The following is a 43,266-nucleotide window of genomic DNA, read 5'->3' as shown; positions in this document are numbered from 1 at the left end:
AGCATTTTTCGTTTGATCATTCGCATAAGGTAGGGCGGGACCGCCGGGCACGCCGCGTTTCCCTCATCACACAGTACGACTAACTAAACGAAAAACGATCTAGTTTACCGGCGCCACGCTGACGAACTGCAAACTCGACTTGGCAGGATCTCCCTCTACCAGAGAAACGCGAATCTTGCGCTTGCCCGGCTTCTTGAACTCGAGCTGCCCCATCGGAAAAGTATGGTACACGTGCGATGCGTTTTGCTGGTTCTGTATCCAGCTTCCCTCTTCGGTCTCTACCTTCCAAACCAAACGGCTATCGCCTTTGTAATTCAGCTCCACATGGTAGAAGCCAGCCTCCTGCACGTCTACGGTCCACTCCGCGAAGCCGCCTTCCTTCCAGTCGCTCACCTGGTAGGCATGCTTCCACTCCCCGAACTTTTCCATCCAACGAATCTCCTCCGCCTTGGCCTTGCTCACCTCAGCGAAGTCGGCCAAGAGGCGCGTCGCCACGTTGGGGTGGATACCATGGGTGGAGTCCACATCCAACTCCCCCCTCACCCGCAAGCGAATAACGCTCACCAGAGCATCGGGCTTTTCCAAGGGAACGCGAAGCTCCGTCCAAGCCCCTCTCCGCTTAACCTTAACCGGTACTTCCTTTCCGGATACAAGAACCTTCGCAGACTTAACCTCGTTCTTGAGTCCCGGCAACAGGAGGCGACCGTCCTGCGGCCAATCGAAAACGGCCAGATTCAAGGTATCGCCTTGCACCGTAACATCACCCCACGGCAAAGCGCGGCCCCAAGGCGAGGCATCCGCTGCGTATACGACTTCCGGATACCGTTGGATCCACTCCCCAGCTTCGCGCAAGTACTTGGCGGCCTGATCCGGCACGCGCCCCTTCCCATCCGGTCCGACGTTCAGCAAATAGGTGCCACCGCGAGCCACCGTGGAAATGAGCCGTCCGAGGATCTGCCGCCCATCCTTCCAATTTTGATCGTACCACGCATAGGACCAAGAGTCGTTCGTGGTATCGCAGGATTCCCATAGCCCCGCTACGTTCTTGGGCGGCACCGACATGTCGCCATTGCTCGCGTAGTCGCCCATGCCATGCCCCACTCGACTGCAAAGCAAGGCCTGCGGCTGCACCCGACGCACGTACTCGGCCAGCTGGGCCACGTGCTTCTTCGGCATCTTGCCGGGCGTATCGAACCAGATATAACTCAGCGGACCATAGTTCTCGCAGATCTCCTTCACCTGCGGAAAACACTTTTCCACGAAGTACTGGTCAAAGCTCGCGTCCGAACCATCCGCATTCTCGTTCGGCCCCCCATTTCCACCCGGATGCGTCCAATCCTGATTGTGCGAATAATAGAAGCCAAAGCCAAGACCGAGCTCCCGACACGCGTCCGCAAGCTCCTTCATCGGATCCCGGCCAAAGGGCGAGGCATCCACGATGTTAAAAGGATGCTCCGAATCGAACATCGCAAAGCCTTCGTGATGCTTGGAGGTAATGATAATCCACTTCATCCCGGCATCCTTTGCCAAGCGAGCGATCTCCATGGCGTCGAATTCGCTAGGGTTAAACTCCTTGGCGACCTCCATGTACTCCTGCGGCGGAATTCCCGCCACGCGCGGGTGCATGATCCACTCGCCGATCCCGTAATAAGTCTTGCCCTTCCACTCCCCCGCGAGGCTGGAATAAAGCCCCCAGTGAATGAACATCCCGTAGTTCCCATCGCGAAAAAGAGCGATCCGATCGCCATTCACGCCGAGGTCGACCGTGGAGGTATCGCCCCACATCTCGTCCATCGACGATTCCTTGGCAACCGAAGATGCAGCAAGCCCGAGACCGCAAGCGAGAGCGACCACAGCCGTTTTAGTGAACCGGGAAAACAAATATTTTTTCATTAAGAAGCAGTTAATTGGGTATAGATCGGGAGATTCTCCGCGCCATCCAGAATACGCGAACTGGCAGGGTCTTCCCATCCCCCAATCTCCCGATGGTATTTATACGTACCCCCCAAAAAAACAAGGGCCCCGCGCCATCCCACAAACACGGCAAACGAAGCCCCTACGAAGCTCGGTTTAAACGAACCTACTCATGCGTCCACTTGAGCAGCCAAGAGTCCGCCGTCTTCTCCTGTATAGCCCATAGCCTCCTAACGACCTTCGTAACGGACGAGAACAAAACCATGAGCTTTCGGAATCTGTATCTCCACCTTTCCCAAGTCGTCGCTTCTCCTGCTCAAAACGCGCCCCTCTCCTAACACGGTTTTAAACGTATAGCGGCGGTCCTTATCCAAGAAAGTCTCCAAGCTCCGCCAAGACTGCCCGTTCAGTTCACGGTAGACCAACAAGTATCCAGAATCCTCCGACAGGATAGACTGAAACCCGGTCCAGCAGGTTCCGCAAGGCTCCTCCCCTATCGGAAAGATCATTCCGCCGTGGAATGACTCCTGAAGCTCCTTGTACGATCGAATCAGCGGCTCCACCTCGAAACCTTGCTCCGGAAGTCCCGTTCCTTCGAACCAGGCCAACGGCTGAGCAGCCATCGTAAGGGCAAACGAGTAATCGAACGGAACATGCTGGGGAGCGAACAGATCCCGGTCGGAATAGTTCTCTCCATTCTTCCACTTGTTGAGAAATTCGATCTGCAAACGTTCCGCTGGCAGGTAGCGGCTCAAGGTCCAAAGGTTCCGCAAGGTTTGGTACGGGTAGTGAAGCTTCATCTCCTTCGTATAACGATTCTCCAAGAAGATATTACCTCCGTACTCATAGAGGTAGTGATACCCCCCGCGGGCGTCCGCAGTCGCATCTAGATTAAAGAAAACGCCATTGTCCGTCAGCTCCAAGGCCTTCGCTAGGAGATTTCTCAAATTCCGTTCGGACCGCTTGTTCGGAAGCTTTACCCCGTCGATTTTGAAGTAGCGAATGCCGTAGCGCTTGTGCAAGCCGGCGATGATCTCCGCATCCTGCTCCCAAGCCGCGAAGCTGTCCGCGCTGCTCGGAGCGAACCAGAGCCCGAGCTCCACCCCCTTCCCCTTGGCGTAGTCCACCACAGGCGCGAAACCATTGGGAAAGCGCTCCTCGTGCGGCTCCCAATCCTCCCGCCCCCACGCTCGCCACTTCTCTCCCCCAGCGCTGGCCGAGTTCTTCGACAAGCCCTGTTGCCATCCATCGTCGATCTGCAAAAGCGTGATGCCAAGCCTTGAACAGGCGTCCACCTCCTCCTTGACGAAGGCTTCTCCCACTCGAGCGTCCCGATTGCGGTCCCCCCAAGTGTTCATCATCACCATCTCCCCCATCTCCCTGTCGTGCGGACGGATGGCCCGCTGATACCGGCGCAAGGCTGCAAGCTGCTCGAGCTCCCCCGCTCCCGTCTCAATAAACACGATACTGTAGGCCTTGACCCAGCTGTCCGCCGCGAGGTCGTCGCTCACGAATCCGATTCCCACCGTATCCACTCCATACTTACTGGCGGCGAAGTCGTAGCCACGATGAGCGATCTGAGAGAACGAACACGGAGCCTCCTTCAGCAACAAATACGCAGTATCGTCCACGAGGTTCCGAGCGAACAGAAGATTGCCTCTCAGCAACGAGGGACGCCCGAAGCCAACCACGCTTCGCTCCTGGACAAGCGTGTTGTTGTCGTCCGTCCGATCGAAGAATTCAACCGCTCGATACTTCCAGTGCCGTTCCTCCGTCTCCAAACGGAAAAGCCGGGTCGACTCGTTGAGGTCGCCCAGAGAGGAACCGAGGTAATAGGCATCGCACGCCAGAGCCTCGCTCCCTTCATAAAACCTGAAAACCAACTTTTTAACGAATGCCTCCGATTGGAGTTCAAGCTCGACCCTCAAGTGTTCGCCAGCCAAGCGGCTTCCCGGCACCCGAGCGCTCCGCAACTCCCAAGCGCTCACCTCCCCCTCGGTCCCGTCATTGAAAAACTCAACAGCTTCGAAGCGCAGCTTTCCCTTCGATCCCGTTCTTTGCAAATCTGCCAGAAAGACTCTCCCCTGCCTCACCTCCAATCGATAGCGGACCAACCCATTCTCCACGGAGAAACCGGAACCTTCGATCCGCTCAAACTTCAGGTCAGAGCCAGCAGCCAACAATCGAGGGCTCTGGTGCGAAACCACCAGCAAGAGAACAACGAAACAAACGATTTTATTCATAGGGAATGAAGGGGCAGCAAACCAACCGCAGTCGGCATTCCCCAGCAGGATCGCCCACCACCCGCCCGACTTTCGAGCCAACGCTCAATGGCTAAACAAACAATCGCGTTCGCCCCCGATACGAGGCTCGCGAACTGCCATCAAATCGAACGCAGGTCGACACCTCGCCCCAGAACGAGCGCCGCGACGAGACATCGAAGATGACGGGACCACCCAGACACAAAAAAAAGGTTCATCGCCATTTTGCGGGAAGACGCTCTCGAGTGTAGGGCTGGCGCCATGGGAGGCGTAGCTCGGAGAGCGTAGACTGCTCGCGCCACGCCGCCATGCAGGATATAAGAGCAGGGATCTACGGCACGTCGAAAGCGCCCCTAGCAGTGGTGGCGGGTCCCGGTACCGAGGAGCGCAGCGATGACACTCGACGAGCGAAGCAAGGAGACATCGAAGATAACGGGACCATCCGGACACAAAAAATGCCTCCACAAAAGGAGGCGTTTTCAGCGGCGTTAACCGTTCTAGCAGTGGTGGCGGGTCCCGGAATCGAACCGGGGACACAAGGATTTTCAGTCCTCTGCTCTACCAACTGAGCTAACCCGCCGCTGCTAGAAAGATTCCGGACAATAGAAGCGGGGCTTAGTCCGTCAATGGGAAACTTCAACAAATGTAATATTTCTACTTAAGCCCTTTCTCACGAGAAACTTGCAGAAGTTTTTAGCCCTTAAAGAAAGCGATTTTCGCCTGATAACGCAGGAAAGGTCTATTCGAAGTTCGAGCCCCTTTCAGAGATCCGCTCCTGCACGGCGGAACAGGTGGAAGCGGTCCCCAGAAAACGCAAAATGGGAGGGACGACTGGCCCGTGCCTCTCCGTTCGGCATCCCGTCGTCCGCATCGCTGGAGCAGCTTCCTCCCGCCCTTGCAAGCGAACCTAGAACGAAGGCAAGCGACGCAGCCTGCGTCAAGCGTAGCGCCGAGCTTTAGCCGGCGACCGCGCTGCAGGATCCATTCTCTGCGGCCGCTGGCTAAAGCTCAGCGCTACCTCGCATGCGACATTCGAGCAGCGACAGGACACGAGCGAGAAAATCGCGAGGAAACAAGGTGCAATTCAATGCATTTAAACTTGTCATTTCCCACGACTGTAAGCCTACTGGACAGCATGTACCCCCTAGCCCTGAAAACCCGTTTTCTGCTATCCCTGCTCGCGGCTTCCTGCCTGCTCCCCTGGGCCGGCGCCAAGCCCTCGAGCGAGGCCAGCAGCGTCTCCATCAAGCGCCAGATCGAACCGCGCTACCCCGCCTGGGCCTACACGCACGGCATCAGCAGCGGCTACGCGAAGATCGCCTTCTACGTCGACGAGCACGGACAGGCTTCCGAGTTCCTCCCGATCGAGTACAGCTACGAGGCCTTCGCCAACGAGCTGATGGCGACCATCAAGAAATGGGATTTCGTGCCGGCTACGCAAAACGGCCAGCCGGTCAAAAGCGTTTGCCACGCCTACTGGGAATTCCTGCCCGACCGCGCCATCGAGACCAACGCCCTTTTCGATACCGCCAAGCGCATCGACGGCCACGGCAGCAAAGGCTTCCGCAGCCTCAAGTACCGCGAGGACGAGGAACTGGACAGCCGGATCGGCATGACCTCCTTCCCCGGGCTCGCCATCGCCCGCGACTCCGGCTTGCTCGACACCGATCGCCAAACCGTCAGAGCCCGCATCAACTTCTTCGTCGACCCGCAGGGACACGTGCTCCTCCCGCATATCGTGGACTCCAGCGACCCGCAGACCAACGAAAAGCTGGAGGCAGCCTTCAAGAACGCCTCCTTCTCCCTGCCAAGCTTCGAAGGCACTCCCGCCATCGCCCTCGTCGAACGCACCTACGACTTCCCAATCCTCTGGCTCGACAGCGAACCGCCGCAGAGCCTCTAAACCGAAAAGGGAAAGCGCTGCCGCCCTCGAGCATTTTTCGTTTGATCATTCGCATAAGGTAGGGCGGGACCGCCGGGCACGCCGCGTCTCCCAGGACGACTAACTAAACGAAAAACGCCCTAGTTAAGCGGAGTCGGCGCCCCTTCCACGTTCCAGACGCGACCGTTGGCCACCGTGAACAGCGAGCGACCGCGTAGGCCCTTCTCCCCCTTCATGGCGCTGTGGTAATGCGGATCCTCCAACTGCTTCGCCAAGGCCGCTTCGTCGACCGAGTATTCCGCCTCCGGATCGAAGATCGCCAGGTTCGCCATCGCCCCCTCCGCCATCGTTCCCACCTCGTAGGGAAAATCGAAAAACTGGGCCATGTGCTTGGCTGAGTTGATGGAGGCGAGCCGATCGATATCGTGCTGCGTGTATCCATACTTGTACACCAGCTCGCTGTAGAACTGCAGGCTATGCTCGATATTTCGCGTTCCTGGCGCCCCCGGCAATCCATCCTTGAACGCCTTCGAGGCCGGCGCATGCGGCGCGTGGTCCGTGCCGAAGAAGATCGCTGCGTCGCCGCCCCGTACCGCGTCCCGCGTGATTTCGATCAAGCTCAGCTGATCCTCGCGACTCGGATGAGCCGGGCGACGATAGTTGATCAACGCCACTTCGCGCTGCTGCGTGAGCAAACGCTCGCGACACCAGTAGACATAGTCCAAGCCCACTTCCGCCGGCAAGGCGTACGGCATCTCGCTGCGAGCGTCCAATATCTGCTGCAAGGCCGGCCCCGTAGGGATGTGGCGGGCCAGCAAGCTGCTCAACCCGGCCTCCTTGGCCAATGCCATGGTCTCCGCCTGGCAGGCCAGCACCGTATCGCCATTGAAGTACTCGTGGTGCAATAAAACCTCGTCCGGCTGTATCCGTTTTTTGAATTCCACGATCGTCTCGTCCTTGCGAGCCTGGTCGTTGTGGTAGGAGACCGCCTGGCCTCTCCAAAGCTCGAACATGTCGCGACGCGTCTGCCCCGTCAGACCGGAGCCTCCGAAAGTCGAACCAAAGTCCTTCCCTTCGTGCCCCGGGATCGCTGCCGCGCCCGGCTCCATGCGCGGCCACATTACGATAGGAAAGAGAGCCTGCTCCGTATAATGCTTCTGGATACGCTCATGGCGATAGGGCCCCACTGGCCCCCATGGAGTGTTGCCCATCGCCCCCACCGCGCAAACTCCCCCCTTCAGGGCCGCCAAGCAACCCGAGCGGATCGAGTACAGAGCGTTCGCCACCTCGATGCTAGCCACCAAGGCTTCGTAGTCCGCCCCCTGCGGCCCGTGCTCTTCCACCTCTTCCCGGGTCGGAATCGCCGTCTCCCGAAAGTGCACGTGCGGATCGAAACGGCCAAGGGCCACATGGGCCGAATCCGGCAAGACGATATCCGCGGCGCCCACGGCGCCCAATTCCAGCTTCAGCGGCTGCCCCGGAGCGCAAGTCACCACACCAGCGGCCAGCGTTCCATCGTCGAGATGGATGTTTTTCGAGGAGATACGGAGAGAAACGTTCGAGTCTGACACGGAAAACAGGCAATCCGAAGTGCCCGACGGAGCAAGCGCGGAGTGCGAAAGACCCAGCCCAGTTCCCGAAAAACGGTGAATTCCGACTTGCCAAGCGGCCGCGCAAAAGCACAAATAAGCAGCCTTGGACGCCGCTCTAGCTCAGTTGGTAGAGCAACTCATTCGTAATGAGTAGGTCGTCGGTTCGACTCCGATGAGCGGCTCCACTTCGTTTCGCCTTCTACGTCGTCGAACACGTTCGATGTCTCCTCGCTTCGCTCCTCGAGTGTCGTCACTTCGTTCCTCGGTACCGATGAGCGGCTCCAACCTTCGCCGAGGCTTCGGTTGGCATGCCACTTCATTTCGCCTTCCACGTCGTCGAACAAGTTCGATGTTTCGTCGCTTCGTTCCTCGAGTGTCGTCACTTCGTTTCGCCCCGTAGCGCGAAGCCTTCCCGTCCACCGGCGGGTCCGCAAACGCTTTAGCGAAGGCGGAAGCCCGTGACCGCTGCGCAAGATACCTTGACCCAAAACGCAGGCTAACGCTCCCTACTACGACACAGCCCTCCGCCATGCCCGACACCCGCTTCATCGCAGACCGAGAAATCCACCAGGAAGTCATCGTCGAAGCCATCGCCACCTGCAGCGAATTCCTCTGGATCGCCACCGCCGACATCAAGGACATGCATATCGCCCGCGGGCGGCGCTCCATCCCCTTCCTGCAACGCCTCTCCGAGCTGGTCGAGGAAGGCGTATCGATCCGGCTGATACACGCCAAGGAACCCGGCCCCGCCTTTCGCGCCGACTACGACCGCTTCCCCAACCTCATCGACGGCATGGAGATGATCCTCTGCCCTCGCGCCCATTTCAAGTCAGTCATCGTCGACGGCAGGATCGCCTACACCGGCAGCGCCAACCTCACCGGAGCCGGCCTCGGAGCCAAGAGCAAGGACCGACGAAACTTCGAGGGCGGCATCCTCTCCGACGACCCCGCGCTGGTGCGCCCCATCATGGCCCAGTTCGACCAGCTCTGGATCGGCGACCACTGCCCGAGCTGCCAGCGAAAAGCCCACTGCGTCACCTACCACGAGTTGATCGCCGACTGATCAATCGGTCTTCCCCAAGCGGACCCTCCCCCCCTTTCACCCGGGCCCCCTTAACCCTTTTCGCAGCAAGCAGGATCTAAGGGTAAAAAAAACGTATTCTTATCTCAGCAATCGCTAAGCGGCACCGATGGGATACGCATATGAAATCCTGCCCCGTTCGGCCTTCCGCTTCTACGAGCTCGCATCCCCTCCGCCGCTTCCTCCCCCTCTTCATCGTCCTTCTGGCATTCGACTGCTTGGCCCTCGGCAGGGAATTCGAATTCGGCGGATTCATCAGCACCGGCTACCTCAAGTCTTCCCACTACAACTACCTCGCTGACTCCGAAGAGGGCACCACCGCCTTCACCGAGATGGGATTGCACGGATCCTGGACGCCTAGGAAACGGACCACCGTAAACGGCGAAATCTTCGCCTTCGAGCTCGGCCCCTACGGCAACTACGAGCCCAAAATCGACTACCTCTTCCTCGACTACAACTTCAGCCACCAGTTCGGAATCCAGATCGGGCGCGTCAATCGAGAGTTCGGCTTGTACACGCACCTCAAGGACATCGACATCACCCGGGCCAGCATCCTTCTGCCGATGGGCACCTACGACCATCGCTACCGCTACAACAGCTCCGCGGTGGAAGGCGGCGCCGCCTACGGGACCTTCGGAATCCTCGAAGACACCTACCTCGACTACTTCGCCTACCTCGGCCGCTCGGAAGTTAACGAGGACGGAGGATTGGTCGGCTACGCCCTTACCAACCTTTCCCGCCATTCCGACGACCTCGCCATCTGCGCCGCGAATTCAAAAACAACCTTCGGCGGCCAATTGTGGCTAAACCCGAGCCTGGAGCGATTCAGGGTCGGACTCGGCTTCTCCCGCTTCCAGGACATCCACCTGGCAGCGGACGGGAACTTCAACCCCGACTTTCCTTCCCCCTTCCTTGCCGGACAGGGCTTTCTGCTGGAAGCCAACGACCTCAACGTATCCAACCTTCAACTCTCCGCCGAGTACGCCATCGGGAACTGGACCTTCGTCGGCGAGAAGCTCTGGACCGATACCGACTTCCAGTTCACCGCCCTCATCGGCTCCACCCTCAACCCACCTCAAGATCTCGTAAGCGACAGCCAGTCCTGGTACTTGAGCGTCGAAAGGCAGTTCGGCCCCTTCCAGACCACCCTCACCTATTCCGAGGAATCCAACAACTCAGCCCGGATCGTCCTTCCGGCTCCTCCCCGTACCAGCAAGGACTTGCAGCTGGCGCTACGCTACGACATCTACGACTTTTGGAGCATGAAAGCCGAAATCCACGACATCGAAGGGACGGGACGCCTCTTCAACCAATTCCAGCAAAACCCGGTACTGGACGAATCCGATTGGACCCTGCTCGCCCTGAAAAGCACCTTCTCTTACTAGCGGGAACCTCCCATGCGCCCCCAAGCGACAACTCCAACAAACCTGCGACGAGCCCTCGCCTTCCTCGTCGTCCTCGGCCTTAGCCTGTCCCTTTCCGCCAAAGCGTTCGTCAACGCCTCCAACCAGGAAGCCATCGACGAAGAGCGCCTGAAGCTAATACTCATCGGCAAGGAACGCTTCTGGCATTCGGGAACGGAAGTTGCCATCGCCCTGCTGAAGGACGACGCCCATTCTGCCGACACGCTCGCCCGCTACTCGGACATGACTCCCAGCAAGTTCCGCAACTACTGGCGCCGCATCGCCTTCAGCGGACGAGGAAAACTACCCCGCACCTTCAACACGCTCGAAGAGTTGCGCCGCTACGTTCGAGAAACGGAAGGGGCCCTCGGAATCGTGGCCGAAGACGACGCGATCGCCGGATTCAGGCTAATCCGCTTCGAGGCGCCTACCCTTTCCAAGAACGCCGCCCCTAGCTCCCGCTAGCTCCAGGCCAGCACGCCTGCTCCGCTCCTCGAACCACCCCGCCACGAGCACGCTTCTAGAAGCTCGCAACCGCCGCCAAAAGCCGCAGCCTCCTGCACCATGGTCGTCCTGGAGAGCATCGTCCCTGTCCTCATTCTCATCCTTTTCGGAGGAGCGCTCGCCCGCACGCGATTCTTCGGCGACAGCTTCTTCAAGGACCTCAATCGGCTAACCTACTTCTGGGGGCTGCCCAGCCTGCTCGTCTACAAGGTCGCCGAAATCGACCTGCGAAGCGAGGCAGGCCTAGGGCTGCTCTACACCATGCTGATCGTCATCGGCGCCTCCATCGCCCTCGCCTACGCCCTCGTCTTCATCCTCAAGGTACCCCGCGAATCCGTCGGCGCCTTCGTGCAAGGAAGCTACCGGGGAAACCTCGCCTTCGTCGGCTTTCCCGTCGTCTACTTCGCCCTCGGCCAAGAGGGACTCGACCTCGGCATGTTCACCAGCGGGATATGTATCCTAATCTACAATACATCGAGCGTGGCCATCCTCATCCTGCACTCCAAGGACCAAGGCACCGGCAGCCCCCTGCAAGCCATCTGGAAACACGGCCTGAGCAACCCCCTCATCCTCGCTTGCTGCCTAGGCTTCGCCCTCAACCTCGCCGACCTGGAAATCCCCGTCATGGCCCGCCGGGCCCTCGTAGCCGTCGGCCAGATCGCTCTCCCGCTCGCCCTCATCGGGCTGGGAGCCGGCCTCAAGCTCGACGAGCTCAAAGGCCGCCTCAGCTTCTCCATCGTCGCCTCCCTTATCAACGTCGCCTTCAGCCCCCTGCTCGGCTACTACGTCGGCCGCAGCCTCGGGCTCGACGCCGACAGCCTCAAGGTCGCTGTCATCTTCCTCGCCTGCCCCACCGCCGTCTTCTCCTACGTGCTCGCCGAGATGCTCGGCAACGACGCCGTCACCGCCCGCAACATCGTCATCCTCAGCACCCTGCTCTCGATCGCTTCCCTCGTCATCGCCATCGCGTTGGTTTAGGAGAAATATCAAATTCGCCACGAAAAAAAGCGAGTCCCTGAAGTAGGTAACTCGCTCGAAGGTTTGCTCTGCAGCCTTTTATCCGATTCGTCGCTTTAGAACAGCGAGGCCAGCGAGAGAAAGCATAAGAATCGCGGCAGTGCTTCCCGCATCTGGAACTGTATTGCCACCTGGATTCGTATTAATCACCGTACTGATCGCGCCCACCGCGTCGATGTCAGCCCCTACCGTGGAGCCAGTCGTTCCACCTTCATTTATGTCGTCAGTAAGACGCACAAAACGAAACTGGTCGCTCACCTTGAAGCCGAAAGCGTCGATATCGATGCTGCTGGTAGAGCCAAACACAGAACCGATTTCTGTCCATGCGACACCGTCCTTACTGATTGCTACAGCCGTATCTTCGACATCAGGTCCGATCTCAAAGATATGCAAATCGAAGATTCCGTCAGCGACTCCATCGAGGCTACTTCCCGTAAGGAAATTGTCGACGAATTCCAGAACGATGCGGCCGCCTGCTCCCAAGGAAACCGATCCGATCGGCGATACGTAATCCGGAATTCCCAAGGCTTCGTCAGGGTCCATGAAGTTCGGATCCGTCGGAACGTTTCCACCGCCGAAACTCGGATCGTAAGACACAACCGAATCCGCAAAAGAAATAGAGCCGCCTGGGAATTCTATTCCACCATACATAACCGCATGGGCACTCGTGCCGCAAAGCGTGGACAGGGCTAAAACTGAGACGATAGAGAGGTATTTAGATTTCATACTGACTTCGGGGTTAGAGGTTGTACTCAAAGATTTTTTTCAGCCCTAAAACGAGCATAGCGAATGCCAAAAAAACTTGAGCGAAGAGACCTAGAGGAACGATTCTTCGCTGCCCCTATATCCTGAGTCAAAATTCGTTCAATAACCTAACACTCTCAGAACACTTTACGAAAACGCCCATTCGAAACGTCCATCCAGTCGCTTCGCGATCAGGCCATTGAGCTCCATCGTCATCAGCAAAACGGAGACTTCGGAAACGTCCTTCCCAATTCGTTCGCCTACGTCTTCGAGCGCCAAAGCCTCGCCTCCCGCAAGCAACTTGGCAACGCGCCCCTCGTCGCCCTGCAACGGCGGCAAGCGCAACTCCGCTTCCAAACTCGACTCTCCCGTCTCCAGATCCGGGACCAGCTGCAAGTGAGCCAGCTCCTCCAACAGGTCGTCCACGCTGCGAAGCAAAACCGCTCCATCGCGAATCAACTGATGGCTGCCCTTGCTGGACTTCTGGTCGATGCGTCCCGGGATCGCGCAAACCACTCGCCCTTGCTCGCCCGCAAACCGAGCCGTAATCATCGAACCGCCCGCATCGTCGGACTCCACCACGATCACCGCGTGCGACATGCCGCTCACCACCCGATTCCGCATCGGAAAGGTTTGCCGATCCGCCCTTCGACCAAAGGGAAACTCCGAAACCACGGCGCCGTTCCGCTGGGCCTCTCGAAACAAGTCCACGTTCTCGGGCGGGTAAACGATATCGATGCCGCAACCGAACACGCAAACCGTGGAACCTCCCTCCACCTCCAAAGCGCCCTTATGGGCAAAGGTATCAATTCCCCGAGCCATCCCGCTCGTCACGCAAAACCCGAGCTGGGCGAGCTCCCTCGCAAAACTCCGAGCCACGCTTTGCCCGTAGAGCGTGCAGTGACGCGTGCCGACGATCGCGATCGACGGTTTCGAAAAGTCGTATTCGCCCAAGCGATACAAACCGATCGGCGGGTCTGATATCTCTTTCAGCAGCGGCGGATAGTCCTCGTCCTCGCAAGAAACGAAATCGACCCCACGCTGCTCCGCCTGAGCCATCTCGCGCCCCAAGTTAAAATGCCTCGACCAATCGAGAAGCACGTCGACGGCCTTGCGCTGCAGCCCCTTGATCGATTCTAGCTCCGGTCGGGAGGCATTGAGGGCGCGGCACGGGTCGCCGGCAAAGGCGGCTAGCAAACGATTGAGGGAAACAGGCCCAATCGCAGGCAGCCCGTTCAAGGCCCAAAAGGCCTGCTTACGGGAAAGTTGGAGTTCCATACCCCTCCACCTTGCAGAGCTGCAGGGAGAAAGTCCAACAAGTCTGTCGTTCTAGGCTTTCAATGCCCCGCTAAGGCGCGATCGATGCTGCAAGCATTGCCGCAATGCTAAAGCGGTCGTATCCAATCCAACTACAGCCTTCTCGCCACCTCCTGGCTCTCCTTTGCTTCCTCTGCGCAACGACGTCCAGCTGGGCCGCGCCCAAGTGGTGGACGGCCGAAGCGGCTCCCTTCCAAGTTATCAGCAACGCGCGAAAAGTCGAGATCCAGCGCAGCTTTGAATACATCTGGCACGCGCGAGCCGGGCTTCAGGTTATCTTTCCAGAACTTAGGCAGGATGGAGACGATCCACTGCTGCTCGCAATAGCCGGAAACGCCAACACTCGCGACAGCCTATCCTTTCGCACCGGTCGCCGACGAAGATCTCTCGGGGGTTATTTCACCCACGACTGCGCAGGTCACTACACCATCATAAACGATATCGGTTCCGAGGAGCTAACCCGCCAAACCATCGTCCACGAATACGTTCACCACCTCATGAGGAAATACAGCAACGCTCCCCTCTGGATCAAAGAGGGATTCGCGGAGCTCTTTTCCACAATCCATCAAAACAAAAACGGCCAGCTCGTACTGGGGCTCCCTATCGCAACCAACGTCCAGTACCTTCGCTACGAGGGCTTCATGCCGATCAAGCAGCTCGTAAACGTACACCAGCGCTCGCCCGAATATACCGGCGGCCAACATACCGGAACCTTCTACTCTCAATCATGGCTGCTGCTTCACTATCTGCTACTTGGAGAGCACGAGATCCCCTTCAGCAAGGTCACGAGCTTCGTACACGGAGCCCTCAACTCACGAGCGACAACCGAGTCACTTTTCAACGAGCACCTCGGTCTCGGTTTTTTCGAGTTAGAGGAACGACTCGAGCAACACCTCATCAAAGGGCGCAGCCACACCCTGACTTTCGAACTTCCAGAGCAACAAAAAGCGCCAGCCGTCGAGCTGGTCGCCGCTAGCGAACAGGAAACGGAAACCCTATTCGCTCGAGTCGCACTCGGCCATTCCAAGGGGGACGACACCCGTGCCATCATTTCCGCAGCGCGAAAGAAGTGGCCCAATTCAGCGGAACTGCTCGCCTTGGAAGGCGAATGGCTTCACCGGAACGAACGCTCGGAAGAGGCCCTCCGCTACTTCGAATCAGCACTCGCCAGCGACGATAAAAACGCGCGAGCCAACTTCTGGTACGCGGTTATCCATGGAGGCGAACTCCTCGAGGGCTCTTTCTACCAACCGGGGGCCCTGAACCAAGAGGAAACCCTAAAACTCCTCACCCATCTCTTCAGGGCAAAGCAGTCCGGAGCCGGACACTATCCACAGCTCTACTCCTGGATCGGAACCATTTGGTTAAGTTCCGATGTGTATCCAGAAAGCCGTCACATGACCATACTCGAAAACGCGCTAGCTGAGCATCCCGGGCGTTACGGCATCATCCACTGCCTTACCCTCTACTACGCGCGAAGCGGCAAATACGAAAAAGCCGAAGCCTTGATAAAGGACTCACTCCCTCTAATGCTAGAAAGCTCAAGAGAGGACTTTTTGGCAGACTTCTCGGATTTGCGGTCTATTGACCCGATCTATAAATAGGAGAGAAAAACGTACCCAAAGGTAAAATACATTCTAGCGCCGCAAAGCGAGGCTTACGAAGTCCAACAAGTCTGTCGTACGAACCGCAGTCTGGCCTTTCGCGATAGCCAGCAAGTCCGCAGCCTTTCCATGCCAGTACACCGCCCGACTCGCCGACTCGAAAACGTCCGCCGCGCTCTGGGCTAACAGGCCCGCCGTCAGGCCGGCTAACAGGTCGCCGCTGCCGCCGCGTGCGAGCACCGCATTTCCAGAGGTATTAAGAGCGAGCTTTTCCCCATCGGATACGCGCGTGTTGCAGCCTTTCTTCACGACCGTTACCGCGCGCGCTTTCGCATACGCCAACAAGGCGCGATCCGAGCAATCGTCCGCGCCGCTCAAGCGCTTGAATTCGCCGTCATGCGGGGTAAGCACGATCTGCCTGTTCCCCGCCGTCCGAAAAGCGTCCACCACCTCGGGACGCAGGGCATCCGCATCCAGCACCACCGGCTTCTCCCAAACACGCCCCACTTCGCTCAACAGAGCTTGCGTCTCGGCTTCGCTTCCCATGCCCGGTCCGGCAAGCAGACAGCTTGCCTTGGAAGCCAGCGACTTGATTTGCCAAAGCCCCTCCAGCGCGAGCCCGCCCTCCGGGGTTTCGGGCCAGGTTCGCCACATCGCTTCCGGCAGCTGGCAAGCAAGCTGCGAAACGTTGGACTCCGGAGCAAAGACCGTCACCAAGCCCACTCCGCTCTGCAAGGCCGCTCGCACCGACATCGCCAAGGCGCCCGGCATGCCTCGAGAGCCCGCCAAGATAGCCAGGTGGCCAAACTGCCGCTTCTCGCTGTCCGCCGGACGCAGCGTCCGTAGCGGATCCAGTATCGAATCTGTAACTACAAGCTCTCGGCAAGGTGCAGCCGTCTCGAAAAATCCAATATCTAAATACCGAATGTTTCCCGCCTGCGGGCAGGACAGGAGCGGCTTCTTCAAAATCCCTGTCGCAAAAGTGAAATCCGCTCGAAACACAGTTTCGTCCGACTCGTCTCCCGCTCCCGTCGGCAAATCCACCGCAGCTCGCAGGCCGATCGCTTCCGACGCGTTCGCCGCTTCCACGAGCGCCTTGACGCCCTCCCTCAAAGGCGGCCGGAACGGCATGCCAAGCAAGCCATCCAAACAAATGTCGAAGGCTTCGTTCGCCACGACCGAGAGCGCCGCGTCGTCAGGCATTTCGAAGATCCGCACCTCCGCCTTCCGCTCCAAGCCTTCGAGAGCGCGCCGCGTATGCGGCTTCAAGTCCGAGCGTGCGGCAGACAAAACCAAGGTCACGGACGAAACGTATCTATCGCGCTTTGCCATTTCGCTAAATGCGAGCAGCGCATCCCCGCCATTGTGGCCCTTCCCGACCAAAGCGAGCAAGCGCAAGCCAGACTGCGGAAAGCCCGTCATCGCATAGGCATCTTGCAGAGCCCGCCCCAGGGCGGAGCCGGCCCGGTTCATCGCGTCCCAAGCGTCCTCCTCCGTAGCCAAAAGCCGCTTCTCCAAGGCAAGCGACTCGGAACAACTCAAAATGGGATGGAAGCGCGGGTACGTCATAACGGCAATCAAAGTGACGTGAGGAAGAGCCAAGGGCGAGCCTTCTTGACCGCTCGCAACCTAGCCGATAATCGATGCGAAAGCGATGGCGGTGTCTTCGGTATGCGAAAGGCTGATGGCCACGTGCTTGCCACCGACTTGGCGGAGCAAGGCCTGCCCGAGCTCGTCGAGTTCGATTTCTGGTTGTCCCCGTCCTCCGGATACAACGCCGATCGAGGTCCAGCTCAAGTGTTCGCCAATCCCCGTGGTAAAAGCTTTCGCCACCGCTTCCTTTGCCGCGAAGCGGGCTGCGTAGCGTTCGCTAGGATCCTTGAATCTCGAGCAATACTCCAGTTCCACCGGAGTATAGACCCTGTTCAAAAAGCGATCTCCCTGCCGTTCGATCAAACCACGAATCCGAGAAACGGATACGATATCGACACCAATGCCAAGCACCGGCCCCTTGAACGGCAGGTTGATCGCGTCCATCTAGGCTCCAGCCATCAAGGCCTTCATCTCGCGTACCGCTTCGTCGATGCCGAAGAACAGGGCGCGGCTGATGATGCTGTGGCCAATATTGAGTTCGTGCAGGTAGGGGATGGTGATCACCTCGCCTACGTTTACGTAGTTAATGCCATGGCCAGCGTTGACGATGAGGCCTAGCTCGTCAGCCAGCGTAGCGCCTTCGACCAGTCGGTCGTACTCCGCCTGCCGTTCGCTGGCTTTGTAGTAGGCATTCGCATACGCGCCCGTGTGCAGCTCGATGTACTTGGCTCCCGCCTTGGCAGAGGCTTCGATTTGCTCTGCTACGGGATCGATGAAAAGGCTCGATTCGATCCCTGCATCCGCGGCGGACTTGACGATGCGCTCGATGCGCTCGAACTGCCCAGCCACCTCGAGGCCCCCTTCGGTCGTAACTTCTTCACGACTTTCCGGAACCACGCAAATCGTTTCCGGCAGCACTTCCAAAGCGAAAGCGAGCATTTCGTCCGTAGCCGCCATCTCCATATTCAGGCGGGTCGCGATGCACTCCCGCAGGCGTCGTACGTCCGCTTGCTGGATGTGGCGGGCGTCCTCGCGCGGGTGGACGGTGATCCCTTGGGCTCCCGCCTTTTCGCAAAGCAGGGCGACCGTGATGGGATCGGGTTCGACGAACTGGCCGCAGCCGCGGGGGCTGTCCTTGTATCGTGCTTGGCGGACGGTGGCGACATGGTCGATGTTGACGCCGAGGAGGATGCTTTTACTAGACATATTCGTATTTTCGGCAAGGTATAGGATTGCCATAGCCTGACGCAACCAAAGCTTCCAAAGAATGAGCGACGCTCCCGCCCCCCTAGCCACACCTAAAAAACAAGAGAACTTCTTCGTAAACCTTCTCTGCAACTTGGCGCTTCCCATCATGGTGCTGAAGTACGCCAGCGGCGAAGACCGGCTCGGCCCCGTGCTCGGGCTGGTGGCCGCCCTCGCCTTCCCGGTTGGCTACTTCCTCTACGACTTTTCCCAACGGAAGAACTACAACATCATTTCCATATTCGGCTTCCTGAACATCCTGCTGACCGGAGGCATCGGCTTGATGGAAGCGGAGCCGAAGTGGGTGGTCATCAAGGAAACCGCGATGCCGCTCATGATCGGCGTACTGGTGCTCGCTACCGCGAAACGCAAGAACTCCCTCTTGAAGACCTTCCTCTTCAACGACCAAATCTTCGACGTGCAAAAGATCCAAAGCCACATCGACACCAGCGAAAAGCAAGCCGAGCTCGAATCGCAGTTCAAAGTGGCGAACTGGCTGCTTGTATTCAGTTTTCTGATCAGCGCCGCGCTCAATTTCGTTTTGGCATCCATGATCGTGAAGAGCCCCGGCGGCACGGAAAGCTTCAACAACGAAATCGCCACCCTCACCTGGGTCTCCTGGCTGGTGATCACCGCCCCGACCATGGCCATCCTGGTCTACGCCCTCTGGCGCCTCGTCAAAGGGCTCAAGAAGCTCACCGGACTCGATTTCGAAGGGCTGCTGCACGAGCAGCATACCGCGAAAGCGAAGTAGCTACTGCCGCGCCCGAAGCTCGGATTCGACAGCCTCGAACGCCTCCGGGCCAAGCTCCTTCACGGCGCCGGAAAGGTTCGTCGCAATCGGCTCGCCGGTACGGGTAAACAGGAACACGGAGAGCTCCAAGTTGCTCAAGAGCTGTTCCCGGGTCCGCAGCTGGATCGCAACCGAGTTCGCGACTCCAGCTTCGAGATCGCCCGACCGTTCCAAGCTGGGAATCGCTACCCTTCCGAGCAAATTCCCCTCCGCGTCCAACTGGTCGTGCACCACGACGACAGCAGCGAAGGTCTCCTCGTAGTCGCCCTCCGGCACGATATCGAAGGACAGGTAAATCGTGTCCGCCAACTGGCTTGCCCGCCCAAACAAGCCTTCCTGCAGATTGCGGCTCGCAGCGCTGCTCTCGGACAGAGCCTCGCGAAACTCCTCCTTGCTCATGTTCCTCGGCTGCCCCTCGACCACCGGCCTATCGGTGGTATCAATCTGGTCGATCTTCGCCTGCGCGTATTCGGCATCCGCCTCCAAGGCGCTTTGCAGGGCCCCGTCCCGCCTGAATTGGGCTCGGTTTTCGAAGGAGAAATCGAAGTTCCGGATTTCCGCGTAATGCTCGGTCGCGACCAGCTTCGCTCTCAGCGATACGAAAGTCTGGCCAAACCTAGACTTCCTAAGCCCGGAAGAGGTCTCGATAAGCAACCTCTTCTTCTCAGCCCCCACCACCGGACATAGCTCCCTCTTAAAACCTTTGAGAGGCTCCACGCCAGAGAATACATAGCCACCCCCGCTCGAGGATTGAGCGACTAGCTCAAAGCCGCTTGCGAGAGCAAACGCCAACAGCAGGATAACTCTGGTACGAAACATAGGCTTACAATATGCAGCCAAAGCTGGGGCAAAGTCGCTCGATTTCCGCGCAAACAGTAGGAATCAATGCGGAGCACGACGGTCGCGCCTCGAAGGGAGCAACCTACAAAAAACGGCCACCCTTTGGGAGTGGCCGATTTGAAAGTTGAACTCTCGCCGGAAACTAGCCGCGGCGGTTGTAGTCCGCTGGCAAGTCACGCTCCGCTTCGCCTTGGTAGACTTGGCGAGGGCGGTTGATCTTGCCCTTCGGGGCCGAGGCGACCTCGTGCCAGTTGGCGACCCAGCCCGGCATGCGGCCGATAGCGAACATGACCGTGAACATGTCGAGAGGGATGCCGATGGCCCGCATCATGATTCCGGAGTAGAAGTCGACGTTCGGGTACAGGTTGCGCTTGATGAAGTAGTCGTCGTTGAGGGCCGCCTTCTCGAGGTTGCGAGCGATGTCGAGGCACGGGTCCTTGGTGCCGAGCGCTTCCAGAAGGCGCTCGCAGGCCTTGCCGATGATCTTGGCGCGCGGATCGAAATTCTTGTAGACACGGTGACCGAAGCCCATGAGGCGCTTGCCGCTGTTGCCGCTCTTCGCTTCCTCGATGAAGCGGGTGCCGTCGTCGCCCTCGGCGTGGATCGCTTCCAGCATCTTGATGACAGCCATGTTGGCGCCGCCATGCAAAGGCCCCCACAAGGCGCATATGCCCGCCGTCACGGAAGCAAAGAGATTGGCGCCGCTGGAGCCTACCATGCGCACCGTCGACGTAGAGCAGTTCTGCTCGTGGTCCGCGTGGAGGAGGAGGATCAGGTCCAGAGCTTCGGCTACTTCCTTAGGAGCCTCGTACTCGTCGTTCGGGCTCGAGAACATGAGATGCAGGAAGTTTTCCGCATAGCTCAGGTCCTTCTTCGGGTAGTTGATGGGAAGGCCGTTCGAGATCCGGTAGGACATCGCCGCGACCGTCATCACCTTGGAAATAGCGGAGGCGCAGGAGCGGTCGAAATTTTCGAGGTCGAGCTCGCGGTCATTGGTGGAAAGCTCCGGATAGTAGCTGCTCAGGGAGCCCATCATGGAGGTCAGGATGGACATCGGATGAGCGGACGGCGGAAAGGCCTCGAACTGGCGCACCATACGGGTGTCGATGTTGCAGTTCTTGATCAGCTCCCGGAGGAACTCGTGGCGTTGCTCCTCGGTCGGCAGCTCGCCGTAGATGATGAGGTAGGAGGAATCTACGAAATCGGACTTTTCCGCGACCTGTTCGATGGGATAGCCGCGGTAGCGAAGGATCCCCTTCTCGCCGTTGATGAATGTGATCTCGCTCTGACAGGAACCGGTGTTTCCAAACCCCTCATCGAAGGTGATGTAACCAGTCTGGGCACGCAAGGTGCGCAGATCGATTGCTTTCTCGTTCGCGGTTCCCTCGATAATGGGGAAAGCGAGTTCTTTATCGTCGATTTTGAGAATGGCCTCTTTGCTCATCGTCAGGCTGAAGTCAGTTTATGGATCTTGGCGGTAATAAGAATCGGGAAGTCCGATTTACGAAAACCCAACTAACTAGCCTTCCGAGCCCCCCTTGTAAAGGGTGGGCTACCGCGAAACGCGATATTAGCTAAACTACAGCTTCTCAACAATTTCGCTAATCTACGAGCACTGGGCGACGAAGTTCGCGTACAGCTGCAATCCCTTGGCTTGGCTCTTCTCCGGGTGGAACTGGCTGGCCATCAAGGACCCAACCGCAACGGAGCTCGCGAACTCGCCATCGTAGTCCGTAACCGTCAAGGCGATCGACGGGTCCTCCGGCTGGATGTGGTAGCTGTGCACGAAGTAGAAACGGTCCTTTTCCGCGTCCAAATTCTCCCAGTAGGGCGAACCGGGTTGCACCAGCCTAGCGTGATTCCATCCCATGTGCGGGATGGTCAGGCCGGGACGCGACTTGAAGCGGACTACCTTGCCGGGCAACACGCCGAGACCGGTCACGTCGTCCTCTTCCGAATGCTCGAAGAGAGCCTGCAGACCGAGGCAGACCCCCATGAAGGGACGTTCTTCCTTAACCCAAGAGTGAATAAAGGCGTCGAAGCGAACGGCCTTGAGCCCGTCCACGCAATCCCGCAGGGCGCCGACTCCTGGCAAGACCAATCCATCCGCCTCCCCGACTTCCTCCGGAGTGGCTACGATTCTCGGCTTGGCCCCGATCTTCGCCAAAGCGTTCTCTACGCTGCGAAGGTTGCCCATGCCGTAATTGATAACTGCAATATCTTTGCTCATTAACAGAGGTGTTTGGCCTGAAGGCGGAAGGCCGAAGTTCGCTTACGCCACTTCATTCCTTCTCCCTCAGTCTTTAGCCCTTTTCTATAACATTCCCTTGGTAGACGGCAGACGGCCTTCCATGCGCGGGTCGACACGAGAGGCCGCGTCGATGGCTCGGGCCATGCACTTGAAAATGCTTTCCACGATGTGGTGCGGCTCTTCGCCGTACTCAAGCTCGATGTGGAGGTTAGAACCTAGCGTATTCGAAAAGGCGCGACAGAATTCCTTGATCAAAATGATATTGAAGTCGCGAACGTAGTTGGTGGGCGAAACCACGTTGTACTGCAGGAAGGGACGATTTCCGAGATCGATGGCCACGCGGGTCAGGCACTCGTCCATCGGAAGGATAAAGAACCCATAGCGCGTGATCCCCGCCTTGTCGCCGAGAGCCTGCTTGAAAAGGTCGCCCAAGACGATTCCCACGTCCTCAACAGTGTGGTGGTAGTCAACATCGATGTCACCTTCCGCCTTGACCGTCAGGTCGAAAAGACCGTGCCCCGCGAAGAGCGTAAGCATGTGATCGAAGAACGGAATGCCCGTATCGACATTTGCGATACCGGTACCGTCGATTTTCAGCTCCGCCTCGATCGAAGTTTCCTTCGTCGTGCGCTTGAGGGATGCTATGCGTTCTTCAGCCATTTTTGGATGGTTTCGCTCACTTGGAGCATTTGATCTTCGTCGCCCACACTGATTCGCAGGAAGGAGTCAGTCAAGGGACTGGAAGGGAAATAGCGGACAAGGATCTTGTGCTCCTTGAAATACTCGAAGAGCTCCTGAGCGACCGCGGCGCCGGCCTCGCCCGCCGCATTGCGCGGTTCGACGAACAGGAAGTTCGACTGGGAAGGATAGCAAAACCAGCCCAGCTTCTCCCACTCCGCTCGATAGTAGTCGCGCGTCCGGCAGATCTTGGCCGCCACTGCCTTCAAGTAGCTCTGATCCTTCAAGGCCGCCAGACCGCCCGCCTGAGAGAGCCGGTTCACGTTGTAGCTGTCGCGCACCCGGTCCAAAATGTCGATCACCTCAGCATCCGCCAAAGCGTATCCGAGCCGCAGGCCGGCGAGGCCGTAGGACTTGGAAAAGGTACGCGTCACCACCAGATTGCGATACTTGGAAAGCAGCGTCGTGGCGTTCTCCTCGGCAAAGTCAGCATAGGCCTCGTCCACGACCACGATCCCGTCGAAGCCTTCGATCACGCGAGAAAGGTCCGCGTTCGAGAAGCCCACCCCTGTCGGAGCATTCGGCGAGGTGATGAAGAGAATCTTCGAGTCCACCTTCTCGAGAGCGTCGAACGGAAGCTCCATCGAGCGATCGAAGGGAACCTCTACCGTACCCGTATCCTGGATACCGCAGAGCACCGGATACAAGGAATAGCTCGGCAGCAAGTATCCCGCGGGGCTTTCGCTCGCAAACGCTCGCACGAGCAGATTCAGGATATCGTCGGATCCATTGCCAAAGATAACCTGCTCAGGCGTCACGCCGTGCAGACGAGCCGCCTCCTCGCGCAGGGCCGAGCTGCGTGGATCCGGATACAGGCGCAAACCCTCCCCCATGGCCTCTTGAATCGCGAGGCTCACCGATGGGCTGGGCGGATACGGATTTTCGTTGGTATTGATCTTTACCCAACCGTCGCCCTTCGGCTGAAAGCCGGGCGTGTAACCGTGCAACTTCTGAATATGGGGAAGCGCGTATTCGAAAGGTGAATTCGCTGCGCTCATGACTTTCTCCCGAGTCGAGAGCTAACGGAACGGCCGTGCGCCTCCAAGCCTTCCATGCGAGCAAAGGCTTCTACCGTGGAAGCAGCCTTGCCCAAGGCGGATTCGGTGTAGCGGACCAAGCTGGAGCGGCGCATGAAATCGCTGATCTGCAGGCCACTAAAGTGGCGGCCCGAACGGCCGGTCGGCAATTCGTGGCTTGGCCCCGCAACGAAGTCACCCAAGGCCGTAGCCGACCAAGCGCCTTGCATGATCGCGCCGGCAGTCGTGATCGACTTGATGAGCTTGTTGAACTGCTTGGGGTCCACCTCGAGCTCCATGTGCTCCGGAGCCACGTAGTTGGCGACGGCAGCTGCCTCCTCGTAGTCGTTGACGACCACTGAAAAGAACCCGTCCTTGAGCACGGACTTGATCGCGTCCTTGCGTGGCAAGCTCTTCATTTGCTCGCGGATGGCCGCACGGATCGCCTTGGTCTTTTCCTTGGAAAGGCTCACGAGGAAAATCTTTTCGCGACCGGAGCCGTGCTCAGCCTGGGCCAGCAGGTCCGAAGCCACAAATTGCGCGTCGGCATGCTCGTCGGCGATCACCAGCAATTCGCTGGGGCCCGGCAACAGATCGACGCCAATGGTTCCGTACACCTGCCGCTTGGCCTCGACCACGAAGGCATTGCCCGGACCGTAAACCTTGAGCACCGGCTTGATCGATTCCGTACCGTAGGCCGCGGCGCCGATGGCCATGATGCCGCCAAAGCGGTAAGCTTCCGTGACCCCCGACAAATACATGGCTGCGAGGCAACCGTCGTTGACCTTGCCGTCCGCACCGCAGGGCGTGAAGGCGACAATCTCCTTCACCCCTGCCAACTTCGCCAAGGAAGCGGTCATCACGACGGTGGATACGAGATCGCGAGGGATGTAGAGCCCGACGCGTTCGAGCGGATAGAAACGTTCGCCAATCGTGGCCCCATGAGCGTTCTTGGCTGTCCAGGACTTAGGCAAGGCGTGCTTGTGGAACTCGGTAACGGATGCGACCGCGTCCTTGATCGCCTGCGCATCTCCCTTGGGGAGACGACGCGCCGCCGCCTTCATTTCCTCGCGGCTGATGGGGAACGCTTCGGGAGCGAGCGACACCTTATCGATGCGCTTGAGTGCCTTCGCGATGCCGGCATCGCCGTGCTCGCGGACTTCCCCAAGCACCGAAGACGCTGTATCCACAATCGACTGAGGTACCTCAGCTGATTTGCAGAAAGCGGAAAGCTTATCCCAAAAGGTTCGTGAACTGTAGGCCAAGTCTGCCATGGCGACACTTTTGCTATGCGCCTACGCGCAAGGCAAAGAGAATTTTGCGCTACCCTACTCCCCGACCTGCGGAACGCGGAAGCGCTCCAAATCGACGTCGAGGTTTACCTCCGCCTTCGAATAGGAAATCTCCATCGTCGATTCCCCATATTGCGAGATGTAGCTAACGAGCACCTTCTTCGGGAAGCGCACTCCACCGGCCTCGATATCCCCCTCGTAGGTGTAGACCATCCCCTTCGAGCTCTGCATGAACATCACTCGGCCCGTTTCCGGGTCGAAGTAGCGGCGAAACCAGATGCGATCGTTGTAGACGTAGTTCAGGATCACAGCCGACTTGCCGCGCACCTTTCCCTTGCCCACGAATTCGATGCGTCCATTCCGCGTCTTGGGCGCCTTCAAGAAACCAAGGCTATCGGCAATGGTCGCTTCCAAGTAACGCAACTCATCGACGTCGTAGAAGCTCATCGTGTAGGCGCCAGGTTCCTGGAAGTTCTCCAGCTTACGCCACGCGCTGGTCGGATTGAGCGTAGAGGTTTCCCGGATACCGGCGATCGAAGAAATGAACTGGTAGTAACCTGGCTTCTTCATGATCGACTCTACCGTGCCCGACTGGCCACCAGCGTAAACCAGCACACCCTCGAATCGAACCGAGTCGATGGCGTTCAGCTTGGAGTCGCCCCCCATATAAGCGCGGCCCAAAGCCACGGTTTCTTCAATGATCTTCGCCTTTTCCGCGTCCGACAATTCCGATTTCGTCGCCGCGCTTTGAGCGGACGAATTTAGCGCAAACAAAAAGAGGGACGCGACCAGGGCAATGAAACGGGGGATGAACTTATTCATATGAGGGTTGGGGCTAGAATTCTAGAGATTGAAAAGCGGAGCAGGATTTCCCCCGCTCCGCCAAAAAGTTAGTAATGAAGAAGCGGATACGCTATTCCCACTCGATAGTGCCGGGAGGCTTCGAGCTCAAGTCGTACACCACTCGGTTAACGCCTTCGACTTCGTTGATGATACGCGTCGATACACGCTGCAGCACCTCGTAAGGAACCCGCGACCAGTCGGCTGTCATGGCGTCCTTGCTCTCCACGATACGAAGCGCGATCACGTTGTCGTAAGTACGCTCGTCGCCCATCACGCCCACGGTGCGAACCGGCAGGAATACGCAGAACGACTGCCACACCTTGTAGTAAAGCTCGGACTCCATCATCTCCTCGTGCAATACTGCGTCCGCCTTGCGAAGGATATCCAAGTTACGCTTATTGATTTCGCCAAGCACGCGAACGCCGAGGCCAGGACCTGGGAACGGCTGGCGCCAAACGACTTCCTTGGGCAATCCGAGAGCCGTGCCCAAGGCGCGAACTTCGTCCTTGAAGAGCTCGCGCAGCGGCTCGAGCAGTTTGAACTTCATGCTCTTGGGCAATCCGCCTACGTTGTGGTGACTCTTAATAGTCGCCGCTGGATTCCCATCGATGGCGATACTCTCGATCACGTCCGGATACAAGGTACCCTGGGCGAGGAACTTCGCATCGCCGATCCGCTTGAGCGAATCCTGGAACACCTTCACGAAGGTCTTTCCGATAATCTTGCGCTTCTTCTCGGGATCCGTGACCCCCTTGAGCGCGGTCAGGAACTTGGCCCCTGCCCGAGCGACGCGTACATCCATGTTGAAGTTGCGCTTGTAGAGGTCGACCACGAGCTCGCGCTCGTGCAGGCGAAGCAGGCCGTTGTCGACAAATACGCAGGTCAACTGACGTCCGATCGCCTTGTGTATCAGGGCTGCCGCTACAGAGGAATCAACGCCGCCGCTCAAGCCGAGAAGCACGCGATCCTTACCAACGATCTTGCGAATGTTTTCGATCGATTCGCGAGCGAGGTCAGCCATGGACCAATCGCCCTTGCAGCCGCAAATCTTGCGCAGGAAGTTTTCGAGAATGTTGATGCCTCCCTCGGAGTGGTCCACTTCCGGGTGGAATTGGATGCCGTAGATCTTGCGCTTCTCGTCGGCGATCGCCGCGTAGTTGGAGTTCTCAGTCGAAGCGATGGCCGCGAAACCGCTCGGCAGCTTGGCAAGGCGGTCGCCGTGGGAGTTCCAAACGCGCAGCTTGTTCGGCAAACCGCGGAAAAGGCTGCCCTTGCGAGCGATGGTGAGCGTACCGTGTCCGTACTCGCGCTCCTTGCTCTTCTCGACCTTGCCGTCGAGCAAGTGGGCGATCAGCTGTACGCCGTAGCAAATCCCCAGCACCGGCACGCCCAAGGAAAAGATCTTCTTGTCCGCTTGCGGCGATTTGGGAGCCAAGACGCTTGAAGGTCCACCAGAGAGAATAACTCCGATCACGCCGTCCTTTTCCAGCTGCTTGGCGGAAGTCTTATAGGAATAGATCTTCGAGTACACATTGCACTCGCGAATGCGACGGGCGATTACCTGTGTGTATTGAGATCCGAAATCGAGTACCGCGATGGTCTGGTGCTTCATGATAAAGGTGAGGATTAAAGATACTAGCGGGGGCGCTTGTCACTCGTATTCAGCGGGCGCCGGTGAGTTAGAATGAGAGTTCGAAATTATTGTATCCGCATTTTGGACATTCTTGCCCTTCGGATACGTCCTTCTTGCGAACCGAATACAATTCGCCGCACTTCACGCAGTGAAAGACGCGACGCTTCCTGCGAACGTCGAACACCCGCTTCTCCCTCTTCTCGTAGTAGAACCACAAGCTGGCGATGGCCATCAAGCCCGAGCCAGTGTAGAGAATGAGGAACCAGGTAAAGGGATGCACGAAATTGCTTGGTTTTAAAAACGCGAAAATGCGTTCTTCGCGGAAGAACGCATTCTCAGAAAAAAGGAAAGATTAGCGACGAGGAGCAGCCTTACTTGGCTTCTTCTTCCTGCTTGGTCTCTTCTGCTGCTGGAGCTTCTTCCGCAGGAGCCTCTGCTTCAGCTACGGGAGCTGCCGCTTCTTCGGCTGCTGGCTTTTCAGCCTTCTTCGCCTTGGCCTTGCCCTTCTTGGCGTAGCCTTCGTCGTCCGCGTCGATGAGCTCGATGAGCGCCATCTCAGCAGCGTCGCCGCGACGTGTACCGATTTTGTAGATACGAGTGTATCCACCGTTGCGGTCCTTGAACTGCTCAACCTTCTCTTCGAAAAGCTCGTGCACCACGCCTACGTCACGAACGCGGGAGATCGCGATGCGACGGTCATGAAGCGTACCCTTCTTGGCGAGTGTGATGACCTTCTCGACGAAGGGGCGAAGAGCCTTAGCCTTCTTGAGGGTCGTCTTGATGCGGCCGCGCTGGATGAGCGCTGTTGAAAGATTGGCGAGGAGAGCTTCGCGGTGCTCCTTCTTTACGCCGAGTTGATTACGATGCTTGCGGTGACGCATGGCTGTCTGAGTGTAAGGTTACGTTTAGAGCTCCTTCTTGTTATCGAGGAGGCGTTCGTCAAATTTCATGCCAAGCGAGAGACCGAGGGACTCGAGCTTGTCTTTGATTTCGTTGAGAGACTTCTTACCGAAGTTACGGTACTTGAGCATCTCTTGTTCGCTCTTCATCGCGAGCTCGCCAACAGTGGTGATATTCGCGTTGTTGAGGCAGTTCGCAGCGCGAACGGAGAGTTCGATTTCGTTGACGCTCATGTTGAGGAGCTTGCGGAGCTTGTTTTGCTCTTCGCTCACTTCGCCACCTTCGTCTTCAAACTCGTAGTTTTCATCAGATACGTTGTCGAAGACATCGAGGTGATGCTTCAGGATCGCACCTGCTTGCTTAAGGGCATCGTCCGGAGTGATACGGCCATCGGTCCAAACTTCGAGGAGAAGCTTGTCGTAGTCCGTGATCTGTCCGACGCGAGTCGCTTCGACAGCGTACTTGACCAAGCTAACCGGGGAGAAAAGAGAATCGATAGCGATTACGCCGATCGGATCCTCTTCGTCCTTGTTGTCATCGCCAGGGCAGTAGCCGCGACCGACCTTCACTTCAAGCTCCGCCGTGAACGGCATTTCGCGGTCAAGCGTACAGATGATCTGGTCCGGGTTGACGATCTCCACGTTGGAATCCGGCTGGATATCCGCCGCAGTGATGGCGCCTGAACGGTTGGTGTTGATCATCAACTTGACCCCTTCGCGCTTGTGGCAAACGAGGAGAACCTTCTTCAGGTTGAGAACGATATCGGTGATGTCTTCAACGATACCGTCAACACTCTGAAACTCGTGGCTGACTCCCTCGATCTTAACCGAAGCGATTGCAGCGCCCTCGATCGAGCTGAGGAGGACGCGGCGCAGCGAATTGCCAATGGTATGCCCGTAACCCGCTTCGAAGGGTTCAGCATGGAACATCGCATAAGTTGAAGAGGAGCCCTCTTCTACTTTAACAAGGCGGTTTGGCAGTTCGAACTTTCCAATACGTTTCGGCATGTTGCGTTATGGGCTACGGATGGGCTTAAAATTAGTTGGTCGGAATGAAAATGTATGAATGAGAACAGTCGCGATTAGAAGCGGCTGTAGAACTCAACGATTAGCTGCTCGTTGATGCTTGGCTCGAGCTCTTCGCGAGTTGGTTCGCGATTGACGACGCCACGGAATGCTTCGTCCTGACGAGTCATCCAGTCAGGTACGTTGCGCATGCGGTTCGCTTCCATGTTGCGTGTCGCGAGCTGGCGTGAGGAAGTGGTGTTGCGCACTTCGATTTCGTCGCCGACCTTGACCTGGTAGCTAGGGATATCGACCTTCTTGCCGTTAACGCAGATGTGTCCGTGGTTCACGAACTGGCGAGCAGCCTTACGAGTCTTGGTGAAACCGAGATCGTAAACGACGCTGTCGAGACGCGTTTCGAGGAGCTGAAGGAAAATTGTACCTGTTACGCCACGTGTCGCCTTAGCCTTGTCGAAGGTACGGCGGAACTGCTTCTCCATGAGGCCGTACATGAAACGGAGCTTTTGCTTTTCGCCCAAGCCGATCGAGTATTCGGACTGCTTGCGACGAAGGCGAGGTCCGTGCTGACCTGGTGGATAGTTGCGCTTTTCGAGAGACTTGGAAGAGCCGAAAATTGGCTGTCCGAAACGTCTGCTGATCTTGGTAGTAGGACCGGTATAGCGAGCCATGATCTTCTTAGATTTGAGATTTCAGAGATTGAAGCGATTCGCGACTAGACGCGACGACGCTTAGGTGGACGGCAGCCGTTGTGAGGAATAGGTGTCGTATCAGTGATCGAGGAGATCTCGAGACCGAGCGTCTGGAACGCGCGGATCGCGGAGTCACGGCCCATTCCAGGTCCCTTAACTTCGATCATAACTTCCTTCAAACCGTGCGCCATGGCTGCCTTGGCAGCGTTTTGCGTAACGATCTGGGCCGCGTAAGCCGTGGACTTACGGGAACCGCGGAAGTTCATCTTACCAGCGCTGGCCCAAGAGATCGTATTGCCCTTGAGGTCGGTGATGGTGACGATTGTGTTGTTGAAAGTCGCGCTGACCTTGGCGATGCCGGTAGTGACATTCTTGCTGCCCTTGGCCTTGCGGATCTTGAGGTCGCCGATCTCTTCCTTGAGGAGATCCTGAGCGGTTGGTTGCTTCTTAACACCACCAATGAGCTCTTCTTCGACAGGAGCTTCAGCCTCTGCACCTTCTGCAGCGACATCCTTCGCTTCTTCTTCTTCAGCTTTTACTTGTTCTTCAGACATGACGTGATGGTCCTAATTATTTGCGGAGCGAGCCCTGTGTCTTAACCTTACCCTTGCGAGTACGTGCGTTCGTCTTCGTGCGCTGACCGCGAACGGGAAGACCGCGACGATGGCGTAGGCCACGGTAGCAATTGATCGCCTGGAGGCGCTTCATGTTTCCGGTGAGCTCGCGACGGAGGTCACCTTCCACGACGAACTGAAGCTCTTGGATCTTGCCCATGATGGCATTGATCTGCTCCTCGTCCAAATCCTTGGCACGCATGTCTGGATCGATTCCAGTTTCCGCGAGGATCGTCTTTGAACGTGTTGGTCCGATACCGTAGATGTAACGGAGAGAGTATTCGAGCTTCTTGTTGGCTGGAATGTCAACGCCTAGGATACGTGGCATGGTTCTAGCAAGTTATTGGTTTAAAAGTAGTTGTGAAGAGCGGCAAAAAGTGAGCGAGAATCGCTGAAAACTGCCTATTTCTTGAGAAAGGAAAGTCGCCAACCGGACGAAGCACGTCGCCGGAAGAAAAAAGAGCAACGGAATGAGCCCTCTCCGCAAGAAAGTAAAGAATTAATTTGTCGTTGTAGCTATCTGAATGAAATAAGCCGCGAGGCCTACGAGGAAGATGATAAGCACCGCCGCATAGAGCTGGCCTACATTCTTGAGTTCGGTTGCACCACCGAGTGCTGTTTCGGCGCCACGAGCTTGGTTGCGTCCACGAATGCGTCCCTTCTTAAGGAAGCCATCGTAGTGACGCTGCAACAGATGTGTCTCGATTTGTTTCATAGTATCCAGAGCCACGCCTACCGTAATGAGCATACCGGTACCGCCGAAGAAAATGGCGACACGCATCGGGATCTCGTAAAGGTAAAGCAATACGTCTGGAAAAACGGTAATCACCGTCAGGAAGATCGCTCCCGCGAGCGTGAGACGAGTCATCACGAAATCGAGGAACTTAGCAGTCGGCTGCCCTGGGCGAACGCCTGGCACGTAGCCGCCGTACTTCTTTAGGTCGTCAGCGATCTGAATGGGACGGAACATGACCGAAACCCAAAAGTAGCTGAAGAACAGGATCATCAGACCGAAGACCACATAGTAGGAAGTCGAACCGTGAGCCAAGTACATGGAAGCGTCTACCATCCACTGCAGCTCCAAAGCAGCTCCGATTTGGGAGATGATTTGCTGCGGAAAGGACAAGAGTGCGGAGGCGAAGATAACGGGCATAACACCCGCGTAGTTGACCTTCAGCGGCATGAAGGAACTTTGTCCACCGTAGACCTTACGGCCCACTACCCGCTTCGCGTACTGCACCGGAATCTTACGCATCGCCTGGATGACCGCGACCAAGCCGGCCGTGACCAAAACCAGAAGCGCCGCCATCAAGATACCATGGCCGAAGACCAGCTTCTTAACGCCAACCGGACCGAAGAACAGGTCGTAGGTCGCTTGGGCCGCGCCAGGAAGGTCCGCGATGATACCAATGGTGATCAAGATGGAGATACCGTTTCCGATACCCAGCTTGGTGATCTGCTCGCCGATCCACATCAAGAGGACCACACCCGCGGTCAGGAAGACCGTGGAGGAAAGCAGGAACCAGAACTTGTCTTCGATGATGATATCGCCGTAGCCGTCCGTCGAGAAACCAGGGAACAGCGTTCCCGGATTCTGCAGACCAAGAATCAACAGCACGCCCTGCACCGCGGCGATGATCACCGTGGCGTAGCGAGTGTACTGGGATAGCTTTTGACGGCCCGCCTCCCCTTCTTGCTGCAAGCGAGCAAGAGCAGGGAAAACAGCCCCCATCAACTGAAAGATAATGGAAGCCGAAATGTATGGCATGATCCCCAAGGCGAATACGGCTCCACGCAAGAACGCGCCACCAGTAAACATGTTATAGAGTCCGACCAAGCTGCCGCCGCCCGTGGCTGTCTGGTCAGCGAAATAGTCCTGCAACGGCTTCATATCGAGGCCAGGAAGCGGGATGTTCGCGCCGATACGGGCGATGAACAGAAGAGAGAGCATCAGAAAAATCTTCTGACGTAGCTCCGGTATCTTCAAACAGTTGGTAAACGCAGATAGCATGCCTTTATGAGTCGGGGATCAGTGCGGGGATTAAGCTTCGGCTACGATGGCTTCGCCACCGGCCTTCTCGATCTTTTCCTTAGCGGAAGCGCTGAACTTAACAGCCTTGATCTTGAGAGCCTTGGTGATTTCGCCTTCGCCGAGAACCTTAAGCGGCTTGTCGTTCAAACGAACAAGACCTGCAACCGCGAGAGCTTCGCGATCTACTTCGGTTACCGAGTCGTCGAGCTTCGAGAGCTCGCCGATGTTAACCGTTTCGTACTCGGTACGGAAGTTCTTGTTGTTGAAGCCACGGATAGGAAGCTTACGGAAGATCGGCATCTGACCACCTTCGAAGCCGATACGGATACCACCGCCCGAACGAGCCGTTTGTCCCTTACCGCCGCGACCGGAAGTCTTACCATGGCCGCCACCTTCACCGCAACCGACGCGCTTGCGACGGTGCGTGGCACCCTTAACATTAGATAGATTATGGAGTCTCATTTTGAGGAGTTCCTTTAGTTAAATTAGAATTAACCGCGAAGACGCTTATAGTCTTCGTAGGTCTTGAGCTTCTTGAGGCCATCGAGCGTTGCGAGGACGATAGCGTTCGGGTTGTTGGAACCGAGAGACTTGGTGAGCACGTTCTGAACGCCAGCCGCTTCGAGTACGGCACGGACACCGCCACCGGCGATGATACCTGTACCCGTTGTCGCTGGACGAAGAAGGACCTTACCACCGTCGAACTCGCCGAGAACTTCGTGCGGAATGGTGTCGCCCTTGAGCTTTACGGGCTCGAGGTTCTTGCGCGCTTGCTCCGTGCCCTTGCGGATCGCTTCGGGAACTTCGTTCGCCTTGCCGTAGCCGATGCCAACCTTGCCAGATTGGTCGCCTGCGACGACGAGAGCGGAGAAGCTGAAACGACGACCGCCCTTAACAACCTTGGCGCAACGGTTGATGAACACTACCTTTTCGGAGATGCCATCGTCTTCGCGCTCTTCGCGCTGACCGCGAGGTCCGCCACGATTGCCGCCGGGTCCGCGATTGCCACCAGGACCGCGATTGCCGCCTGGGCCACGATTGCCCCCTGGACCACGATTGCCGCCTGGGCCACCTGGGCCGCGGTTACCACCTGGACCAGAACGACCTGGCCCGCCTGTGTTTTGCTGTGAAGTCATCATAGGGCAATTAGAAATCTAGGCCGGCCTCGCGAGCGGCATCTGCGAAAGTTTTGACGCAACCATGGTACTTGCGTCCGTTACGGTCGAATACGACCTTAGTGACACCCGCTTCCTTAGCCTTTTCGCCGAAGAGCTTGCCGAGGGCAGCCGCGCCAGCGTTGTTGGCCTTGAGGTTCTGGGAGCGCACGTCCTTGCCGAGGCTGGAAACGAAAGCGAGGGTTGTACCCGTCTCGTCGTTGATCGCTTGGGCGTAGATGTGCTTGTTGCTGAGGTGAAGGCTGAGACGTGGACGCTCTGTGGTGCCGATAGCCTTCTTGCGCACGCGCCAGCGGCGCTTCTGCAAGAGGTCGTTTTTCTTCTGAATTTTCATCTGTTAACTCTTCCTTTGGAGTTTGCGGTTCAAGTCCTAAGCCTTGGCTTAGACCGACTTGCCTTCCTTGCGGATTACATGCTCGCCGACAATGCGAACACCCTTGCCCTTGTAAGGTTCGATTGGAGCGAACTTCTTGATAGAAGCAGCTGCCTGACCGACCATGTGCTTGTCGATCCCTGAAACCTTAACCTTGGTTCCACCGTCGACCGTAATCGTGACGCCCTCTGGGATGTCGTAGTTACAGTCGTGCGAGTAACCGAGCTTCAGGTTCAGCACCTTGCCCTTGAGGTTCGCCTGGAAACCGACGCCAGAGATCTCGAGATCCTTGGAGAAGCCTTCCACGACGCCCTGCACCATGTTCGAGATGATGGAGCGCGCGGTGCCGTACATGGCATTGGCGAAACGGGTGCTATCGGCTGGGCTGACCTTGATCTGGTCGTCCTCAACTGCGATTGCTACCGCGGAGTTAAAAGTCTTTTCGAGCTTACCCTTGGGGCCTTCAACGTTAACGGTTGTGCCGTTGATGTCGATTTTGACACCAGCTGGGATAGCGACTGGAAGTTTTCCGATTCTGCTCATTTCTGGTTTTCCTTTCTTACCAAACGTTGCAGATCAGTTCACCGCCAAGCTTTTGGCGGCGGGCATCGCGGTCCTTCATAACTCCCTTCGGAGTGGTGAGGATGCAAACGCCGAGGCCGTTGAGAACGCGAGGGATGTCGGTGCTCTTAGCGTAGAGACGCAGACCTGGCTTGGAGACGCGGTCGATACCGTTGATGGAGGCTTCCCCATCGACGTACTTGAGCCCGATCACAATCGTCTTGTGACCGTTTTCGTCGGTACCTTCCTTCACTTCGCTGACAAATCCTTCGTCGAGAAGAACCTTAGCGATAGCTGCCTTTAGTTTTGAGTGCGGCGCAGACGTCTCCGCCTTGCCGGCACGAGACGCATTACGAATGCGCGTTAAGAAGTCGCTGATTGGATCAGTGTGCATACTTGTATTAGTGGTTTGTGAGCCGCGCGATATCCAAACTCGCGGCTCGAGATGTAAATTTTGGAAAAGCGGACGATTTGATCGTGTGATTTCAAATCGTCAACGCCTATTCGCTTACCAAGAGGACTTAGTTACGCCTGGAATCTTTCCTTGGAGAGCGAGCTCACGGAAAGTGAGTCGAGAAAGTCCGTAGCGGCGGATGAAAGCGCGGGGACGTCCAGTGACGTTACAGCGATTCTTGATGCGGATGGGCGAGGAGTTGCGCGGCAACTTGGTGAGCTTGTCACGGGCTGCGTAGAACTCTTCGTCGGAAACTTCGGGATCCGCCATGATTGCCTTAAGGGCAGCACGCTTCTCTGCGTACTGGGCAACCATGCGTACACGCTTCTTGTTACGGGCGATAGCTGATTTCTTTGCCATATTCTAAAATAATTAAGCTGCTGTAGTTTCTTCCTTCTTCTCTTGCTTGCGGAACGGCATGCCGAGAAGCGTGAGCAACTCCTTGCCTTCTTCGTTCGTCGCGGCGGAAGTCACGATAGTGAACTCCAGGCCGGACTGGTACTTGAGCGTGTCGGTAGCGATTTCTGGGAAGATCGTGATATCGGTGACGCCGAGGGAGTAGTTGCCATTTCCGTCGAAACGGGAATGTACGCCACGGAAGTCGCGGATGGATGGGAGACCGACCGCGAGAAGGCGGTAGAGGAAGTCCCACATGCGGTTGCCACGCAGGGTGACCTTGCATCCGATTGGCATCCCTTCGCGGAGCTTGAAGTTCGCGATGCTCTTGCGAGCGTAGGTGCGAACGGCGGCTTGACCGGCGATGGCGCTGAGGTTCTTGACCGCCTCTTCGAGGACGGACTTATCTGCAGAAGCATTGATGCCCATGTTGAGGACGACCTTCTCGATCACAGGGATCTCCATGTCGTTCTGGTAGCCCTGGGACTTCTTGAGGCCTGGGGCTACTACATCGATGTAATGCTGCTTGAGTGCTGGAGTTTCTTGAGAGCTCATTGGCTTTTTATGAATCCGGATTTCCGACCCGAATTTCTTGGTTCTCGGTGCCGTTACGGCGATTTTCGAATTGAGAGTTACTTAGCGCGGCGTGCGTCGTACTTTTCCGCGGACATCAGGTTGGAAACGTGGATGGAACCTTCGCGTTCGACGATGGCGCCTTCCGGCTTCTCTTCGGACTTCTTCTCGTGGCGCTTGATCATCATCAAGCCTTCCACGATCGCGCGGTCCTTAGCTGGGAGCAGCTGCAAAACCTTGCCGCGCTTGCCCTTTTCCTTGCCCGTGAGTACTACAACTTCCTCACCCTTTTTAATGTGTGCTGTAGCCATCTTAGAGTACCTCCGGTGCTAGTGATACGATCTTCATGAACTTCTTGTTACGAAGCTCGCGAGCGACTGGTCCAAAGATGCGGGTGCCCTTCGGATTGCCGTTGTTGTCGAGGATAACGATAGCGTTGGAGTCGAAGCGAAGGTAGCTTCCGTCCTTGCGGCGGATAGGAGCCTTGGTGCGAACGACAACAGCCTTCACGACGGATCCCTTCTTCACGGAGGAATCGACGCTAGCTTCCTTGATGTTCACGACGATAACGTCGCCCACATCGGCAGTCTTCTTGTTTTGTCCGAGACGACGGATCATACAAGCGCGCTTGGCGCCAGTGTTGTCCGCGATCTGGATGGATGAACGTAATTGAATCATGTTTAGTTACCCTTCCCTACTTTATGCTTCTACGCCGGACTCCGCCTGATGGGCTTCCTGCTCGGCTTCAACCTCAGCAAGCGTCTTCTTGCCGAGCATTGGAGCGCGCTCGGTGACCTTGACGAGGCGCCAGCGCTTGAGACGGCTGAGTGGACGTGTTTCCATGATCTCAACCTTGTCGCCAAGGCGAGCGGTGTTTTCCTCGTCGTGCACGTGAACGACGGTCTTGCGATTGATTACCTTACGGTAGCGAGGGTGCGCCTTCTTGTAGCTGTAGGTCACCTTGATGGACTTGTCGCCCATGATTGAGGTTACTACGCCCTGGAGGTCTTTTCTCTTGTTGCGTGAATTTTCCATTGCCGGATTTCTCTATGGGGTTAGGCGGATTGCTTTTCGGCAGCGATCTTCTCGTTACGGATGGTCTCCATACGAGCGATGCTCTTGCGAGCGGCGGTGATCTCGTGGGTCTTCTCCACTTGGCCAGTTTGCTTCTTTAGGCGCAGGTCGAGCAGCTTCTCGCGCGTTTCGCGGATCTTCTTTTCGATTTCTGCAACGGAAAGTTCCTGAATGTCTTTTGTCTTCATTATAATCTTTTCCTTTCCGGTTTAGTCGCGATCACGCTCGATGAAGCGCGTCTTGAACGGGATCTTCGCGTCGGCGAGGGACATTGCCTGACGAGCGACGGCGATCGGTACGCCGGCGAGCTCGAAGAGAATGACACCTGGCTTGATCGCAGCGACGTAGTGGTCGACTGGTCCCTTACCCTTACCCATACGAGTTTCGAGTGGCTTCTTGGTGATTGGCTTGTGGGGGAAAACTCGGATCCAGAGCTTACCCTTACGCTTCATGTGACGTGTGATCGCAACACGGGAAGCTTCGATCTGGCGGCCAGTGAAATGTCCGCGCTCGAGAGCCTGGATTGCGAAGTCGCCAAATGCGATTGTGTCGCCGCCCTTCGCGTTTCCGCGGAGGCGACCCTTCATTACCTTACGGTACTTTGTGCGAGATGGTGTGAGTGGAGGCATGGATTGTTACCCTTTCGGCTTAGTCTTCCTTGTTGAATACCCAGCACTTGATTCCGATGATACCGTAAACGGTACGCGCTTCGGCCGTGCCATAGTCTATTTCTTCGCGGAGCGTGTGGAGAGGCACGGAACCCTGGCGCTGCACTTCCGTACGAGCGATGTCCGCGCCGCCGAGACGACCACCTACTTGAATCTTGATACCCTTCGCGCCCAAAGACATGGCCATCTGGACGGCCTTCTTCATGGCGCGACGGAACGCGATACGACGCTCGAGCTGGAGCGCAACGTTCTCGGCTACGAGGGTTGCGTCGAGTTCCGGCTTCTTGACTTCCTGGATGTCCAGGAGGATCTCCTTGCCGGTTGCCTTTGCGAGCTCGTCCTTGATCTTCTCGATTTCCTGCCCCTTGCGTCCGATGACGATACCTGGGCGGGCGGTGAAGATCTTAACGCGAACGCGGGCGGAGGCACGCTCGATGAAGATGCGTGGCACGCTCGCGAACTTGAGCTTTTCCATGAGCTTCTCGCGGATGATGTAATCCTCGTGCAGCGTGTCCGCAAAATCGTTTTTGCGAGCGAACCAGCGTGACTGCCAGTTACGATTTACAGCGAGGCGAAATCCGATCGGATGTGTTTTTTGACCCATTTTGCGTAATTCCTTTAGGCGTTATCAGACAGTACGATGCGGATGTGAGACATACGCTTCTTACGCTTGGCAACCCCACCGCGAGCGGCAGCCTTGAAGCGCTTGAGCGCAGGGCCTTGCTCTACCGTGGCGAGCTCGACGGTGAGCGAGTCACCGGAGAGGTCGTGGTTGTTTTCAGCGTTAGCGATTGCCGACTGCAGTGTCTTGGAGATGAGAAGAGCAGACTTGCGGGGGATGAACTTGAGCAGCTCGAGAGCTGCGTTGGCGTTCTTGCCGCGAATCGTGCGAGCGACCTCGATCACCTTCTTAGGTGACATTCGAGCGTATTTTGTGCGTGCTTGTACTTGCATTGCTTTAGTTACTCCTCGCCTTACTTCTTACCGCCACCGTGAGCCTTGAAGGTGCGAGTCTGCGAGAACTCGCCCAACTTGTGGCCAACCATGTTTTCGGTCACGTGGACAGGGATGAACGCCTTGCCGTTGTGTACGTTAATGTTAAGACCGACGAAGTCTGGGGTGATGGTGGAGCGACGGGACCAAGTCTGGATCGGCTTACGATCGTTGCTTGCCTGCGCTTCCTTCACCTTCTTCTCGATGCTGGGGTCTACGAAAAATCCTTTTTTTACTGAACGAGCCATTTTATCTATTTCCTCGCTTACTTGTTTTTCATTTTCCGTCCGTTACGGCGGACGAGGATGAGGCTGTTGCTCTCCTTGGACTTGCGGCGGGTTGGGAAGCCCTTCGCCAACTGGCCCCATGGGGACACGAGCATCTGGCGACCGCCACCACCCTTGGACTTTGCTTCACCACCACCATTGGGGTGATCGACCGGGTTCATTACGACACCACGGACGCGAGGACGCTTTCCGAGCCAACGGCTGCGACCGGCCTTGCCGATAACGACGTTCTTCTTCTCGGCGTTGCTTACGAAACCGACCGTCGCCATGCACTTCTTGGATACGAGACGGATTTCGCCGCTAGGCATCTTGATCTGTGCGGAGTCGCCATCGATACCGACCAACTCAACCGCATTGCCAGCGGCGCGAGCGATCTGAGCTCCCTTGCCTGGCAGCAACTCCACAGCGTGGAGCTTGGTGCTTGGCGGGATGAACTCGAGCGGCATGGCGTTGCCTGGAGCGAAGTCGATCATCTTCTGGGAAGAGAGAACGGTGTCGCCCGCCTTGACGCCAGCAGGAGCGATAATGTAGCGCTTCTCACCGTCGGCGTAGGCGACGAGGGCGATGTAAGCGGAACGGTTTGGATCGTACTCGATGGCCTGCACCTTGGCAGGGATATCAAACTTGTTACGCTTGAAGTCGATGATACGATAGAGCTGCTTGTGACCGCCGCCGCGACGACGCATGGTGATGCGGCCGTAGCAGTTGCGACCTGCTTGCTTGCTCTTGGAAGTGGTGAGCGCCTTTTCCGGACGCTTGTTCGCAACTTCCTTAACTTGAAGCTGAGCGAAACGCTGCGTCGGGGTGACTGGATTGAAACTCTTAATAGACATTTTCTAGTAGTCTCCTTCGTTTAGGCGGTGAAATCGATGATGTCGCCCTGCTTGAGGGTAACGATCGCTTTCTTGAAACCAGCTCCAGAGCTGGTCTTGCCGGTCTTGCGGTTGCGACTAGGCTTGCCGATCTGATTGATGACGTTCACTCGGGCTACGGAGACATCGAATGTCTTCTCTACAGCTGCCTTGATGCTGCCCTTAGTAGCGGTCTTGAAAACCTGGAAGGTGTACTGCCCCATCTCGGAAGACTGGACGTTGCTCTTCTCGGTCATGTGAACGGATTTGATGATCTTATCTGGCTGAATCATTTCGAGCCTCCTTTCGCGCGCTCGACGAGTACTTCGAGACCGGCACGTGTTACGATGATTGTCTTGAACTGGCAGAGGTCTGTCACGCTAACCAGCGGAGCCTCTTCGAGATCGACACCAGCCAAGTTGCGCAGGGCGAGAACGGATGTTTCGCTGAGCTCCTTGTCGATGACGAGAACCTTGCCGGAAGGAGCGATGCCGCGTACGAGGGCTTCGCCGACCTTAGTCTTGGCAGGTGAAATGTCGAGTGCGTCAACAACGACGATAGACTCGTCTGCGATGCGGTCGAACAAAGCGCGGCCGAAAGCGAGGGTCTTAACCTTCTTGTTGATCTTCTTCGAGTAATCGCGAGGGCGTGGGCCAAATACGATGCCGCCGCCAACCCAAATCGGGGAGCGAGTGGAACCTGCGCGAGCGCGGCCGGTACCCTTCTGGCGCCATGGCTTCTTGCCACCGCCGCGAACTTCGCCGCGAGTCTTCGTGTTGGCGCTGCCTTGGCGAGCGTTTGCCGCCTGGGCGACGACTACTTCCTTAACGGCCTGTACGCCCTTGTCACCTTCGAAGACGGGAAGTCCGTCTACCTCAGTTTCACCGTTGGCGCTGCCGTCGTTCTTGAAAAGCTTAAGTTTCATGGTCGATCAGTCCTTTCCTATTTCTTGGCCTTGATCGAGGAACGGATCATCACGGTATCGCCATTCGCGCCCGGGATGCCACCCTTAACCAAGATTAGGTTCTTCTCGGCGTCGATGCTGACGATCTCGAGATTTTGAATTGTGCGCTGCTTTGCGCCCATGTGACCTGGCATCTTCTGGTTCTTGAAGACGTGTCCTGGCCATTGGCAAAGACCGATCGAACCGATGCGGCGGTGGAACATGGAACCATGGGAAGCAGGACCACCCTTGGTGTTGAAACGCTTCATTACGCCAGCGAATCCCTTACCCTTGGTGTTGCCAATGACGTCGACCTTCTTGCCGACCTCGAACTTGGACACGTCGAGCACGTCGCCTGGAGTAGCGTCGATAGCCTCTGGGCTACGGACTTCCTTGATCACGCGAGGAGCGTGAGCGACGCCAGCCTTCTTGGCATGCCCGAGAGCCGCCTTGCTAGCGTTCTTGTCCTTCTTGGAGTCGAAACCGATCTGGATCGCATTGTATCCGTCGGACTCGACCGTCTTTACTTGCAGCACTGGGCAAGGACCTGCCTGCAGTACAGTGACAGGAACAACTTCGTTGTCGCTGCCATAAACCTGGGTCATTCCCAGCTTTTTGCCTAATAGCGTATAGTTCATAGTTCTAAGAGGTAGGTGAAGGCGGATGCCTTCGTTTTTATTAGACCCACATTAGCGAACGGCGGAATTGCCGAACGAAAGTCTGTGTTGTTGGTATCTGCTTTATACGTTGATGCTGATATCTACACCGGAGGGCAGATTGAGCTTCTTGAGTTCGTCGACGGTCTGAGCGGTCGGCTCGATGATGTCGAGCAAACGCTTGTGCGTACGGATCTCGAACTGCTCCATGGACTTCTTGTCCACGTGCGGAGAACGGTTAACGGATATCTTCTCGATACGCGTCGGGAGCGGCACAGGTCCGGAAACACGTGCTCCGGAGCGCTTAGCTGTATCCACGATTTCTGACGCGGACTGATCGATTACTCGATAGTCGAAACCTTGAAGTCTGATGCGGATTTTTTGTCCTGTCATGATTGTTCGGTAGAAAAGTTACGGTGGCGTTTACCAACCTTGATTGAGGATTTCGTCGAGTTGCTTTTGGGCAACTACTTCGTAATTGGACCACTCCATTGTGTAGCTGGCACGGCCTTTGGAGAGTGAGCGAACGTCGGTCGCGTAACCAAACATGGTCTTAAGCGGGACGCTTGCGTAGATGTAGCCGAGATCACCCTTTGTCTCCAAATTCTGGATCTGGCCACGGCGGCGGTTGAGGTCTCCGACCACATCGCCCTGAAATTCGTTAGGAGTTACAACCTCCACCTTCATCACCGGCTCGAGCAGCACGGGAGCGGCTTCCTTCATCGCTTCCTTCAAGGCGAAAATTCCCGCCATCTTGAATGAGGTCTCGGAGGAGTCGACTTCGTGGAAAGATCCGTCGACGAGGCGAACCTTGATATCGATGACCGGATAGCTGGCGACCACGCCGTTGAGCGTAGCTTCGCGGATACCGTCGATCGTAGGCTTGATAAATTCCTTGGGGATCACGCCACCGACTGTTTCGTCAACGATCTCAATCCCCTTCCCCAATTCCTGAGGTTCGATTTCGATAACGGCGTGACCGTACTGTCCCTTGCCGCCTGTCTGGCGAACGAACTTCCCTTCGCCGCGAGCGGGCTTGGTGATGGTTTCGCGGTAAGCGATCTGCGGCTCGCCGGAACGGGCCTCGACCTTGAACTCGCGAAACAAGCGATCGCGGATGATCTCCAAATGGAGCTCGCCCATCCCAGAAATGATGGTTTGTCCCGTTTCCGGGTTGGAGCTGACCTTGAAGGTCGGATCTTCTTCGGAGAGACGAGCCAAACCGGCAGCCAGCTTGTCCTGGTCCGCAGAGGTTTTCGGCTCGATCGTCATCGAAATGACCGGTTCCGGAAAACTTGGCGGAATGAGGGAAACGTCGTAGCCCTTCGGTACGAGCGTATCGCCCGTAGCCACATTCTTGATACCCACCAAAGCACAAATATCGCCCGAGCGGACCACTTCCAAATCTTCGCGGCTATCCGCCTTCATCTGCAAGATGC

General features: G+C 57.1%; 51 protein-coding genes and 2 tRNA genes (1 of these 53 cut by a window edge). 8 read left to right on the top strand and 45 right to left on the bottom strand.

Features of this window, described 5'->3' with window-relative positions:
- Positions 1-99 precede the first annotated feature (99 nt).
- The 3 genes from QEH57_RS20605 to QEH57_RS20595 form a co-directional block, all read right to left on the bottom strand.
- Positions 100-1,893 carry an alpha-L-fucosidase gene (locus tag QEH57_RS20605; protein WP_309008670.1) on the bottom strand — a complete coding sequence of 598 codons (1,794 nt, stop codon included), beginning with the start codon at positions 1,891-1,893 and terminating at the stop codon, positions 100-102.
- 251 nt (positions 1,894-2,144) lie between these two features.
- Complete coding sequence (locus QEH57_RS20600) at positions 2,145-4,157, bottom strand: alpha-galactosidase (RefSeq protein WP_309008669.1); 2,013 nt, start codon at positions 4,155-4,157, stop codon at positions 2,145-2,147.
- Between the two features lie 522 nt (positions 4,158-4,679).
- Positions 4,680-4,755, bottom strand: a tRNA-Phe gene (locus tag QEH57_RS20595).
- Between the two features lie 555 nt (positions 4,756-5,310).
- Here QEH57_RS20595 and QEH57_RS20590 point away from each other — a divergent pair.
- The gene (locus QEH57_RS20590; protein WP_309008668.1) at positions 5,311-6,078 is read left to right on the top strand and encodes an energy transducer TonB; all 768 of its coding nucleotides are present in this window, start codon (positions 5,311-5,313) and stop codon (positions 6,076-6,078) included.
- Positions 6,079-6,197: 119 nt separating this feature from the next.
- Here the strand turns inward: QEH57_RS20590 and QEH57_RS20585 are convergent, their stop codons facing one another.
- Positions 6,198-7,628: a hypothetical protein gene (locus QEH57_RS20585; protein WP_309008667.1), complete on the bottom strand. Its 1,431-nt coding sequence runs from the start codon at positions 7,626-7,628 to the stop codon at positions 6,198-6,200.
- A 130-nt stretch (positions 7,629-7,758) separates the two neighbouring features.
- On the opposite strand from QEH57_RS20585, the gene QEH57_RS20580 reads away from it, so the two are divergent.
- From QEH57_RS20580 to QEH57_RS20560, 5 genes are all read left to right on the top strand, one after another.
- A tRNA-Thr gene (locus QEH57_RS20580) sits at positions 7,759-7,834 on the top strand.
- A gap of 344 nt (positions 7,835-8,178) precedes the next feature.
- Positions 8,179-8,712 (top strand): phospholipase D family protein, encoded by a 534-nt coding sequence (locus QEH57_RS20575; protein WP_309008666.1) that lies wholly within the window; start codon positions 8,179-8,181, stop codon positions 8,710-8,712.
- 140 nt (positions 8,713-8,852) lie between these two features.
- Positions 8,853-10,115 carry a hypothetical protein gene (locus QEH57_RS20570; RefSeq protein WP_309008665.1) on the top strand — a complete coding sequence of 421 codons (1,263 nt, stop codon included), beginning with the start codon at positions 8,853-8,855 and terminating at the stop codon, positions 10,113-10,115.
- Between the two features lie 12 nt (positions 10,116-10,127).
- Positions 10,128-10,598, top strand: coding sequence for a hypothetical protein (locus tag QEH57_RS20565; RefSeq protein WP_309008663.1), 471 nt, complete (start codon positions 10,128-10,130; stop codon positions 10,596-10,598).
- A gap of 99 nt (positions 10,599-10,697) precedes the next feature.
- On the top strand, positions 10,698-11,615 hold the full coding sequence (locus tag QEH57_RS20560) for an AEC family transporter (RefSeq protein ID WP_309008662.1): 918 nt from the start codon (positions 10,698-10,700) through the stop codon (positions 11,613-11,615).
- A gap of 78 nt (positions 11,616-11,693) precedes the next feature.
- Here QEH57_RS20560 and QEH57_RS20555 read toward each other — a convergent pair whose 3' ends face one another.
- Both QEH57_RS20555 and dprA read right to left on the bottom strand, forming a co-directional pair.
- Positions 11,694-12,380: a VPDSG-CTERM sorting domain-containing protein gene (locus tag QEH57_RS20555; protein ID WP_309008661.1), complete on the bottom strand. Its 687-nt coding sequence runs from the start codon at positions 12,378-12,380 to the stop codon at positions 11,694-11,696.
- Between the two features lie 165 nt (positions 12,381-12,545).
- Complete coding sequence (gene dprA, locus QEH57_RS20550; protein ID WP_309008660.1) at positions 12,546-13,676, bottom strand: DNA-processing protein DprA; 1,131 nt, start codon at positions 13,674-13,676, stop codon at positions 12,546-12,548.
- A 104-nt stretch (positions 13,677-13,780) separates the two neighbouring features.
- On the opposite strand from dprA, the gene QEH57_RS20545 reads away from it, so the two are divergent.
- Positions 13,781-15,319, top strand: a complete 1,539-nt coding sequence (locus QEH57_RS20545) for a hypothetical protein (RefSeq protein ID WP_309008659.1) — start codon at positions 13,781-13,783, stop codon at positions 15,317-15,319.
- 33 nt (positions 15,320-15,352) lie between these two features.
- Here the strand turns inward: QEH57_RS20545 and QEH57_RS20540 are convergent, their stop codons facing one another.
- Genes QEH57_RS20540 through QEH57_RS20530 form a run of 3 tightly spaced genes read right to left on the bottom strand, consistent with a single transcriptional unit; the run spans position 15,353 to position 18,118 of the window.
- Positions 15,353-16,888 carry an NAD(P)H-hydrate dehydratase gene (locus QEH57_RS20540; protein ID WP_309008658.1) on the bottom strand — a complete coding sequence of 512 codons (1,536 nt, stop codon included), beginning with the start codon at positions 16,886-16,888 and terminating at the stop codon, positions 15,353-15,355.
- A gap of 60 nt (positions 16,889-16,948) precedes the next feature.
- The gene (acpS, locus tag QEH57_RS20535) at positions 16,949-17,356 is read right to left on the bottom strand and encodes a holo-ACP synthase (RefSeq protein WP_309008657.1); all 408 of its coding nucleotides are present in this window, start codon (positions 17,354-17,356) and stop codon (positions 16,949-16,951) included.
- Positions 17,357-18,118, bottom strand: a complete 762-nt coding sequence (locus QEH57_RS20530) for a pyridoxine 5'-phosphate synthase (RefSeq protein ID WP_309008656.1) — start codon at positions 18,116-18,118, stop codon at positions 17,357-17,359.
- A 61-nt stretch (positions 18,119-18,179) separates the two neighbouring features.
- Between QEH57_RS20530 and QEH57_RS20525 the strand changes: the two genes are divergently transcribed.
- The gene (locus tag QEH57_RS20525; protein ID WP_309008655.1) at positions 18,180-18,911 is read left to right on the top strand and encodes a VC0807 family protein; all 732 of its coding nucleotides are present in this window, start codon (positions 18,180-18,182) and stop codon (positions 18,909-18,911) included.
- Here QEH57_RS20525 and QEH57_RS20520 read toward each other — a convergent pair whose 3' ends face one another.
- The 36 genes from QEH57_RS20520 to fusA form a co-directional block, all read right to left on the bottom strand.
- Positions 18,912-19,769, bottom strand: coding sequence for a hypothetical protein (locus QEH57_RS20520; protein WP_309008654.1), 858 nt, complete (start codon positions 19,767-19,769; stop codon positions 18,912-18,914). It lies immediately after the preceding gene.
- Positions 19,770-19,932: 163 nt separating this feature from the next.
- Positions 19,933-21,234, bottom strand: a complete 1,302-nt coding sequence (locus QEH57_RS20515) for a citrate synthase (protein ID WP_309008653.1) — start codon at positions 21,232-21,234, stop codon at positions 19,933-19,935.
- Positions 21,235-21,396: 162 nt separating this feature from the next.
- The gene (hisH, locus tag QEH57_RS20510) at positions 21,397-22,020 is read right to left on the bottom strand and encodes an imidazole glycerol phosphate synthase subunit HisH (protein ID WP_309008652.1); all 624 of its coding nucleotides are present in this window, start codon (positions 22,018-22,020) and stop codon (positions 21,397-21,399) included.
- A gap of 84 nt (positions 22,021-22,104) precedes the next feature.
- On the bottom strand, positions 22,105-22,701 hold the full coding sequence (gene hisB, locus QEH57_RS20505; protein ID WP_309008651.1) for an imidazoleglycerol-phosphate dehydratase HisB: 597 nt from the start codon (positions 22,699-22,701) through the stop codon (positions 22,105-22,107).
- Positions 22,683-23,777: a histidinol-phosphate transaminase gene (gene hisC, locus QEH57_RS20500; RefSeq protein ID WP_309008650.1), complete on the bottom strand. Its 1,095-nt coding sequence runs from the start codon at positions 23,775-23,777 to the stop codon at positions 22,683-22,685. Before hisC ends, hisB begins: the two co-directional genes overlap by 19 nt.
- Positions 23,774-25,069, bottom strand: a complete 1,296-nt coding sequence (hisD, locus tag QEH57_RS20495) for a histidinol dehydrogenase (protein WP_309008649.1) — start codon at positions 25,067-25,069, stop codon at positions 23,774-23,776. The genes hisC and hisD overlap by 4 nt, the downstream gene beginning before the upstream one ends.
- 54 nt (positions 25,070-25,123) lie before the next feature.
- Entirely contained in the window at positions 25,124-25,909 is a 786-nt protein-coding gene (locus QEH57_RS20490) for a hypothetical protein (protein ID WP_309008648.1), read from the bottom strand.
- Positions 25,910-26,000: 91 nt separating this feature from the next.
- Complete coding sequence (gene guaA / locus QEH57_RS20485; protein WP_309008647.1) at positions 26,001-27,542, bottom strand: glutamine-hydrolyzing GMP synthase; 1,542 nt, start codon at positions 27,540-27,542, stop codon at positions 26,001-26,003.
- A gap of 67 nt (positions 27,543-27,609) precedes the next feature.
- Positions 27,610-27,843 carry a hypothetical protein gene (locus QEH57_RS20480; RefSeq protein WP_309008646.1) on the bottom strand — a complete coding sequence of 78 codons (234 nt, stop codon included), beginning with the start codon at positions 27,841-27,843 and terminating at the stop codon, positions 27,610-27,612.
- Positions 27,844-27,934: 91 nt separating this feature from the next.
- Positions 27,935-28,444, bottom strand: coding sequence for a 50S ribosomal protein L17 (gene rplQ, locus QEH57_RS20475; protein WP_343224830.1), 510 nt, complete (start codon positions 28,442-28,444; stop codon positions 27,935-27,937).
- Positions 28,445-28,468: 24 nt separating this feature from the next.
- The gene (locus QEH57_RS20470; RefSeq protein WP_309008645.1) at positions 28,469-29,470 is read right to left on the bottom strand and encodes a DNA-directed RNA polymerase subunit alpha; all 1,002 of its coding nucleotides are present in this window, start codon (positions 29,468-29,470) and stop codon (positions 28,469-28,471) included.
- 74 nt (positions 29,471-29,544) lie between these two features.
- Positions 29,545-30,156 (bottom strand): 30S ribosomal protein S4, encoded by a 612-nt coding sequence (rpsD, locus tag QEH57_RS20465; RefSeq protein ID WP_309008644.1) that lies wholly within the window; start codon positions 30,154-30,156, stop codon positions 29,545-29,547.
- 44 nt (positions 30,157-30,200) lie between these two features.
- Positions 30,201-30,731, bottom strand: coding sequence for a 30S ribosomal protein S11 (gene rpsK, locus QEH57_RS20460; RefSeq protein WP_343224829.1), 531 nt, complete (start codon positions 30,729-30,731; stop codon positions 30,201-30,203).
- Positions 30,732-30,747: 16 nt separating this feature from the next.
- Complete coding sequence (gene rpsM, locus QEH57_RS20455; RefSeq protein ID WP_309008643.1) at positions 30,748-31,119, bottom strand: 30S ribosomal protein S13; 372 nt, start codon at positions 31,117-31,119, stop codon at positions 30,748-30,750.
- Between the two features lie 171 nt (positions 31,120-31,290).
- Positions 31,291-32,802 carry a preprotein translocase subunit SecY gene (gene secY, locus QEH57_RS20450; protein WP_309008642.1) on the bottom strand — a complete coding sequence of 504 codons (1,512 nt, stop codon included), beginning with the start codon at positions 32,800-32,802 and terminating at the stop codon, positions 31,291-31,293.
- Between the two features lie 30 nt (positions 32,803-32,832).
- Positions 32,833-33,285, bottom strand: a complete 453-nt coding sequence (gene rplO, locus QEH57_RS20445; RefSeq protein ID WP_309008641.1) for a 50S ribosomal protein L15 — start codon at positions 33,283-33,285, stop codon at positions 32,833-32,835.
- Positions 33,286-33,314: 29 nt separating this feature from the next.
- A complete protein-coding gene (gene rpsE / locus QEH57_RS20440; protein ID WP_343224828.1) occupies positions 33,315-33,962 on the bottom strand; it encodes a 30S ribosomal protein S5 in 648 nt (215 codons plus the stop codon).
- 7 nt (positions 33,963-33,969) lie between these two features.
- A complete protein-coding gene (rplR, locus tag QEH57_RS20435) occupies positions 33,970-34,332 on the bottom strand; it encodes a 50S ribosomal protein L18 (RefSeq protein WP_309008640.1) in 363 nt (120 codons plus the stop codon).
- A gap of 48 nt (positions 34,333-34,380) precedes the next feature.
- Positions 34,381-34,914 carry a 50S ribosomal protein L6 gene (gene rplF, locus QEH57_RS20430; RefSeq protein WP_309008639.1) on the bottom strand — a complete coding sequence of 178 codons (534 nt, stop codon included), beginning with the start codon at positions 34,912-34,914 and terminating at the stop codon, positions 34,381-34,383.
- A 16-nt stretch (positions 34,915-34,930) separates the two neighbouring features.
- Complete coding sequence (gene rpsH / locus QEH57_RS20425) at positions 34,931-35,326, bottom strand: 30S ribosomal protein S8 (protein WP_309008638.1); 396 nt, start codon at positions 35,324-35,326, stop codon at positions 34,931-34,933.
- Between the two features lie 114 nt (positions 35,327-35,440).
- Complete coding sequence (gene rpsN / locus QEH57_RS20420) at positions 35,441-35,746, bottom strand: 30S ribosomal protein S14 (RefSeq protein WP_309008637.1); 306 nt, start codon at positions 35,744-35,746, stop codon at positions 35,441-35,443.
- Between the two features lie 12 nt (positions 35,747-35,758).
- On the bottom strand, positions 35,759-36,337 hold the full coding sequence (gene rplE / locus QEH57_RS20415) for a 50S ribosomal protein L5 (RefSeq protein WP_309008636.1): 579 nt from the start codon (positions 36,335-36,337) through the stop codon (positions 35,759-35,761).
- A 77-nt stretch (positions 36,338-36,414) separates the two neighbouring features.
- Positions 36,415-36,666 (bottom strand): 50S ribosomal protein L24, encoded by a 252-nt coding sequence (gene rplX / locus QEH57_RS20410; protein WP_309008635.1) that lies wholly within the window; start codon positions 36,664-36,666, stop codon positions 36,415-36,417.
- A gap of 1 nt (position 36,667) precedes the next feature.
- On the bottom strand, positions 36,668-37,033 hold the full coding sequence (rplN, locus tag QEH57_RS20405; RefSeq protein ID WP_309008634.1) for a 50S ribosomal protein L14: 366 nt from the start codon (positions 37,031-37,033) through the stop codon (positions 36,668-36,670).
- Positions 37,034-37,054: 21 nt separating this feature from the next.
- On the bottom strand, positions 37,055-37,390 hold the full coding sequence (rpsQ, locus tag QEH57_RS20400; RefSeq protein ID WP_343224827.1) for a 30S ribosomal protein S17: 336 nt from the start codon (positions 37,388-37,390) through the stop codon (positions 37,055-37,057).
- 20 nt (positions 37,391-37,410) lie between these two features.
- A complete protein-coding gene (gene rpmC, locus QEH57_RS20395; protein WP_191619624.1) occupies positions 37,411-37,617 on the bottom strand; it encodes a 50S ribosomal protein L29 in 207 nt (68 codons plus the stop codon).
- Positions 37,618-37,638: 21 nt separating this feature from the next.
- On the bottom strand, positions 37,639-38,058 hold the full coding sequence (rplP, locus tag QEH57_RS20390) for a 50S ribosomal protein L16 (RefSeq protein WP_309008633.1): 420 nt from the start codon (positions 38,056-38,058) through the stop codon (positions 37,639-37,641).
- 19 nt (positions 38,059-38,077) lie between these two features.
- Complete coding sequence (gene rpsC, locus QEH57_RS20385; RefSeq protein WP_185660280.1) at positions 38,078-38,701, bottom strand: 30S ribosomal protein S3; 624 nt, start codon at positions 38,699-38,701, stop codon at positions 38,078-38,080.
- Between the two features lie 14 nt (positions 38,702-38,715).
- Positions 38,716-39,051, bottom strand: coding sequence for a 50S ribosomal protein L22 (gene rplV / locus QEH57_RS20380; RefSeq protein WP_309008632.1), 336 nt, complete (start codon positions 39,049-39,051; stop codon positions 38,716-38,718).
- A gap of 20 nt (positions 39,052-39,071) precedes the next feature.
- Positions 39,072-39,338 carry a 30S ribosomal protein S19 gene (gene rpsS / locus QEH57_RS20375; RefSeq protein WP_191619628.1) on the bottom strand — a complete coding sequence of 89 codons (267 nt, stop codon included), beginning with the start codon at positions 39,336-39,338 and terminating at the stop codon, positions 39,072-39,074.
- A 17-nt stretch (positions 39,339-39,355) separates the two neighbouring features.
- The gene (gene rplB, locus QEH57_RS20370) at positions 39,356-40,210 is read right to left on the bottom strand and encodes a 50S ribosomal protein L2 (RefSeq protein WP_309008631.1); all 855 of its coding nucleotides are present in this window, start codon (positions 40,208-40,210) and stop codon (positions 39,356-39,358) included.
- 20 nt (positions 40,211-40,230) lie between these two features.
- A complete protein-coding gene (gene rplW, locus QEH57_RS20365) occupies positions 40,231-40,521 on the bottom strand; it encodes a 50S ribosomal protein L23 (RefSeq protein WP_309008630.1) in 291 nt (96 codons plus the stop codon).
- A complete protein-coding gene (gene rplD, locus QEH57_RS20360; protein ID WP_309008629.1) occupies positions 40,518-41,153 on the bottom strand; it encodes a 50S ribosomal protein L4 in 636 nt (211 codons plus the stop codon). The genes rplW and rplD overlap by 4 nt, the downstream gene beginning before the upstream one ends.
- 17 nt (positions 41,154-41,170) lie before the next feature.
- Positions 41,171-41,809, bottom strand: coding sequence for a 50S ribosomal protein L3 (gene rplC, locus QEH57_RS20355; RefSeq protein ID WP_309008628.1), 639 nt, complete (start codon positions 41,807-41,809; stop codon positions 41,171-41,173).
- Positions 41,810-41,911: 102 nt separating this feature from the next.
- Positions 41,912-42,220: a 30S ribosomal protein S10 gene (gene rpsJ / locus QEH57_RS20350; protein WP_040898353.1), complete on the bottom strand. Its 309-nt coding sequence runs from the start codon at positions 42,218-42,220 to the stop codon at positions 41,912-41,914.
- Positions 42,221-42,250: 30 nt separating this feature from the next.
- Positions 42,251-43,266, bottom strand: the 3' portion of a protein-coding gene (fusA, locus tag QEH57_RS20345; RefSeq protein ID WP_309008627.1) for an elongation factor G. The gene runs 1,126 nt beyond the window's last position; only the last 1,016 of its 2,142 coding nucleotides appear in the window; its start codon lies beyond the right edge, outside the window; it ends in the stop codon at positions 42,251-42,253.

This window comes from Pelagicoccus sp. SDUM812005 (assembly GCF_031127875.1).
Taxonomy (GTDB): domain Bacteria; phylum Verrucomicrobiota; class Verrucomicrobiia; order Opitutales; family Opitutaceae; genus Pelagicoccus.
Note: the sequence above shows the minus strand (reverse complement) of the source record. Positions and strands in the feature narration are given on the sequence as shown.

Coding starts and splice junctions, on each gene's coding strand:
- QEH57_RS20605 (WP_309008670.1), bottom strand. CDS start 1,893: ATGAAAAAATATTTGTTTTCCCGGTTCACTAAAACGGCTGTGGTCGCT.
- QEH57_RS20600 (WP_309008669.1), bottom strand. CDS start 4,157: ATGAATAAAATCGTTTGTTTCGTTGTTCTCTTGCTGGTGGTTTCGCAC.
- QEH57_RS20590 (WP_309008668.1), top strand. CDS start 5,311: ATGTACCCCCTAGCCCTGAAAACCCGTTTTCTGCTATCCCTGCTCGCG.
- QEH57_RS20575 (WP_309008666.1), top strand. CDS start 8,179: ATGCCCGACACCCGCTTCATCGCAGACCGAGAAATCCACCAGGAAGTC.
- QEH57_RS20570 (WP_309008665.1), top strand. CDS start 8,853: ATGAAATCCTGCCCCGTTCGGCCTTCCGCTTCTACGAGCTCGCATCCC.
- QEH57_RS20565 (WP_309008663.1), top strand. CDS start 10,128: ATGCGCCCCCAAGCGACAACTCCAACAAACCTGCGACGAGCCCTCGCC.
- QEH57_RS20560 (WP_309008662.1), top strand. CDS start 10,698: ATGGTCGTCCTGGAGAGCATCGTCCCTGTCCTCATTCTCATCCTTTTC.
- QEH57_RS20555 (WP_309008661.1), bottom strand. CDS start 12,380: ATGAAATCTAAATACCTCTCTATCGTCTCAGTTTTAGCCCTGTCCACG.
- dprA (WP_309008660.1), bottom strand. CDS start 13,676: ATGGAACTCCAACTTTCCCGTAAGCAGGCCTTTTGGGCCTTGAACGGG.
- QEH57_RS20545 (WP_309008659.1), top strand. CDS start 13,781: ATGCTAAAGCGGTCGTATCCAATCCAACTACAGCCTTCTCGCCACCTC.
- QEH57_RS20540 (WP_309008658.1), bottom strand. CDS start 16,888: ATGACGTACCCGCGCTTCCATCCCATTTTGAGTTGTTCCGAGTCGCTT.
- acpS (WP_309008657.1), bottom strand. CDS start 17,356: ATGGACGCGATCAACCTGCCGTTCAAGGGGCCGGTGCTTGGCATTGGT.
- QEH57_RS20530 (WP_309008656.1), bottom strand. CDS start 18,118: ATGTCTAGTAAAAGCATCCTCCTCGGCGTCAACATCGACCATGTCGCC.
- QEH57_RS20525 (WP_309008655.1), top strand. CDS start 18,180: ATGAGCGACGCTCCCGCCCCCCTAGCCACACCTAAAAAACAAGAGAAC.
- QEH57_RS20520 (WP_309008654.1), bottom strand. CDS start 19,769: ATGTTTCGTACCAGAGTTATCCTGCTGTTGGCGTTTGCTCTCGCAAGC.
- QEH57_RS20515 (WP_309008653.1), bottom strand. CDS start 21,234: ATGAGCAAAGAGGCCATTCTCAAAATCGACGATAAAGAACTCGCTTTC.
- hisH (WP_309008652.1), bottom strand. CDS start 22,020: ATGAGCAAAGATATTGCAGTTATCAATTACGGCATGGGCAACCTTCGC.
- hisB (WP_309008651.1), bottom strand. CDS start 22,701: ATGGCTGAAGAACGCATAGCATCCCTCAAGCGCACGACGAAGGAAACT.
- hisC (WP_309008650.1), bottom strand. CDS start 23,777: ATGAGCGCAGCGAATTCACCTTTCGAATACGCGCTTCCCCATATTCAG.
- hisD (WP_309008649.1), bottom strand. CDS start 25,069: ATGGCAGACTTGGCCTACAGTTCACGAACCTTTTGGGATAAGCTTTCC.
- QEH57_RS20490 (WP_309008648.1), bottom strand. CDS start 25,909: ATGAATAAGTTCATCCCCCGTTTCATTGCCCTGGTCGCGTCCCTCTTT.
- guaA (WP_309008647.1), bottom strand. CDS start 27,542: ATGAAGCACCAGACCATCGCGGTACTCGATTTCGGATCTCAATACACA.
- rplQ (WP_343224830.1), bottom strand. CDS start 28,444: ATGCGTCACCGCAAGCATCGTAATCAACTCGGCGTAAAGAAGGAGCAC.
- QEH57_RS20470 (WP_309008645.1), bottom strand. CDS start 29,470: ATGCCGAAACGTATTGGAAAGTTCGAACTGCCAAACCGCCTTGTTAAA.
- rpsD (WP_309008644.1), bottom strand. CDS start 30,156: ATGGCTCGCTATACCGGTCCTACTACCAAGATCAGCAGACGTTTCGGA.
- rpsK (WP_343224829.1), bottom strand. CDS start 30,731: ATGTCTGAAGAACAAGTAAAAGCTGAAGAAGAAGAAGCGAAGGATGTC.
- rpsM (WP_309008643.1), bottom strand. CDS start 31,119: ATGCCACGTATCCTAGGCGTTGACATTCCAGCCAACAAGAAGCTCGAA.
- secY (WP_309008642.1), bottom strand. CDS start 32,802: ATGCTATCTGCGTTTACCAACTGTTTGAAGATACCGGAGCTACGTCAG.
- rplO (WP_309008641.1), bottom strand. CDS start 33,285: ATGAGACTCCATAATCTATCTAATGTTAAGGGTGCCACGCACCGTCGC.
- rpsE (WP_343224828.1), bottom strand. CDS start 33,962: ATGATGACTTCACAGCAAAACACAGGCGGGCCAGGTCGTTCTGGTCCA.
- rplR (WP_309008640.1), bottom strand. CDS start 34,332: ATGAAAATTCAGAAGAAAAACGACCTCTTGCAGAAGCGCCGCTGGCGC.
- rplF (WP_309008639.1), bottom strand. CDS start 34,914: ATGAGCAGAATCGGAAAACTTCCAGTCGCTATCCCAGCTGGTGTCAAA.
- rpsH (WP_309008638.1), bottom strand. CDS start 35,326: ATGCACACTGATCCAATCAGCGACTTCTTAACGCGCATTCGTAATGCG.
- rpsN (WP_309008637.1), bottom strand. CDS start 35,746: ATGGCAAAGAAATCAGCTATCGCCCGTAACAAGAAGCGTGTACGCATG.
- rplE (WP_309008636.1), bottom strand. CDS start 36,337: ATGAGCTCTCAAGAAACTCCAGCACTCAAGCAGCATTACATCGATGTA.
- rplX (WP_309008635.1), bottom strand. CDS start 36,666: ATGGCTACAGCACACATTAAAAAGGGTGAGGAAGTTGTAGTACTCACG.
- rplN (WP_309008634.1), bottom strand. CDS start 37,033: ATGATTCAATTACGTTCATCCATCCAGATCGCGGACAACACTGGCGCC.
- rpsQ (WP_343224827.1), bottom strand. CDS start 37,390: ATGGAAAATTCACGCAACAAGAGAAAAGACCTCCAGGGCGTAGTAACC.
- rpmC (WP_191619624.1), bottom strand. CDS start 37,617: ATGAAGACAAAAGACATTCAGGAACTTTCCGTTGCAGAAATCGAAAAG.
- rplP (WP_309008633.1), bottom strand. CDS start 38,058: ATGCCTCCACTCACACCATCTCGCACAAAGTACCGTAAGGTAATGAAG.
- rpsC (WP_185660280.1), bottom strand. CDS start 38,701: ATGGGTCAAAAAACACATCCGATCGGATTTCGCCTCGCTGTAAATCGT.
- rplV (WP_309008632.1), bottom strand. CDS start 39,051: ATGCAAGTACAAGCACGCACAAAATACGCTCGAATGTCACCTAAGAAG.
- rpsS (WP_191619628.1), bottom strand. CDS start 39,338: ATGGCTCGTTCAGTAAAAAAAGGATTTTTCGTAGACCCCAGCATCGAG.
- rplB (WP_309008631.1), bottom strand. CDS start 40,210: ATGTCTATTAAGAGTTTCAATCCAGTCACCCCGACGCAGCGTTTCGCT.
- rplW (WP_309008630.1), bottom strand. CDS start 40,521: ATGATTCAGCCAGATAAGATCATCAAATCCGTTCACATGACCGAGAAG.
- rplD (WP_309008629.1), bottom strand. CDS start 41,153: ATGAAACTTAAGCTTTTCAAGAACGACGGCAGCGCCAACGGTGAAACT.
- rplC (WP_309008628.1), bottom strand. CDS start 41,809: ATGAACTATACGCTATTAGGCAAAAAGCTGGGAATGACCCAGGTTTAT.
- rpsJ (WP_040898353.1), bottom strand. CDS start 42,220: ATGACAGGACAAAAAATCCGCATCAGACTTCAAGGTTTCGACTATCGA.